The following is a 57,671-nucleotide window of genomic DNA, read 5'->3' on the forward strand; positions in this document are numbered from 1 at the left end:
GCTCGCAACCACCTTGTTGCAAGCTCTGGCAGGCTAAATGAATCGCCGTCAGCGAAGACGAACACATCGTATCGATGGCAAGACTCGGCCCGTGCAGATTGAAGAAATACGACACCCGGTTGGCGATCGAGGCCGGACTTCCCGCCAGCGCGATCGGGCGGCCAAGCAAAGTCTCCTGTGCGCCATACAGCTGATACTCCTCGTACATCACGCCGACATAGACCCCGACGTTGCCGTCAAGCCCCATCCCACGTTGTTTGGCGAGTATCTCGCGGGTATAACCGGCGTCTTCCATCGCTTCATAGACGGTCTGCATGAACAATCGCTCCTGCGGGTCCATGAGCTCCGCCTCGCGCGGGGAGATGTTGAAGAACAACGGATCGAATTGATCCACGCCGTCTATAAACCCTCCCCATTTACTGTTCGTCTTGCCCGCCTTGTTTTTGTCCGGGTCAAAATAGAGGCTGTAGTCCCATCGGTCATTTGGAATTTCCGTGATCGAATCCTCGCCGTCCCGTAGATTGTCCCAGAATTCCTGAAGGTTTCGCGCCCCCGGATAGCGTCCGGAGACACCGATGATCGCGACGTCCAGCCTGCCATTCGCTACCTCTTCTTGTGCATTCGTCATCGAAGCGAACCGCTGTCGTCGACTGCTGACCAGCGTCGTCCGTTCCGGCGCCTCCTTGACCGTAGACTTGCGGGCCGGCGTAGCGTCCTGTGCTGGTTCCTCGCCCCCCGTCAGCCGTACCAGTTGCGCTCGATGCGATTCGAGAAAGTACCCAGCAAGGTCTCGGAGGTTTTGGTACTCAAAAAAGATCGTCTTGGGCAGAGAGCCAAATGTTTTTTCCAACTGGTTGGTCAGCTTCATCACCAGCATGGAATCAATCCCATACTGTTCAAGCGGCGCATCCGCATCAAGGCGGCTTACAGGCCATTTCAATACAGTGGAAACCTGCTCTTTGAGAAACGCGATCACTCTCTCCTGCAAGGGGTCCGCGCTTGAAGTCGCTACCTCTTCCCGGCTCGTTTCCACGAGCTTCTCCAACACAACGGCCTTCTCATCTGCCGCAATCGCTCCAGCTTCCAGAACGCGGGAGGTATACCCTTTGAGACGGATTCGAACGTTTCCTTGCTTGTCGCAGAGGTCAACATCGAGCTTTCGCACCTTGTCTTCTGGCCGGCTGTCCGTGTTGTATCGAACGAGCGCCCACATCTCAGCTTCACACGGTCCGAAAACATTCAGTTCCTGCAGCGCAAACGGCAGTGCCGGCTTGAAGATCTCTTGCCCGATTAGGAACCCGACGGCTGATTGTAAGGCCGCATCCGCAAGGCTCGGATGCACAAGGTAGTCGGCCAGCGAGTCAGTGACGACGGACGGCATCTTCAATCCAGCCAGCACGCCCCCTTCCCCAACCTGCACTTGCTCGATGCCCTGATAGGCAGGCCCGTACTCCATACCCATCGTACGGAAAAAATCATAACATTCTGCTGCCCCGTACTGACCCTGCACGAAGGATGCTTGCAGTTGCTTCAGGTTCCACCTCGGCGCTTCTTCCTCCGGTGTATTCCGTACAGCTCGTCCTTGGCTGTGCACGATCTCCTCCCCGTCTTCCAAGGTGTAGATCTCATATCCAATCTCCCCGTCCGCCTCCGGGAAGAGGGCAATGTGCACTTCGACAGGTTCTTCGCCGACAAGGATCGGCCGCGCCCAGACCACATTGCGCAGGCGAACATCCTTCAGGCCAGCCGCCTGCTCGACGGCCTTGTGGGCCATCTCCAGATAGGCTACGCCCGGCAGCACCTTCTGCCCCTTGACCACATGATCGGTCAAGAAGAACTCCGCTCCTGTGAACGTCGATGAAAAGCGCTGTTCCGCAAAATCAGAAGTGTTCCGATGCAAAAGCGGATGTAATTGCGACGCCGTCGGAGGAGGGGTGGCATGCGCTATCGGTGCAACCCAGTATTCTTCCCGAGAGAATGGGTAGGTCGGCAGGTTCGTGCGCGTAGGTCTTTCTGCGCCGAACAACGCGTCTCCCGCGATCTCGCCACCTTGGCAATACAGACTAGCAAGTGTACGAAGGTGCTTCTGATAGGCCGCAGGGTTCATTGCCAATTCGCGGCTCTTACCTGCCAGCTCCAACGACTGCTCCTGTAGGGTAGGCTCTCCAGCCTTCTCGCGCGCCACTTTACCGCGGAACACGTTGACATCTTGCACACCTTCCCGCGCCTGTTTCAGAACGCGCAGCATCTCCTGCACATCTTGCACCACGACCGCCAGACGATGGGCAAAATGCTGACGTCCTTCCAGCAACGTGTAGCTGATCTGCGCAAGACTGCCTGCCACACCCGGATTGGTCTCCAGCATTGCGATCATGTCTTGCAGTTTTTCTTGCAACGCTTCATCCGTTTTCGCCGAAAAGGTGAGCAGGTAATGAGAGTCCTGGGGTCCGGTAATCCCGACCTTTTCAAAACTGCGGACGACCATGTGCGCGTTGGTTCCGCTCATGCCGAACGAACTCAACGCTCCCACACGGCCTGCGCCCTCCCGCTTAGTCCACGGCTTGCTCGTCTTGTTAACATAAAAGGCACTGTTCTCCCAACGGATGTACTCATTCTCTGTCTCGCAATGCAGGCTTGCCGGGATAGTCTCATGTCGCATCGCCTGAATCAAGCTGATCAGGTTGACCAAACCTGATGCTGCAAATGTGTGTCCCAGATTGGTCTTGGTCGAAGTCAGCGCACAATATCCGCGTTTTTGCGTACGGCGCTTGAAGACGTCCTGCAGCGCATGAACCTCGACCGGGTCCCCGAGCTTCGTGCCGGTGCCATGTGTCACGATGTAGTCGATCTCTTCCGGGTCTACCTCGTTCTGCTCATACACATCCTGTACGAGATTTGCCTGTGCTACGGTGTTTGGCGCCGTGATGCCGTTCGTCTTGCCGTCATAATTCACGCCGCTGCCTTGGATGACCGCGTAGACCGGGTCGCCGTCCGCCAGTGCTTGCGAGAGCCGCTTAAGCACGACCACTGCCACGGCTTCCCCCGGCACCAAACCATTCGCCCCGTTGTCAAACGCCTTGCATTTGCCATCCTCCGACAGCATGCCGGCCTCCGTCATGCCTATGTAAGCGGCCGGCGTCAGCAGCAAGTTCACGCCGGCGACCACCGCCGCGTCACACTCCCCATTTCGCAGGCTCAAACAGGCCTGATGGGCTACCACCAATCCGGAGGAGCAGGCGGTATTGATCGCCATCACCGGGCCGCTAAAGTTCAGGAAATACGGCAGTCTCGCCGCAAGAATCCCGTTATGGTTCGAGGTAATGCTCGTATCCTCTCCTTGAGACAGTGTCTGATAGTCGCCTTCTTCCACGCCGACGAACATACCGATCTTGCTCTCGTTCAGATGTCGCTTACCCAATCCCGCATCTTCCAGCGCCCGCCAGGCCTCTTGCAGGAGCAGGCGCTGTTTCGGATCCATCGCTTCGGCTTCCAGCGGCGAGATCTCAAAAAACAGCGGATCGAACTCCCGCACGCCCGGGATCGCCCCTAGCCATTTGCTGCGGCTGCGATCGCCATAATACTCCCTCCAGTCATAACGGTCATCCGGAATCTCGGTGACCGCATCCCGTCCTTCAGCAAGGATATCCCATAGTTCGTCGATGTTGCGTGCCTGCGGGAAGCGCCCACTCATCCCGATGATTGCAATTGGCTCCGGTCCCGCTCCAGAGGTCTCTGTTGTCGCCGCTTCGGCAATAGTGTCCTCAAGAGACGATTCCGGCTGTTTCTCCACACGCTCAGGCTGCACTCGCTCCGTCGCATAGAAGGCTCTCACAACTTCCCCATGCTCGCTCTCCAAATGTGAGACCAGCGCTTGAATCGTCGAATGCCCGAAAAAGACCGCAGGGGAGATTTCCACGCCAAAATGCTTCGTCATCGCAGCGGCAAGTTCGGCCAAGCTGACTGACTCAAAGCCAAAATCGGCCAAATTCGTTCCCACGTCCAACTTGTCCCGCGAGACCTTTAGAATTCTGCCGATCATTTCTTGTAGCTCCCACGTCAAGCATTGTGCCACCGTGAATCCCTTCATCTCTGGACATCTTCCGGAGCCGGAAGAAAGGACCGCTTGCAAGGTCGGGTCTTTCGAAGGCTCCGACTGCGACAGGCTGAGGAAGTGCTCGACTCGACGACGCTCTCCGGCCATGACCAGATGCTGCGTTCGCTCCTGAGAGAGAAGAAGGTCGAACATCGCCAGCCCTTCTTCCACTTCTATAAAGCGCTGACCGCTCGTTTTCAGATAGATCTTGGCGCTCTCCTCATCTTCTAGCCCCATGCCTCCTTCTCTCCAAAGAGGCCAGTTAATCACCAGCGTCTTACCAGGACGTCCCAGTTCGTTACGCATAGCTGCATAGGCCATCTGGAACCGGTTCGCCAGCGCATAGTCACCCGAACCAAAGTCACCCAGGATCGCCGAAGACGACGAGAAGTAGCAGACGAACTCCAACGCCTCTTCGTCTGCGAACAGCTCATCAAGCACTTGGGTTCCCCTGATTTTTGGGTCGAGGATGCGCTTGAAACTCTCCGCATCTTTCTCAATGATGGTCCGGTCGCTAGTGACACCCGCCGCATGTACAACGCCATGAATCGGGCCAAACTGCTCACGAACTTGTGCAAGCCCAGTTCGCATCGCATCCGCATCGCAGACATCCGCTTGCACATACAGGACTTGGCAACCCAGCTGTTCCAAAGCACGGATCTTGGCCTGCTTCTCATTGTCAATCTCAGATCGGCCAGTTAGGATCAGCTTGACCGGACCTTTTTTCGCAAAATATTCCGAAAGTAAATACCCAAGCCCACCGCATCCTCCGGTGATCAGATAAGTGCCCCCTGTTCTCACCTTCAATTCGCCCATTTGCAAATCGGTTGGCTTCACGGAGCAGACATGTCGCTTGCCGGATCGGTAAAGAACGCTGGAGAGAGCCGGCGCTTGCAGTTCTTTTAAAATCTTCGGCAGGCACGCTGCGAGCGAGACCTCTCCCTCTTGAATGAACATGGCTGCTTGCGTCAGCGGCAGTACGAGTCGTAACGAGCGGGTCAGCGCGATCCACGACTCCAGATGACAGCGCTCCAACTCGTTGGCATAAGAACCGACGAACAGCAATCGCTTGGCCTGCACATTCGATTTCGCCAGATCTTGGACAAGAGGAATGAGTGCAGCCGGGTCCTGACGGAAGCTCGCATCCTCCACCGGATAGAGGTACAGCACGGCGTCCACCTGTTGCCAATCCTGCCTCCCATCGCCAAGTATGTCTTGAAGGCTCTCCCCGATGGTGACGAACGCAACCTGTGCGTGATCATCGACAGCCTTCATCGCTTCCATGACCACTTGCTGATGCTCTGGCTCTGTCAGGAAGCAGACCAGCTTGTACGCACGAAACGGCGTTCCCTCGGTCACCTTTTGCTCCTTCCAGACTTCTTCATAGGTCAACAATTCAGAAACAGACTCATTTATGTTTGCCACCTGTGCATCTCGAATCATATCTATCGCTTCGGATTTGGACAAACGATTGTGTTTCACTTCAGATAATAGTTTCTGCAGGAAATCTTTCATATGTGCCTCCTCGTGCTTCGGCGTTCCTTTTCGAATTTCTCTCATAAAATAGAAAAAAGGGAGGATCGCTCCTCCCTTTTCTTAGGTTCTACTATGAAAATATGTCATGTGGACATACTCTTCCCATGTCATCTGCCCACACAATCACACGACAAAATATAAACGGATATACCCCTTACCCCTCCAACGCGCCGCAACATCGATTGGAATGCCAATAAGGAGATTGTTTCAATCATGCTAACATTTACCATCTTATATCTAATACTAATCTCGCAACATTCATTTAGTCAAGAGATCAATTCAGGATCATGGCGCTGCTGATTTTCAGAAGGGCTTCTTCGAGGGTAATCTCTTCTTCTACCATCTCGTCCAGAATCTGCTCATAGAACCCTTCGTCAAAATTCGGCCCCTCCACGGCCCAGCATCTCTCACGGACAAACGGATAGGTCGGTAGCGAGAGACGGCGCCGTCTCTCCGTGCCATACAAAGAACCGTATTCCACACTCAAACCTTTGACCCAGAGGTCGGCCAGCTTGGAAAGCTGGCCTCTCTCCCACCATTTCGTCACGAGTTCCTGCAGATCTTGATCCGCAGAGAACGACAGCGAGCTATCCGTCGCGCCTTTGACCTGACCGCGGAAGACCGCGCCAAGCGCCGAACGCCCTTGCAGATAGGTGGACAGCTTCTGCTGCAGGTCCTGTGCGGAGGTTGCCACCACAGCAAGACGCTCTTCCATCACTTCGCGCCCTACCTGCAAGGTATAGGCCGCATCGGCGAGCGTGTCATCCGTCACTACCTGTCTGTCGATCGCCTCTTGCAGGCGCAGCACCTGCTTGTGCAGACGTTGTTCGTCTTTAGCGGACAGCACAAGCAGAGCCGGACGGTTCTGCTCGATATGGGCAGCCGATCGCGGTGATACCTCCGGCACATATTCCTCGATCACAATATGCGCATTGGAACCTCCTGCTCCGAACGAGGAAATGCCAGCAATGCGTGGAAATTCACAAAGCTCGCCGTCCACCTCCAGCAGTGGGCACTTCCACTCCGCCAATTCCCGCTGCACTACGAACGGCGTCTGACCAAAGTCTATGTTCGAGTTCAGTACTTCAGCGTGTAGAGACGGCACTAACTGACGATGCTTCATCTGCAGCAGAACTTTGGTCAGGCCCGCTATGCCAGCGGCACTCTCACAGTGACCGATGTTCGATTTGACTGATCCGATCGCGCAGAATTGCGTGTCTGCCGTGTCTTCTTGGAAGACTCTCAATAATCCAGAAATCTCGATCGGGTCACCGAGCGTCGTTCCCGTGCCGTGCGCTTCCAAGTAAGAGAGGGAGCGCGGGAGAATGCCCGCTTTTTTGAACGCTCGTCTTATCACGCGAGCTTGCAGATTCGGATTTGGAACGGAGTAGCCATTGGTCTTGCCGCCGTGATTGACCGCCGTACCCTTGACCACGCCGTAGATCTGGTCGCCGTCCTCCAACGCCTTGGCGAGCGGTTTGAGCAGCACAGTGCCGATGCCTTCACCAGGCACGTACCCGTCGCCCCCTTCGCCAAAGCTCTCACACCGCCCTTTGCTTGACGCGAACTTGCCTTGGCTGAGCATCAAGTACTTGTTCGGATGTAAAGATAAGTTGACCCCTCCGGCCACAGCAAGCTCGCAGTCGCCTTGCTCCAGACTCTGGCACGCCAGATGAATTGCCGTTAGCGACGAGGAGCACATTGTATCGACCGCAAGACTCGGGCCATGCAAGTTGAAGAAATAGGATACACGGTTGGCGATCGACGACGGGTTACCCGACAAAGCCATCGGACGGCCCCTCAGCGTCTCCTCCGCTCCGTAGAGCTGATACTCTGAGTACATTACCCCGACGTAAACACCTACATTTCGCTCCTCGCCCGATTCCCCGCCTGACACGAGCGTGTCGCGGGTATAGCCCGCATCTTCCATCGCCTCATACACGGACTGCAGGAACAGACGCTCTTGCGGGTCCATCATCTCAGCTTCCCGAGGTGCGATGTTGAAGAACAGCGGGTCAAACTTGTCGACATCGCGCACGAACCCGCCCCACTTGCTGTATGTCTTGCCACGCTTGCTGCGATCCGGGTCATAATACGAGTTGTGATCCCAGCGCTCCTTTGGAATCTCAGTGATCGAGTCCCTACCCTCGCGTAAATTGTTCCAAAATGCCTCCAAATCATCCGCCTGCGGGTAGCGCCCTGACAGGCCGATGATCGCAATGTCGAGCGCACCGCTCTGTTTGGTCGGCTCCTTGACCGCCTCGCGAACTGGCGCAACAGCCTTCCGCCCAGGTGCTGACGCCAAAACCAATGCAGGATCTGCCGGTGGCTCCTCAACCTCAAGCAGGTCATTCAGATGAGCACGGTGATTTTTCAAAAAGTACCTGGTCAGATCGCGAATGTTCTGGTACTCGAAGAACAGCGTTTTCGGCAACGCACCAAACGTTTTTTCCAATTGACGCGTCAACTCCATTACCATGATCGAGTCAATGCCATAAACTTCCAGCGGCGCAGACCCTTCGATGCTCTCAGCCGGAACACCCAGGACGGAGGACAGCTGCTTTTTTAAAAAAACGGCCGCTGCGTTGTCCAGAACCGCCTCTTCCTTAGTAGTCGAGAGCGGAACTGCGGGAACCTGTTTGTCGGTTTCGCCTGTCAGCAGGTCGATCACTTTCTGGATCGTCGGCAGTTCCGAGAAGGTGCTTGGCTTCAGATTCAGGCCGAATTCCTCGTTAAGATGATCAGCCAGCTCATTCATCAGGAACGCATCGATCCCGTAGTCCAGCCACTCGGCCTCGGCATCCAGTTCATCAGGTCTGACCTGCAGTAAGTCCGAGGCGATCTGCAGCACTCTCGCTTCCACATGGCCAGCCACGCTGTGAACCGGGCGGGCAGCAACTTCAGGGAACAGCGGGTACAGCTTCTCCGTGATCCGAACAAGGTCGCCTTGCAGCACCATCAGCTGATCGCACCCGATGGCCAAGCCCCGATAGAGAGCTCGAATCCCGTTGCGGCTCTCCAGCGGAAACATCCCCATATGCTCTCTCATCCATTGCTCCGTCTCTGCATCCACCTGCATTCCACCGTCTTGCCAAAGTGGCCAGTCGATCGCAAGTGTTTGGCCTTGGCGTTGCCCTCGAGCAAGCAAACGATTGCGCTCAGCAGCATAAGCATCCAAGAATCCGTTGGCCGCTGCATAATCGGCCTGCCCCGGATTGCCGAGGCAACCGGCCACAGCGGAGAACAGCACGAAGAAGTCCAATGGCAGCCCGATGCTCAAACGGTCGAGGTGGACCAATCCGCTCACTTTGGGAGCCATCACATCCTTCATCTCCTGCACGTTCTTGTGGATGATGAAATTGTCGCGGATCACACCCGCTCCGTGCAGGATGCCTTGGAGGGTGCCGTACCGCGTCCGGATCTCTTCAAACAGGTTGGCGACCGCCTCTTCTCGCGTCACATCGACCTGTAGGTACTCGATGTGCGCGCCGAGGTCCATCAACTCCTGCAGAGCTGCTTGCTGTTGCAGGCCCAGGGGGGAGCGCCCGGTGAGAATCAGTCGCGGAGCCTTGACTTGGCTTGCGATCTCTTTAGCAAAAATCAAACCGATTCCTCCAGCACCGCCTGTCAGAAGGTAGACACCGCCATCCCGCCACGGAATGTGGAACGTCTGCTGCGACTCTTCCTCCAGTCCCCAAGAAGTCACCCAGCGCTGCCCAAATCGGTAGCGGATGCGGTCTTCTTCCAGGGAATGGCGATTTTCCAAAAGCTTGTGTTCCAATTCTTCCGTATCTTCGACCTCGATCAGCTGCGCAATTAGGTTCGGGTTTTCGCGGCGTGCAGTGCGAAGCAGTCCGGCAAGACCGCTGAAGACCTGACCTTCTCCGTCGGCAGGCACCACAACTTGCACCAGTGCCTTGTCCTGTGGCTTACTACGCAAAAGGGTCTGAATTTCTTCGAACACGCGTACCGCATACACTTGGTAGCGCTCAACGATGTCCTTGCGATCTGACTGCAGCGCTACAACTTGCCCGCCCAGCACGGAAGGTGCCGGCAACTCGCAAAGTAATACCAGATGCTGCGACAGGACCGGAAGGGCCGTCTTCTGCACGATGCCCTGCTGCTTCCAACTCGGCTTCAGCAAGTGCGCTCCCTGCGTGCGCCCCCCTGCTCCATCTTCCAGAACACGCGAAGTGTAGCCTTTCAAGCGCACACGCACCTGACCATTTTCGTCACAAGTGTCCACGTCGAACTTTTGCACCTTGTCTTCCGCTGTGCTGCCTTCACTTCGGCGCACCACGGCCCACATCGAGGGCGTGCATGGGCCATATATCTCCACTTCCTCCAATGCGAAGGGCACAAGCGGTTTGAATGACATAGTGCCGAGTATCAGGCCGATCGCGGCCTGCAGCGCTGCGTCCATGAGGCTCGGGTGCAGAACGTAGTGACTTTCTGTATCAGCCACGCAATCGGGCAGCGACAACTTCGCCAGCACCTGTCCCGTTCCGATCGACAAGCTCTCGATCCCCTGGTGTGCCGGCCCATAGTCCAGCCCGGCTTGGCGGAAGAGCTCGTACAGCTCGGAAGCACTAATTCGATTCTGCGTGCAGGCCGTTTGCAGGTTGGCGAGATCGACGATAGGAGAATCTACCTTACCCAGGCATCTCGTCCGGCCTTGGCTGTGTACGACAGCCCCCCGTCCGTCTCTGACTTCAAAGGAAACCACGTCTGCTTCTTCCATCCGCAGCCTAACCTGAATCTCCACCGACCCGTTACCTGCGAGAATCGGGCTTGCGAAGCCCACATGCTGCATGCTCCATGCGCTTCCTGCTTCACACGCTTCTGATGCCAGCTCAAGAGCTGCGCGAACCATTTCCAGGTGAGCTACGCCAGGCAGAATCCGCTGTCCGTTGATCACATGATCGGCAAGGAAGAACTCTTTTCCTGTGAAAACAGACGCATAGCGCTGCTCTTCCAGTACCGAAATGTTTTCGTGAAGCAACGGATGCAACGTAGCGGAATTTGTGCCGACCGCTTTCGCGAAAGACTGTGCCGAACCCTCCGGCTTCCAATATCTCACCTTGGCAAAAGGATATGTTGGCAGTGGGATGCGCGCATAGGGCAGCCCTTCAAACAGGCGTCCGTACTCCAGCATATAGCCTTGTGCATATAGATCGGCCACAGCCGCGAGCTGTTCAAGCAGGTCTTCCCCTTGGGCAGTATGGCGACAGTTTTCGATGCACTGGTTCCCGTATCGTTTGAGCGACGGCTGTTCCCGAAGTTCACTCTCAATCAACTCGCCGTGATGCACACCAGCAAATTTCCCCGTCTCCTGCCATTTTTTCAGCGACTTGACCAATTCCGGCACATCGCGAACTACGCAGGCCAAGCGGTGAGTAAGATGCCTGCGGCCGACGAGCAAGGTGTAACTAATGTTGCCGCAGTCCGCAATCGGTTCCTTATCGCAGAAGTCGATCAGATTCTGCACCTGCTTGCGAAGCTGTTCGGGGGTTCGAGCGGACAATACGATCATATGCCCACCTCTGTCAATCGACGTGCGAATGGGCTCAGCCGCTTCCTCAATCACCATATGCGCATTGGTGCCACTGAACCCGAAAGCGCTGATCGCCGCCCGGCGCTTGCTCCCTGGCTCGATGCTCCAGTGCCGCAGCTTGGTGTTCACATAGAACGGGCTGCCTTGTTGCTCAATGTTTGCATTCCACGCATCAAAATGAATCGAGGGTGGCAATTGCTTGTGTTCCAGTGCGAGCAGGATTTTTAGGACCCCAGCAACCCCGGCCGCAGCAGCTGCGTGTCCGATGTTCGTTTTGATCGAACCGATCGCGCAGTATTCCTTATGGTCCGTGTAAGCGCGGAAGGCACGGTTTAAGGCGTCGAACTCAATTGGATCTCCGAGTTTCGTTCCCGTTCCGTGCGCTTCAACCAGTTGTATCTGCTCCGGGTTGATCCCATGTGCCTCATAGACTTTGCGCTCCAAACGTTCTTGTGAATTGGCGCTGGGAGCGGTGATTCCGTTCGTCGTGCCGTCCTGGTTGAGCGCTGAACCTCGAATCACGCCATAGATATGATCTCGGTCTGCGAGCGCGTCTTTCAATCGTTTGAGGACGACGACCCCAACACCTTCTCCTGGCACAAATCCATCCGCCTGGTCATCGAATGTGTGACAACGCCCCGTTGCTGAGAGCATGTTCGCACGCTCCGCCGTCAAGTAGAAACGAGGCGTGCTCTGGATGAAAACGCCGCCGGCAAGCGCCATGTTCGTCTCACCTAACCGCAACCCTTGGCAAGCTAAGTGAATGGAGACAAGTGAACTCGAACAAGCCGTATCGACCGCGACGGCCGGGCCTTGAAGATCTAAAAAATACGAGATGCGCGCCGGAATTACAGAGGTGGCATTGCCCCACATCGCTTGTGCCGGTGCCTGTTCAACCATCGACTGCTGGTAATCGCCTCCGTTGATCCCGACATACACCCCGCAGGAAGCTCCTTTGACCGCATCGCCGGCATAACCGGCCACTTCGAGTGCTTTCCAAGACTCTTCGAGGAAAAAACGCTGCTGTGGGTCCATGTACGTCGCTTCAACTCCCGAGATATGGAAAAATAGTGGATCGAAGCAGTCAATGTCATCGAGGAAGCCACCTTCGTTACAAAAGCGTTTTCCTTCCGCATGATAAGAGCGAAGATCCCATCGCGTCACCGGGCCAACGAGATCGTCTCCGTTCGCCAAATGCTCCCATAGTTCGTCCAAGTCCCCTGACTTCGGAAAACGCCCGCTCATGCCGATGATCGCAATCGCATCAAGCTCTCCTCCTTGTTCAGAGATTTTTTTCCCTGAATCGTCTTGCTCCCCAACTCGACCGCCTTCTCGAACACGTTCCTGATCGCCTTGCTGAACGTCAGCTTGGGCTTTTGCCGCTTTCACCAATGTTGCTGCCGATGCAATTGTATTTGCAATTGCAGGGTCATTTGCGATTCCAGTCACTGAGGTCGACGCTGATGTTTGAAGCTCAGCGGGATTGAATGCTGTGGTAAGGGCTTCTTTGAATTGCCGGAGCATGTAGATAGCGAGTTGGTTGACTGAGCTGTAATCGAATAGGTTCGTCGTCTTCAACTCGACCGGTAGCTTGTCGTTCAGCGCCTGCACCAGATGAACACCCGTGATCGAATCCAGACCGTAATCGGCAAACGACTTGTCGGAATCAATCCTATCCCGATCCACTTTTAGCGATAAGACGAGCTGGTCCTTGATCGCGTCCTTCACCCGCTCCTCGATCAGCGCTTCCGTTACCTCGGAGGCCGGAGTCAAGTCCGTTTCTCTCAACACAACTGGCATCTTCGTTTTCGACGACTTCGCTGCCGTGAAGGCCATCGCCGCTTGCACTTGCCCCTGCTTCTGTCGCACCACGCCGTCGCTTTCCGCCACGATGATCTGCTGGCCGAGATCTAGCACCTTTTGCGCCGGATGATCGACCACGCGGAATCCTTCCGCTTTCAGCACTGAGGACCAGACTTCCGGAGTCAAACCCGGACAACCCGGCATGCGCAGCTCAGAATCCTCATACCGCCACCATCCATGGAGCAAGCCAAAGGTCAGGTGTGTGAACACCGAATTACGGCTCATCTCGTTGAGTAGCAACAGTCCGTTTTTAGCTAAAATAGCCTTGGTATTGCGTAAGGTCTGGCGAATGTTTTTAGTGGCATGTAGGCAGTTGGTCGTCAACACGAGATCATACGCCCCCGCGTTCAATCCCTGCGTGGCGATTGGCTCCTCCACATTGAACACTCGATAAGTCAGATACGGAGCCTTGAGAGAATATTCTCGTTCGGCATGGAGTAAAAACGCCTTGGAGATGTCCGTGTAGCAATATTCTTCGATGTGCTGCTGATACGGTTGTAGCTTGTCAAACACCATCGCGCTTGTCCCGCCGGTTCCCGCTCCGATCTCCAAGATGCGGATGCGCGCAGCCGGTTCGTTTTTCAAACGCTCATGCAGGTAAAGGACCACCGTGTCGGCCAGTGCTTTGTTGTAGCCGTCAGAGATCACGTTGTTTTTATACACGCCCTCTAACAGCTTCATTGAGGCATCAGGGAACAGGATGTCCGTTGCCGCCAGCTTGCCCGTAAGAATATCCGGCAGAGCACGCATCGTCGTCTCGACAAGCACGACCTGTGCCTGGAGTTCCGCTTTTTCCAGCCATCGAGATTTTCTCGCCTCCCACTCCTGCCAGAGCTTTTCCGAGGATTCGTCGAAGCTGAGATGCGCATAACGAGTCAAGAGGGCGAGGCTTTCTTCGTACCACTTGTTATATAAGTCGCCCAAGAATCCGCGAGACGGATTCTTGAGCGGATGCAGTCCCAGTTCGCGCAGGTGCGCCCCGAGCAGACGACAGAGGAGCTCATCCACTTCTTCGCGATCACGGCTGCCTTCCGCCCAGATGCGAAGGAGAGTGGCGTCATCAAACACGAACTCCTCGCGGATCTGTTCCACAATGGAGGAATGCTTCTGCGGATAGACGGTGATGATGTCTCCTGCTCTTGCCTGTAGATACCGGTTCATGATCTTGCCCCCTCAAATCAGGTGATTTGCTTTCCTATCTTTTACATAAAAAAACGCTCCTCTTCACGGAATAGGAAGAGGAGCGCTTTTCATCTAGTTCAAAATCTTCATCAGTGCCATCTGATCCATCGGACCTGCAAGCAGCTCCTCCAGCGCCTGCATGCCCTCAGGCGGCTCGATGGAGCCGATCCCCTCCTGGGTCATCCGTTCCCGATAAGCCAAAGAAGCGACGACCCCGACCGAGCCCCAGTAGCCCCAGTTCATCACTTTCACGGCACAAGGCAATTCCTGTGCGAGCCGGCGCGCAAACGCGTCGGTAAAGGTGCAGCCGGCCACATAGTTGCTCTGGCCTGCAGCTTTTAGAAACGTGTTCACCGATGAGAAGATCAGCACGAAGTCTAGTGATTCTTCGCCAAACACCTGCGCCATGCGGACGCTGACGTCCACTTTGGCTGCGAGCGAGGCGCGGAACTGCTCCTCCTCCATGTTGGCCAGGCTGCTGTCCGCAAGTACGATCGCAGAGTGTACGATCCCGTCGATCTGTCCGTAGCGAGTCTTGATCTCCTCATAAGCCCTCTCCAGTGACTGTCGATCTGTCGCATCCGCCGAGATGTAGTGCGGTGCAGGCCCAAGCTTGGATAAGGAGATCAGCTTGGCATCAATCTCGGCATCCTTCGTTCGGCGGCCGATCCAGATGATCTGTGCCATGTAATTACGGATCATATACTCGCTCCAGACTTCGCCGATGCCACCGGCCCCGCCGATCACCACGTATACGCCGTCTGGCTTATAGATCGTCTGATCTGGTTCAGGGCAAATTAGCTCCGCCAGTTGCTGGCGATGCCATTGCCTTCCTCGATAGACCCATGCATCCCCTTTCGGGTCTGCCGGGATCGTGAATAGATCAGGCAGTGGCCATGCCTCCTCTGCGTCCAGATCGACCAAGCGAATGCTCCAGTTCGGATACTCCTTTGCCATCGAACCGATCAGGCCATGCAATCCGGCGTGAACCGGGTTGACCACTTCTTCACGGTGAAGAACCTGCGTCTTCGTTGTCAGCACCGTCCAGCCAAGTTTTCGAGCCCCGTACCCAAGATTAAGCACTGCTTTGATCAGTCGGAAGGCGAGCAAAACCCCTTCGTGCTGCCCAGCGATCACCGCATCCAGCTCCAACTCGTCAGAAGAACGGTCGGACGCGATCCAGAAGATGTGATCGAGAGCACCTCGAGCCTGCAGCTTACTAGCGATGACCTCTACGCTCTCTCCCGGATTGATGTCAAGTTCGCGTGCGTTCGGCAGATACTGCCGAATTGCTTGCTGTTGCTCCGGCGTTCCGCCTACGATAGCGATCTGGTCGAGCGGGGATGGGTGCAAGGGGCCTTGCTCCAAGGTAACCGCATCCCAGACAGGAACCAGACTCACAACCTCGCCTTGCTCATCGAGCAGAAGGTTCGCTTCTATGTTTGAATTCTGCAGTGCAAGGGAAGCCACTCCTGGATTCAGCGGTTCCACCCAGCAGCGCTGCTTGACGAACGGATAGGTTGGCAGGGAGATGCGTCTCGGTCTGTTTCCTTCATAAAGCCGACTCCAGTCAAACGCCAATCCTTTGACCCAAAGGTCGAGCAGCTTTGTAAACTTGCGCTTGTTCACCCACGCCTCGATCGCCGCCTGCAAATCTTCATCAGCTGCAAACAAAGACAGGGTCTCTTTATTTCCTTTGAGTTGACCACGGTACAAGCCGTCGATGCCGTCCTCCCCATTCAGGAAGCCGGCCAGCTTTTCCACCAGTTCCCCGACATCCGAAACCGTCAGGGCCAACCGCTCCTCCATCGCTTCTCGTCCGACCTGCAAGGTATAAGCGAGATCGACGAGGTCGGCTTCGGTGAACGATTCCTCTTGCAGAACGGTCAGGATATGCCTTGCCTGCTCAATCAGGCGTGGCTCTTCTTTGGCCGACAGCACAACGACCGCTGGGTTCTCTGCGGTGACCTTCCTCTGCACGCGAACCTCCGCTTCGGGAACGTATTCCTCCAGTAAGAGGCAGGCATTGGAACCACCCGCGCCAAAGCTGCTTACAGTTGCTCTCCTCGGCACTTCCCGTCCATCGATCACTGGCCGCTTCCATTCCGCCAGCTCCTGCTGGACAACGAATGGCGTGCGGTCAAAGTCGATGTGCGGGTTGAGGACGGCTGAATGCAGTGAAGGCACGAGCTGACGATGTTTCATTTGCAGCAGTACCTTCGTCAAACCGGCGATGCCCGCGGCGCTCTCAGAGTGTCCGATATTCGATTTGACCGAACCGATCGCGCACTTCTGCCCGCCGACAGGCGATTCTTGGAAGACCTTGGTGAGACCTGCGATTTCAATCGGGTCGCCCAGCGATGTTCCGGTACCGTGCGCTTCCACATAGGAGAGCGTTCCTGGATCGATGCCTGCTTCTTTAAATGCGCGGCCGACCACACTCGTCTGCGCGTTCAGGTTCGGGACCGTATAGCCATTGGTCTTGCCGCCGTGGTTGATGGTAGTCGCTTTTAGCACGCCGTAGATCTGGTCTCCGTCTTCCAACGCTTTATCCAGCGGCTTGAGCAGCACAGCTCCTACGCCTTCACCAGGCACATAACCGTCGCCGCCTTCGCCAAAGCTCTCGCAGCGTCCTTTGCTCGAAGCGAAGTTGTTCTGCCCGAGCAGTAGGTACTTGTTCGGGTGCACCGACACATTGACACCGCCGGCAATCGCTACATCGCACCCACCATGCATCAAACTCTGACAAGCCAGATGAATCGCGGTCAAAGATGAAGAGCACATCGTGTCAACCGCCAGGCTTGGTCCGTGCAGGTTCAGGAAATATGACACGCGATTGGCGATCGAAGACGGGTTACTGGCCAGCGCCATTGGCTTGCCAAGCAGCGTTTGCTGCGCTCCGTACAGCTGATACTCTTCATACATCACGCCGACGAACACACCGACATTGCCGTCAAGCCCATAGGCGCGGTGCTTAGCGAGCGCATCACGGGTGTATCCCGCATCTTCCATCGCTTCATAAACGGTCTGCAGGAACAGCCGCTCTTGCGGATCCATGAACTCAGCATCACGAGGAGAGATGTTGAAGAACAGTGGATCGAACTTGTCCACATCTTGGAGGAAGCCCCCCCATTTGCTGTTCGTTTTGCCCGGTTTGCGCTTGTCAGCGTCGTAATACAGACTGTGATCCCAGCGGTCAGCCGGAATCTCCGTGATCGAGTCTCGACCGTCGCGCAGGTTTTTCCAAAACTCGCGCAGATTCTGCGCCTCTGGATAGCGACCTGATAAGCCGATGATCGCGATATCCAGCGGCTTTGCATCAGAATTTGCTTCCACGGCCGGCACGTTTGCACGCACCTTCGAAGGAGCTTGTACAAAACGGCCTCTACCACGTTTACTGAGCACATCCGCTTCCCGTTTTGAGGTCGGATCGGATGCGACGATCGACTCAGCGGCTGCCACAGCCGGCTGATCTTTTTCCACCTCGACCCCGAGCAGCTTTTTCATCGGATCCGGATAGGAGTTTATGAAGTACCCGGTCAGGTCTTCGATGTTCTGATATTCGAAGAACAAGGTTTTCGGCAGCGAACCGAACGTTTTTTCCAGCTGGTTGGTCATTTGCATGACCATGATCGAATCGATGCCATAGTCCTCCAGCGGCGCATTCGCTTCGATGCGAGCCGTCGGCATCTTCAGAACGGTCGATAGCAATTTTTTAAAAAAGAGAATCGATTTGTCCCTCAGAATCTCTTCCGATACCGAAGACGTGCTCAGCACAGAAGGCGAGACATTCGGAACTGCCTTCTCTTGCGACTGCTCCAACAGGGAAGCCCGCAGCTGTCTCATGTCGCCGTGAAACACAACTACCTGATCCTGTTCCATAGCAAGACTCTTATACAGCGCCTGTACACCGCTAAAAATTGGCATCGCAGTCAAACCTAGCTGCTCTTGCATGGTTCGCTCCGTCTGGGCATCCAAGCACATCCCGCCGTCCTGCCAGAGAGGCCAGTTGATCGACAGTGTGCGACCTTTGCGCTTCTTGGCTGCCACCTGCCCGTTGCGATACTGGGCATATGCATCCAAGAAGGCATTGGCCATGCTGTAGTCCGCTTGGCCTGGATTGCCGAGCACACTGGCGATCGACGAGAAGGTGACGAAGAAATCGAGAGACATGTCTTCGCTTGCTTGATCCAGATTCACCAGACCCGCAACTTTGGGAGCCAGCACCTCGGCCAGTTCCGTTTCCGTTTTCTTCAGCATGAAGTTGTCGCGGATCACACCGGCGCTGTGGACGAGGCCATCCAGCTTGCCGGTATCGGCGCGGATGGCGTCAAACAGGCGCGCGACCTGTGCACTGTCGGTCAAATCCACACGCTTATACTCGATGCGAGCACCTGTCGCTTGCAGCTCCTGCATCGCGGTCTGCTGTCCCGCTTCGAGAGCAGAACGGCCTATGAGGTACAAGGTCGTGCCGCTGACTTGCTGCACGATCTCCCGAGCCAAGATCAGGCCTAGACCGCCTGCTCCGCCCGTAATCAGGTAGGTACCACCATCTTTCCACGGGATGTGCTCCTCCTGTGGGGAGACCTCCGCTTCGCTCCATCCTGCCACCCAGCGCTTGCCATCTTGGTAGCGAACGTGACGGTCTTCCAAGCAGGCGAGATTCTCTTGCAGGCGAGCAGCAACTTCCATCGCGTCGGACGTGTGTTCCAGTTCGATCATTTGCCCGATCAAATTCGGATTCTCTTGCGACGCCGTTCGTAGTAGAGCTGAGAGTCCTGCGCTCAAGCGATGCTCCGGCTCCGTGCTGATTGCGATCTGCACGAGCACTTGGCCTTTGGGCTTCTGCTGGAGTAGAGCTTTGATTTCTCGGAACGCTTGGGTCGCGTGCGCTTCATAACGCGCTGCCAGATCGGATGTCTTTGAGCGCAAAGTTATGCAGCGAGCGTCGTGCACGTCTGACTCTATGTCGCAGAGGAGCACCAAACGCTGGTTATAGCTCGGATGTTGTTCCGACTGGTTAACCGACTGCTCCGTCCAGTTCGGAAGCAGCATCAGCGTTTCTTCCCGGCCGCGCCAATCGTCCAGTTGTCGTGCGGAATAACCCTTAATGCGAACGCGGACGTCGCCTTCTGCGGCACAAAGGTCAAGGTCGAACTTCTGCACCTTGTCCCCCGGACGGCTGCCAGCACTTCGATGCACAAGTACCCACATCTCGTCCGTGCACGAACCGAGGATGTCCACTTCTTCCAACGCGAACGGTAGAGCCGGACGATTGATGTCGGCACCGTCAAACAGCAGGGTCATCGTGACCTGCAATGCCGCATCCATCAGGCTCGGATGAAGCATAAACGAACTTTCTTGCTTAACGGAAGTCGGCAGCACAATGCGGGCGAGCGCTTGATCCGTGCCCAGATGCACGCGCTCGACACCGCGATGTGCCGGCCCGTAGTCAATGCCAAGTGACTCAAACATCGAGTAGAACGCGGAGGCATCTAGCATCTTTATGGAGCACTGAGACTGCAAAGTCTTGAGATCAAGGCTTGGTATGGCTTCAAACGACTTCCAAACCGCACGCCCTTGTGAGTGAATGCCCCGTTCTTGACCTTCCTCCTCCTCTCGATAGACCTCAAACCCGATCTCGCCATCCCCTTCCGGAAATAGGCTCAAATGCACATCCAGCGGCTGCTCCTCTTGGAGAAGCGGGTTTGCCCAGATGACATGCTTTAGGCGCAGGCCGTCTCTTCCATCTTTCAGAGAAGCGGCAGCCAGTTCGACAGCTTCACGTGCCATTTCCAGATATGCTACACCCGGCAGCATTCGCTGGCCTTGAACGACATGGTCGGCCAAGAAGAACTCCTCCCCTGTGAAGGTCGAGGTAAAACGCTGCTCGGTCAGGTCAGACGTGTTGCGGTGAAGCAGCGGATGAAGTGCCATGTTCATCACTTGCGACGAAGGGTTTCCGCTGCCTGCCGTCACATCCTCGGACATCCAGTAGCGCTCTTTGGCGAACGGATAGGTGGGCAGGCTGATACGCTGCGGTGGGGCTTGATAAAGCTCGTTCCAGTCTATGCTGCCACCAAAAACCCAGAATTCAGCGAGCTTGTCGTACTCGCGATTCTGCATCCAATCGCTTGCCGCGGATGTGAGGTGGCCAAGGCTCGGCTTCTCCTTGCCGCGTCTGACCCGACCACGGTACAATCCGTTAATGTTTTCATGACCTTGGACGTACGCTTCCAAACGGTCTATCAACTCTCTCAAGGATCGAACCACGAGGGCCATCCGCTCTCCCATCTTTTCGCGTCCCACTTGCAACGTGTAGGCCGCGTCCACCAGATCGGCATCCGTGATGCGTCCTTCCGCCACAAAGGAGAGCAGTTGGCGGCTCTTTTCCTGCAGTCGCTCCTCATTCTTCGCCGACAACACGACAATTACCGGCTGATCCGGGTCGGTGCCTTTGGTCTGTCGTGTTCCGCTCGGGATATATTCCTCGATCACCAAGTGCGCGTTCGAACCGCCGGCGCCAAACGACGAGATCCCGGCGATACGTGGATATTCTCGACGAACCCCACCCAGTTCTAGAACCGGGCGCGGCCACTCTCCCAGTTCCTGCTGCACGACAAACGGCGTCTTGCCAAAGTTAATTTTCGGGTTCAGCGTCTTGGCATGCAAGGTCGGCGCGATCTGTCCATGCATCATCTGGAGCAACACTTTGGTCAGACCTGCGATACCCGAAGCGCTCTCGCAATGGCCAATGTTCGACTTGGCCGAGCCGATTGCGCAGAACTGTTTATCCTCCGTGCCTTTTTCAAATGCTTTTGTCAAGCCGGTGATCTCGATCGGATCGCCCAGCGACGTGCCTGTTCCATGCGCTTCGAGATACGAGACCGTTCGCGGATGAACGTCCGCCCGCTCTAAAGCGTCTGTGATAAGGCCAGACTGAGCGTTCGGGTTCGGCACCGTGTAGCCATTGGTTTTACCGCCCGCGTTCACCATGCTGCCCTTGATGATGCCATAGATGTGGTCGCCGTCGGTGATCGCCTTATGCAACGGCTTCAGGAGTATCGCCCCAACGCCCTCTCCATCGACAAAGCCGTCTGCCCCATCACCGAATGCCTTGCACGCATCGGTCGCTGAGAGCATGGTCATCGCCGAGAGCCGCAGATAGTGAGCTGGATCAATGATCAGGTTGACACCGCCTGCAATCGCACAATCGCTCGTACCGCTGTACAAGCTCTCTAATGCGAGATGAATCGCCGTCAAAGAGGACGAGCAAGCCGTGTCCACATTGATGCTTGGCCCTTGGAAGTTAAAGAGATAGGAGACACGATTCGCCAGCGACCAGAAGTTCGCACCCGTCGTGTAAAAAGCGTTCATGATCCCGGCGAACACCCCAACCTTGCCACTCTCCGCGAGAGTGCCCGGCGTGTACCCCGCATCTTCAATGCTTGTGTATACCGTCTCCAGGAACAACCGCTCCTGCGGGTCCATCTTCTCCGCTTCGGCAGGAGAGATCTGGAAGAACAAAGGATCGAATTTGTCGATATCCTTTAGAAACGCTCCCCATCGGGTGTACATCGTCCCCACTTTTCCTTTTTCCGGATCAAAATAGTCCTGCCAGTTCCAGCGTTCTTGCGGAATTTCGCCAATGCTGCTGCGGCCCTGCTTCAGATTGTTCCAAAAACTGTTTACATCGTCAGCGCCCGGGTAACGCCCGGCCAGCCCGACGATCGCGATGTCCTGCAGGCGCATCGGCGGCTCTTCTGCTCTCACTTCGCGGGTGGTAGGTGCCTCTTCTTCTTGTTGCTGCAGAAAACGCTTGGAGGACGTGCGGAAGGTCAGGTTCGTACGTTTTTGCTCATCCTTTGCAGGCACGGATGCCTCCGTACGCGGCGTATGTTGCACTTCCGTCTGCCCGTCCAGCCCGAGCTTTCCGATAATCACCTCGCGCTGCGTGTCGACCAGATGATCGGCTAGCGAGTCTAGAGTCTGATATTCAAAGAACAATGTGCTGTTGAGTTCCTCTCCAAACACCTCGCGTAGAGCATTGGTCAGTTGCACGACGAGGATCGAGTCGATTCCGTACTCCTCCAAAGCTTCTGTCTCGTCAATCTTGTGCACTGGGATCTTCAGTGTGTCGCTGACGAGCTCTTTCAGATACGTCACACTCTTCTCGCGTAGAAATTCAGGAGAAAGCGCGGCGACTGTCGTCTGCACAGAGGCCGGATTGATCGATACCGCTTGGGATTTTGTTGCTTGTACCTTGGTCGCCTGCTTGGTCACCGGTCTACTTTTCCTAGCCACCTGCTTCTGGCGAACGATGCCGTCGCTCATAGCAACGATAACCTGCTGACCGAACTCATGCGCTTGTTTTGCCGGATGGAACACGCCGGAGAAACCTTCTTTCTCCAGCACCTTGTCCCAGACATCAGGTAACAGGCCTGGGTTACCCGGAATGCGCAACTCTGCATCTTCGTAGAGCCACCAGCCTTCAAGCAGGCCGAATGTCAGATGCGTGAACAGCGCTTTTTGCGAGATCTCGTTCAACAAAAGGAGGCCGTTCGGTCGAAGCACGGCTTTGGCGTTGCGAATCGTCTGCCGGATGTTCTTGGTCGCGTGCAAGACATTGGTCGCGATGACAAGGTCATAGGCCCCTACTTCAATATCCTGTCCGGCCAGCGGTGCTTCGATGTTAAAGATCCTCGGTGCTAAGTACGGATTATCAGCTCCGTACTCACGCTCTGCATGCAGCAGAAACGCCCGCGAGATGTCGGTGTAGCAGTACTCCACAATACGATCCTGATATGGCCGAAGCTTCCGGAAGACCATCTCGCTCGTGCCTCCCGTCCCAGCGCCGATCTCGAGAATACGCAGGGTGACAGCCGGATCGTCTTCCATTCTTTCCTGTAGATAGGTCACTACCGTATCAGCTATCACCTCGTTGAAGTAGTCGGAGATCTGGTTGTTCTTGTAGATCCCCTCCACAAGTGCCATGGAGGAATTGGGGAACATGATTTCCGTCGCCGCCACGTGGCCGGTCAGGATATCCGGTAAGGCGCGTAGGGTCGACTCAACAAGCTGCACCTGAGCTTTCAGGTTCGGGTTGGTGAGCCAGTTCGGCTTGTTTGCTTCCCATTCCTGCCAGAGTACCTGTATCGGTGTATCGAACCTGAGTGCTGAATCACTCTCCAGAACGGAGACACTCTCCTCCAGCCATTTGCGGTAAAATTCGCGAACTGCATTTCCGTCCTGTAATTGCGGCGCTTGCAACTGCGCGCCGAGCAGACGAAGCAGCAATTCCTCCATATCCGTCTTGTCCAAGCTCTCGTCCGCCTTCATGCACGCTACCCGACTGTTCTGATCCGGCAGGCGCTTTTGCAGCGACTCTGTAAGTACAGGTAAAACGTCCGTCTCGATCTGCATCGTTTCGGCTGCGTTCACCCCTTCGACCTGAACCGCCTTGGTGGTTTTCATCAGTCCAAATTGAGCGATCGGGCGCGTCAGCAGCATCTCCAGAGCTTCCATCGCTTCCTTCGAGTCGACAAATCCGATGCCGACCTGCGACAACAACTCCCCTTCTTCGGAATGCACGATCTCCTCAGCGTTCCAGTAGCCAAAGTTCATCACCTTCACGCGGCAGGACATCTCGCGCGCCATCTGATGGGCAAAAGCATCCATGAACGTGCAACCAGCCGCATAATGGCTCTGATTCGCATTCTTTATGAATGAAATGATCGAAGAAAAGAACAGAACAAAATCAAGCGGATCGTCTCGGAACACTTGGGCCACGCGCAAAGAGACGTCCGCCTTCGCCGAGAATCCATTGCGGAATTGGGACTCCTCCATGCGATCCAGTCCTGCGTTCTGCAACACCATCGCTGAGTGGATGATCCCGTCAATTCGACCATACCGCTGCTGGATTTCGTCACGCGCCCGCTGGAGCGACACGGTATCGGTCGCATCAGCGGACACATAGTGAGGAGTCTTGCCATGCTGTCCGAGGGCTTCAATCTTGGCTTGAATGGATGCATCCGGTTGACGGCGACCGATCCAGACAACCTGCGCCCCGTAGCCGCGGATCATGTATTCGGTCCATGCTTCCCCGATCCGTCCGGCCCCACCTATCACCACATAAACGCCACCCTGTCTGTACATCGTACCGTCAGCCGGCGCCGTTTGGAGCAAGACGAGCTGTTGGCGATGCCATTCGCCGCCTCGATATGCCCAGGAATGACCACGACGATCCGATGGGAGTTGCAGCAAGTCAACCAACGGCCAGCTGCACGCTTCGAGATCGACCAGGCGGATTTTCCAGCGCGGGTACTCCTTCGCCAGAGAACCGACCAATCCGTGCAAACTGGCGTGGGTCGGGTTAACCTGCTCCTGCTCATGCAACGGTTGGGCCTGCATCGTGAGTACCGTCCAACCCAGCGGACGGGATCCGTATCCCTCCCGCAAAAGAGCCTTAACCGTGCGGAAGAGCAACAGCACGCCTTCTTCCTGCTCGCGGACCAGCGCCTCGTTCGTCACCGAGGAAAGAGTAGACTCTGGAGCGATCCAGAAAATGTGGTCGAAGCTACCCAGGCGCTGAAGCTTGTCCCCGATCTCTGCGATGGAATTGCTCGGCCGTAGTTCAAGCAATTCCACGTTCGAAAGCTGCAAGTGAACAGAACGCTGCTGTTCCGAAGTGCCACCAACCACCAGCACGCGATCGGCTGAAGCTGGGAAAGACGGCCCACGTTCCGGGGTGACGACATCCCATACTGGTGCCAAGGTCAAGTTGCCGACCAGTGGGTCGTTTTGACCGGACGACGTTTTCGCATCTAGCGCACGGTACGTGAAAGCTTTGATCCGAACCGAAACGCGGCCTGCATCGTCGCACAGATCGATATCGAACTTTTCCACCTCATCGCCAGCTTGGCTGCCTTCGCTGTGGCGGAGCAGCGCCCACATCTCAGAGGTGCAGGCTTGGTAGACCTCCAGCTTTTGCAGCACGAACGGCAAAATCGGGTTCGGCGAGAGGTCTCCGTGAGCTCCAAGTAGGAAACCGATCGACGCCTGCAGCGCAGAATCCATCAGACTAGGATGTATAACATATGAGCTTGCGGATGCTGACAGCGCGGACGGCAGAGACAGTCGAGCCAGCACGAGACCTGCGCCGACGTAGAGCTCATGAATGCCGCGATGACCTTCCCCGTAATCAATGCCCATCGACGAAAAGGCTTCATAGCAGGCCGTCGAAGTCAGCACCTGTGAAGACGCTTGCTTTTGGTATGAGGCAAGATCAATCCTAGGAGGGGCCGTTATCGAAGTGAGTAGCGCGCGGCCTTCGCCATGCACCACCGGCTCGGAGTCTTGCCCTATCGTATAGATCTCATACGCGACCTCGCCGTCCTCTTCAGGGAACAGTCCGATGTGTACCTGTACAGGCTCCTTTCCTACCATGATGGGGCGAATCCATGCGACATTCTGCAATTGCACCTCACTTGGTCCTTCGACCAACCCCCCGGCTGCATGCTCGATTGCAGCCCGTGCCATTTCCAGATAAGCCACACCGGGCAGGACACGCTTGCCCTGCACCCGGTGATCGTTCAGAAAGAACTCCTCGCCGGTAAAGGTAGATGAGAAACGCTGTTCGGCAAAATCGGACGTATTCTGATGCAGCAGTGGATGAAGAACGCTCTGAATGCCCGCCGTTTCGACTTCGACCTGTGCCGTTGCTCTGTTTGCGGTCTTGTGAACCCAATAGCGCTCCTTGGCAAAGGGGTAGGTCGGCAGACTGATACGATGCGGAAGCCCTTGACGGTAGAGGCGATTCCAGTCAATCTCCACGCCTTTGACCCAGAGGTCTACCAGCTTGTCATACTTGCCTTTGGCGATCCATAAGTTCAGAAGTTCCCGCGAGTCTTCGTCTGCGCTGAAAAGCGCAACTGTCTCTTTGTTCTGCTTGACGGAGCCACGATGTACGCCCGCCTGCCTTTCGGGATCTGCCAGATACGCTTCAAGCTTTTGCTTCAGCTCAGAAAGGTCGCGAACGACAAAGGCCACACGCTCCTCCATCGCCTCCCGGCCAACTTGCAGCGTGTACGCCAGGTCGGTCAGGTTGAAGCCTTGAAGAGCCTCTACAACTCGGTTGACAGAATCTAAATGCAGATCGGCAACAGCCGTTTCCCGCCCCGCTCCCTCAATCCCTGCCACGTGGGCCACCGCCGACGAGATCGACTCTTGCTCCAGCATTCCTTTAGGATCGATCTCCAGTTGGAATTCCGCTTGCAAACGCTCGTTCAGCAGTGCGAGGTGAATCGGTTCGATGCCATATTCGCTCCAATCAACATCCCCTTCCAACGCATCTGCCTTTACGTGGATCAGCTCCGCGAGTATTTCCCGCATCACCGCTTCCAAACGTAGTTCCATCCCTTGCACTTGCACATTCTCCACAGATTGATCCGCCACCCACGCCAGATTCTGACGCTGGGCCTCCTCGTTCTTGTTCAGAGCCGCCAGTAATCGGCCAGCATAGGCGAACAGGCGCTCTTTGTTCTTCGCGGACAGAGGAACCAGTGAGGCACCCTGGCCATCCGTGCTCTTCACCGCTTGCGGCGGGATGTATTCCTCCAATATAACGTGCGCGTTCGAACCGTACGCCCCGAACGAGCTCAGCCCGGCACGACGCGGGTATTCGACCCTCTCACCGTTTTCGAACAGCGTCGGACGCTGCCAATCTTCCGTCTTATGCTGGACGTAAAAAGGGGAATTTTCCAGATCGATATACGGATTGAGCTCCACCGAATGTAACGACGGCACGAGCTTTTTATGATGAAGCTGCAGGGCGACTTTGTGGAGACCGCTGATGCCGGCAGCCGATTCGCTGTGGCCGATGTTGGACTTGACCGAACCGATCGAGCAGTATTGCTTGTCCTGCGTGAAGTGTCTGAACGCCTTGACCAGCCCTTGGATCTCGATCGGGTCGCCGAGCGACGTTCCAGTTCCGTGCGCTTCTACATACGAGATCGTGCGCGGATCGACACCCGTTTTTTCCAAACATGCCTGAATCATGTCTGCTTGAGCCACCGGGCTCGGGACGGTGATCCCGCTGACCGCGCCCACGTGGTTGATCGTACTTCCTTTGACCACAGCATAGATGTGATCGTTATCTGCAATAGCCTTGCTCAGCGGCTTGAGCAGCACCGCGCCGATGCCTTCGCCCGACACATACCCGTCGCCGCCCTCGCCGAACGTGTGGCAGTACCCGTCGCTGGAATGCATATCCATCATGCCATACGTCATGTACTTGTTCGGATGAAGCGACAGATTCACCCCGCCTGCCAGCGCCACTTCACACTCGCCGCGCTTGATGCTCTCCAGCGCCAGATGCACGGCGATCAGCGAAGACGAGCAGACAGTGTCGATAGCCATGCTCGGGCCGTTAAAATTGCAAAAATACGACACGCGATTGGCGATCGACGCATAGCTGAGCGATAAAGGTTGCGGCTGTCCGCCGCGTACCGCTTCAGCTTGAATCAGCGTGTAGTCCTTATGCATCACCCCTACGAACACACCGACGTTGCGGCGCTTGTTCGGTCCTTTTGGTGTCACCACCGTCTTCGGGGTGTAGCCGGCGTCTTCCAGCGTTTCCCAGCAGGTTTCCAGGAACAAGCGCTCCTGCGGGTCGATCGTCTCCGCCTCCCGTGGTGAGATGCGGAAGAATTGTGGGTCGAAGCGGTCCGGATCATGAATAAAACCTCCCCACCGTGAAATCGGCTTGCCAGTCGGAGATTTTACGCCCTCCATCCGCTCCCATTCCCAGCGCGACTCCGGAACCTCCGTAATGCAGTCTTTGCCAGCCAGAAGATTCTCCCAGAACTCCTGAAGGTCGCGTGATTGCGGATACTTGCCGGACATCCCGATGATCGCGATGTCCTCTCCCACTTCCGGCACGTCATAGCTACGGGTCTCCGGGAGTTCGAGCCGAGCTTCGTGGAGCTCGTCCGCTGGCTTGCTCCGCTCTGCCTCTTTATGATTCGGTCCGCTTGCACCACCGCCGAAGCGATCCGCATGATGCTCAGCTAGGTAATCAGCCAACTCTGTGATTGTTGTGTACTCGAACAACAGCGTCGGCATGAGCTGAGTTTCAAGTTTGCTGCCGATCGCTTTCACGATTTCCAACAGCATCGACGAGTCTAGACCGATCTCGTAGTACCCGACATCTCTCGCCACTTGTTCTTCCGGTTTGTCCAGCTTTTCGGCGATCAACCGGCGCAGGAACGCGGACGCCTCCTCGAGCGCCGAACCGCCTCCCGACGCATACTCAGGAGGTGCGACCGGTGCAAAGGACCGGGGCTGTGGTTTTGGCTCCGGTTTTTCTTGCACAGTTGTCCCCTTACGGGCAGGATTTATCAGCCCAGCCCCGCGCACCAGCTTGCCCTTATAATTGAGCAGCTCCGCGATCTTATTTCCGTTCGTGTCAAAAAACTCCATCGTCAGGGAATTGAGCTCTTTCTTTCGCTCAACCGGCTTGGCGATACGCGTCCAGCACTCCGTTCCGAGCAGAGCGGCAGCGCGGAACTTTTCATAAAACAGCGGAAGGAACAACCGATGCTCCTCCTCGTTTGTGTTGTCGAACAAGACACCGGTGCCTACGCCACTGCCATCAATCAGCGTCGGGTGGAACATAAACCCCTCCGCACTACGGCGCGCCTCTTCCCCCAGGGCGATCTCGATGTATGACGCCCCGTTCTCGCCCTCATAGACCAGGCCCTCCGCCAGCATGAAGCCGGTATGCACAAGCTCTTGGTGGCGGCACTGCGCATAAAACGAATCAAGCGATAACGAGCGCGCAGCCGTCTGCTTAATCCGGCTGATATCGAGAACCTCATCGAACATCAGCGGATCGCACAGATGCATCTCCGCTGTAATGTGCAACTTGCACTCCGGGGACAAGAGCCCCTTGCGCTGCTCCTGCCCTTCCACGCGAATCTGCCAGCGGCCGGCTTCCGTCTCTTCGCACTGAACGCGGAGCAGGACGTTCAGATCCTGCCCCACGAACAGCGGGTTATAAATGGAAAGATTGCGAATCTCCAGCTGTGCGAAATCATACCCCTGCTCTCGAAACAGCTGATAGAGCAGATCGATGTACGCCAATCCCGGAAACAACTCTTGACCGTAGGCCTTGTGATGCTTGACGACCGGATGATCCTTTCCGATGAGAATTTGATCTTCCATGTTACACCTCAGCTCCGATTTTCTTCCAAATATTTATCGTGTTCTCTCCCCGTTCGCCCTGTCTACAGCCGCTTACATCGCTTCGCTGCAAGACAGGAATTGGAATCGGCTTGCGAAGGATCGAACGCTCCTCAGACTCTTCCCAACCTTTGAGAATCACGTGTGCATTGGTGCCGCCGTCCGCAAAGCAGTTAATCGCGGCGATACGAGCCTTGTCCGTCCAAGGCTTGAGTTGACGGTCCATCTCAAACGGTGACACCTGCAGATCATAATGCCTCATCGCCTCTTCACCCGACAAGAACGGCACGATCTGCCTGCGCTGTAGCATCAAGACGACTTTGATAAATCCGGCGATCCCTTCCGCGCACAACGGATGCCCGATGTTCGGTTTCATCGACCCTAATCCCAGAGGAAGATTCGAGGAAGCGCGATACACCGATTTGATCGTCTTCAGTTCCAAGAGGTCGGTCACTTCCGTGCCCGAACCGTTAGTTTCAATATAGCGAACCTCTTCAGGCACTACCCCTCCTTTTCGGAGCGCCATCTGCAGCACTTGTTTCTGTGCCTCGAGGCTCGGGGTTGAAGGTCCAGCGGTCCGTCCGTTATTGTTGACAGCGACAGATTTGATGACGGCGTAGATCGCATCGCCATCGCGCAAAGCCTGATCCATCGTCTTCAGTAAAACCATACCACACCCTTCTCCAACGACAATGCCGTCCGCTCGACCGTCAAAGAGGTGGAACGCCCCTTCTCGGTTCAGGATGTTGCGCTGTTCAAAGATGCGGTGCGTCTCATCGGTGGTCAGCAGAGAGACCCCACCGACGATCGCCGATTCGATTTCCCTACTCTGAAGCGCCTGTGCTGCCATGTTCATCCCCACCAGTGCGGAAGAGCAAGCGGTGTCCACTACGACACACGGGCCGCGTAAGTCGAAATACTGCGAGATGTTCGCCGCCAGATAGTTCTGCCCGACAGCCATAATAGGGTTTCGCGTCTGGCCCAGATCCGCCGTGCTTGGCGAGTGCTTGCTGCGCGCCCCGAGGTAGACGCCGACCGAGCGTCCTTTGACATCCTGCTGGGTGTAGCCGGCGTGGCATAAGAGTTTTAGGCTCTCTTCCAGCACCAGAAGGGCTTGCGGGTCCATCGCTTTAGCGTCTTCCTCCGAGAGATGGAAGAACGACGGGTCATATTGTGTGATATCGTCAAGTAATCCCGCATAGAAGCCGCTCGAATACCCCCAGCGGTCCTGCGGCACCTTACGAATAGCGGAACGTCCCTCGGACAGCAACTGCCAGTACTGTTCCAGAGAAGTCGCCCCCGGCAGTCGGCAAGACATGCCGACGACAGCCAGATCAGTCACTTCAGAGGCCCGAGCAGCTTTACGAACGCCTGCTTGTCTTTGCTTCGCGACATGCGGCTCGGCTGGCCGACTCTGCGCAAGATAAGAAGGTGCCGCCATCTCTTCTTGCTGAATCTTCGTAGCCCCCATCGCGTTAACGAGGGCTGGCCCATGCAGAGTTTCCAAATGCTTCGCCAGTGATTCGATTGTCGGGAACTCCAGTAGGATAGATGGGTCGAGCTTCACTTGTAACGCCTGTGCGATCTGACGCAGCAATTGCACTTGCAAAATGGAATCGACTCCGTAGTCTGCAATTTGCGCATCGACCTCGATCTTGGCTGAGTCCATTTTCAACTCTTTTGCAAAAATCGACCGCACCCAAGCCTCCGCTGTCTGTCTTTGGCCGCCTGCCATAACGCTTGCTTTCTGTACAGGGGCCAGCAGACGCTGTGCCGGAACCACAGAGGGTGTCTGGAGCTGAGCCATCTGCTTTTTGCGCTGCATCAGCGTTTGCGGATTCCAAAGCGATGGATTGACCACGGCGGACATAACGACCGGGCCGATTCTTCTCGCCAGCACATAATCGAGGAGCTCTAGGCCCTCGGTGTTGGTTATCGTCTGAAGTCCTGTCTGCTCATAGGCTCTGCTTTTGACTTCGCCCATGCCCACCTCTTTCCAGCTTGGCCATTGCACGCTGACGATTGGACATTCCGGACGCTTCGCTTCCGCCAGATAATCCATGTAAGCATTGGCTATCGCATAGTCGCTTAACCCCGCCGCGAGCGAAGGGATCGTGGACGACACAGACGAAAACGCGACAAAAAACTGTAGTGGCTCTGCATGGAGACTGCGGTACAACACATCAAGTCCCGCCACTTTTGGCTCTAATACTTTCTCAATGCCTTCGACCGTCTTCCGAATGAAGGCCGAGTTCTCTTCATCGAGCAGTCCCGCCGCATGCAGTACACCGCCGATCGGGCCGAGGCTGTGGCGAACCTTCTGCACGGTCTCTTCGACCGCCTTAACATCGGATAGTGGCAGAGACAGAACCATCACCTGTGCCCCTTCACGCTCCAGATCTTGGATGCCCTGAATCTTCCGGGAAAATGGCGTTTGCTCCTGAAGGTGCGCCGCCCACGTATCGCGCGGCGGCAAGCCTTCCCGTCCAGTCAGTACCAGGCGTTTTACGCCATAGTGTTTGACAAAATGCTGCGCGCACAGATATCCTAGGCCCCGCGTGCCTCCGGTGATCCACAGCACTTGATCTTCAGGGAACGGTGTTCGCGCTTGCTGCTCACCTTTTTCCCATTCCTTAAGCCACGCGCGATATCGTAGCCCGTTTCGCCAGCACACTTCCGTCTCCTCATCTTCGACAAGGAACTCAGCGGCGATCTGCTTGGCCAACATCGTCTCATCAGAGACCGGCTCCAAATCGATATGGCGGGATTGCAGATGGCCATATTCGCTCTGCAGCATGCGATAGAGCGCCGCACGGGAGGCACCTACGAGGTTGACTGTCGCATTCTGATAACTTTCCAGCCCCTTGGTGACACCTAAAAGCATCATCCCATCACGGCGGCCGTGTTCGATCAGCATCTGAAGCCAGCTCATCCATTCCGCCGAATCCTTGCGCTGCTGACCGCATCCGACTAGATCAACCAAACCGTCATACGACTGCCAATCTTGCTCTTGTGGTTCCTGCGCCACGTCGAACAGGCGACTATGCGGTAATCTCTTCGCCAACTCGGTCGCCAAACTGCGCGTCTCCGGCGTGGTCAAGATCGCTACTGCCCGGTTGACGCTGCGGCTTGGAGATGCCGAACATGGTTCCCACACTTTTTTCAGAAAATACTTCTTGCGCTCTGCCAACGTGCTGTTTCCAGGCCACTCGCCTTCGACCGGCCCCAGCTGCAGTCCGCGCATCTGCACGCAGACCTCTCCAGTTTCGTCGCAGAGGTCGAGGTCATAGCCGGCCTCGCCGCTTCGAACAAACGCCCACATCGCGGACGGGCACGGACGGAGAATGTCCAAAGACTTAAGAGAGACCGGTCTGATAGGCTTGCGGTCAGTCTGTTTCATCGCAAAAGCATTCACTGCCTGAACCGCAGCTTCAAGCAAAGTTGGATGCAGCACATAATCCGTTTCCGTAGCAAGAGCTGCCGACGGCAGGGCAAGTTTGGCCAGCACGTGGCTCTCCCCCAAATAGATTGTCTCGATCCCTTGCAGCCTCGGCCCATAAGTCGTCCCCATCGCGCGGAATGCATCGTAGCATTGCTCAGCTGTTAGAACACCGAGTCCCGACTGCATCTGCAAGACGTGCAGATCGAGCGGCGGTTCCGGATCGAACGCGCAGATCTCGACTTCGCCATAACTATACACCGTCGGAGCTTCTTCCCCTTTTCGGATATCACCGCTGATCTCATAGGCAATTTCGCTGTCCTTCAGCGCATGGAGACTAACATGCAGACGTATAGATTCGTCTGCTGCGACGATCGGTTGCGGCCAGACCACATCTTTCAAACGCATGGATGTCGGATCGTTCGCTTCAAAACCCGACGCCAGCAGAACAGCTGCTCGCCCCAGCTCAAGTTCTGCGACGCCCGGGAGGACTGGGTTGCCACAGAAAACGTGATCGCGGAGGAAGAATTCGCTGCCAATCAGCGTCGAACGGAACCGCACTTCGGTTAGGTCGGACGTATTTTCGTGTACCAACGGATGTAACATAGCCGGCCGTCCTACGCCTGTACCGACCCGCACAGCTCCATCAATCGGAAACCAGTAGCGCTCCTTGGCAAAGGGATAGCCCGGCAGTGAGATGCGACCTGGTTGGCGTGTTGCATATTGCTGGCTCCAATTAACCGACAGCCCTTTAGCCCAAAGGTCAAGCAGCTTGCCAAACTTACCTTTTGCCTGCCATGCCTGGATCACCGACTGCATGTCCTCGTCCTGCGCGAAAAGAGCTAGCGTGTCCTTATATTGCTTGATCTGTCCGTGGAACAAGCCGTCGATCGCTCGTTTGCCGGACAGGAAATCTTGCAGTTTGGCACTCAGTTCCTTGAGCGACGAGGCCAGTACGGCCAGACGCTCCTCCATAGTCTCGCGGCCCATCTGCAAGGTGTAGGCGATCGCCGGCATGTCTGCGTTGCTATATACACCGCTTTCAACAGCCTGCAACAAACGCTGTGCCTGTTCTAGCAGACGGTCTGCGTTCTTGGCCGAGAGCACGATGACATGCGGAGCCGTTCCGAGATGGTCATGCTGTTGCTTGATCGCTTGGTATTCCTCGATAATCACATGCGCGTTCGCACCGCCGGCACCAAATGATGAGAGGCCCGCAAGACGCGGGAACTCCCTTGTCTGCCCGTTGATCTCCACCAGAGGACGCTTCCATTCCATTAGCTCTTGCGGCACGACAAACGGGCTGTTTCGGAAGTCAATGTTTGCATTGAGCTCTTGAGAGTGCAAGGACGGAGCGATTCTGCGATGCTTGAGCTGGAGCAGCACTTTGGTCAGGCCCGCGATGCCAGCGCTCGCTTCCAGATGTCCAATGTTCGACTTTACAGAGCCGATGGCGCAGAACTGCTTGTCTCGCGTGTACTTACCAAATGCACGGGAGAGCCCGTTTATTTCAATCGGATCGCCCAGTGCTGTGCCAGTGCCGTGAGCTTCGATGTAACTGATCGCGCGAGGGTTGATCCTCGCCCTCTCCAGCGCTTTCAGAATCATGTCCGACTGCGCCGTTGGGTTCGGCACCGTATACCCGTTCGTCTTGCCTCCGTGATTAACAGCGGTCGCCTTAATGACCCCGTAGATGTGATCGCCGTCCTTCACCGCCTGGTCTAGCGGCTTGAGGAGCACGGCGCCGATGCCTTCGCCCGGCACATACCCGTCGCCATCCGCACCAAAACTTCTACATTTTCCATCCGTCGCCAAGAAGTTGTACTGGCTCAGAAGCAGATATTTCCCCGCTCCGATCGACAGATTGACGCCGCCGGCAATGGCTACGCTGCTCTCTCCGTTCAGAAGGCTCTGGCAAGCAAGATGCAGCGCGGTTAGGGATGAAGAGCACGCGGTATCCAACGTCAGGCTTGGACCGTTGAAGTTACAGAAATAAGAAACACGGTTGGCGATGCTATAGAACAGCGTGCTTGGGCTAAGCATATTGCCCTGTGCCTGTGCTATCGCACCGAGCTCTTGATAAGGTTGCCACATTGCCCCGACGAACACACCGACCGATTGATCGCTGAGACTCTGTCTCGTATAGCCGGCATCTTCAAGCGCATGCCAGACCACCTGAAGGAACAAACGCTCCTGCGGGTCCATTAGCTCCGCTTCACGCGGCGGGATGTTGAAGAACATCGGGTCGAACTTGTCCATATCATCGAGGAAACTACCCCATTTGCTGTACAGCTTGTCCTTTTGCTTGTCCGGATCATAGTAGCGCACATAATCAAATCGATCCGGTCTGATCTCTTCGATACAGTCCTTGCCCTCTTGAATGTTCGCCCAAAATTCCGCCAGCGATTCGGCCTGCGGATAGCGCCCAGCAAGGCCGATGATCGCGATATCCCGCACAGCCGGAGCATGTGTTGTCATCTCGACTGTCTCGACAACATCTGCGGAACTCAAGGTCTTTTGAGCACTCGGCATAGTCGCTACTATCGATTCAACCTCCGCCTCTACCACTTCATCAACTTCAAACGTTTCCGGCAATTGCAGCAGCGAACGAAGCTTCTCTTCATACTCCTCTAGGAAATAACCTGAAAGATCTTCCAAGTTACGGTACTCAAAGAACAGAGTCTTGGATAATCCGGACCCAAACGCATCTTCGAACAGCTTGTTGAGTTCCAAGATCATCACCGAGTTAATGCCATATGCTTCGAAGTCTTCCTCCGGCCGGATCATCGACGGCTCCAGCCCGATGGCCTCAGAAACCAGACCCCGCACAAATTCCTGTGCGCGGGATCTCAGCTCCACCACTCCACAGTCGCGAACCTCCTGCGTTTGGGCTGTCGATACCTGGGACGGCGTCTGCACCAAGGCCGATTTTTCATAATTCGTCGCCTTGATTAAGAAATTGACGAGCCGCGCCACCACTCGCCCTTCCTCGTCGCAAACGGTCAGATTAAACTTCTTGATGTCGGGGTTGTTCTTTGTCTTTGGGCTAACTTCACTGTAGACGTGGCATCTGCGTGGCACGATCCCCCACATTTCCAAGCTTTCGATCCCAATCGGGATAAAATCACGCTCGTCATCGCCGTGGAACCGGTTGTTGATCAGCGCCGTCTGGAACACACCAGTCAGCATCGTTGGGTGCAGCAGGAACTCCTCATACGTGTCTGCGATCATCTCCGGCAGTTCCAGCGTCGCCAGCGCTTCCTGCTCGTTGAGCACCATCTCCTGCATGGGCATTAAGCTCTCCCCGACGATCAAGCCCTCCGCATGAATTTGCTGATAGACCTGCTCCCGCGTCCAGCTCGCCGTGCATCGTTCTTTAATCGCCGCGAGATCGAGCGTTTCCACCTCGCTCTGTGTAATCTTCCACGGAGCATATTCCAACACCCCGGTCGCATGAACGACGCGCTCGGCCCCTTCCATTCTGTAGATCTCGTAGTCGGTGCGCTCCCCTTTTGGCAGCAGTTTAATGAACACATCAAACGGCTCTCCGCTTGAAGACAGTTGCTTTGCCCAGTAACAGTTGAGCAGTTTGCTTACTCGCTGGCCCGGAAGAGCAAGTGCACCGGCCTGTCTGGCCATCTCGGCATAGCATGAGCCTGGCACGTTGTATTTGTTGTCCACCATAAGGCCGACCTGATAGAATTCCGTGTTGTCATAACGTTGCTGGTACAGCCCCTGCTCACCATCGACCTTGTTCAGATCGATCAGCCCCGAGCTGCGATACAACGGAGCCAGAGTCCCCAGCTCGGCATAGTGCGCCTCAATGACAGCGCGCTGCTTGTCTTGTAGCAGGTAGTCCAGAATTTGTTGTGCTGTTCCATGCTCAAACAGCAACGGCGGTTTGAAATCGACACCAAAATATTGCGAGATCAGGTTCGCGATCTGCAGCAGGGACTGCGACGCCACCCCAAGCTGTTGCAGTGACTGGCTGGCACCGATTTCCCCCGGAGCCAAGTGTAGCGTTTGTGCGAGTATGCTGTAGAGATCCCGACGGATTATCGTCGGCACATCAAGTTCTCGCACAGTCTCCGCCTTCTTGCGGATGCCAAAGTGCTGGTTAATTTTCATCTGGTCACCTTCGATCCCTACGATGTGAGAGAAACCTTCCTGACTTGCCAGATATAGCGCTTCCCGGAGAAGAACCAAACCCTGCGGCGTTTCCAGCGGCTGCATCCCGAAAACCTTCCAGAGGTGCTCCTTCTCCTCCGGCTCCACGGTCATCCCACCGTTTGCCCAAAGTGGCCAGTTGATCGCCAGCGAAAGACCGCTGCGCCTGCCCTCGGCGACGAGATGCTGCCGGTGCAACGAGTACGCATCCATGAAGCTGTTGCCCGAAGAATAATCACACTGTCCTTGATTGGGCATTAGCGCTGCAATCGAAGAGAACATGACAAAAAAGTCCAGTTCGTCGCCGGCCGTCGCATCGTCTAGATGGAGCGTCCCCGCGAGTTTGGGCTGCAGGACTTTTTCAAAAGACTCGGTTGTTTTGCGCAAGATGAAGCTGTCTTCTATTAACCCACTTCCCTGAAGTACGCCGTGGATGTTGCCATAGGTGGTACGCGCTTGCTCCACTGCCGCACGCACTTGACCGGCATCTCCGAGGTCCGCCCGAATGTACAGGCCGAAACCGCCCAGACTTGCCATCCTGTCGAGCTGAGCCGCGATTCTCTCATCATGCTCTCTTCGCCCGAGCAACACGACCTTCGCCTGATATTCCTTGGCCAGATAGTCGGAGAAAATTTGCCCCAGCCCCCCCGTTCCGCCGGCGATCAGATATACCCCGCCTTGGCGAAACGTATAATCCTGCATCTGCAAGCCACCCGTCACGGTCACCATCTCGCGCACCTGCCTTGTCCCGCCCACATATCTCACTTCATGCAGCGGGGCCGGAACACTTGCAAACAGCTCCTCTAGCAGGGCCGTTCCGCAATTTTCAAAGCAGTCCGTGAACGCCGCCACCTCTAGGTGAAGGCGCGGATACTCATACTTCAGCGTCCGAGCCAGTCCGCCGGCAGCATACAGCGCGGGCAATGCCTCAGACGACATGCTCTCGCCAGCGTAGAGAATCTTGATCGGCTCTTTAAATCGGCTCTTGATCAGTGCTCCTGCCAGCACGAGCAGCCCCTGCAGGTCTTCCACTCCCAGACGGACGGACGGCACGAGAATCTGTCGCACGGCAAACCCGCTCGCCTTGACCTCCTGCAGCGCTTCCAGATAGCGATCTGGATCCTGCTCCGCAATCGTCAAGCACCGGAACGGCACATGCTCACCCAGTTCGCCGCGCAACCAATCTGCCAGTGACTCCGAACCATTGAGGAGGAGCACGCCCTTCGCCTCCGCTTCCGGCCCGCAGGTTTCCTCCCGCCATTTCGAGGTGTAATAGAGCAGACCTTGTTTGCCTGACTCTTCTTTTCTCGTGTTCTCGTTCCTTGCTTCTTCTTTTTTCACCAACGTCCGCTTCGTAAAATTCTTCACGGAAGCCAGCACGCGACCTTCGCCGTCACAGAGATACAGGTCGAAGTGGATCGAACTACTCTGCTGCACCTGGCGCTGCTTTACATAGTAATAGCGCACCGCTTCCAAGCTTCCCGCAACCGTGAAACTCTCCGCATAATACGGCACATACTGCGACTCGCTCGCCGAGCAGTTTCGCACACTCAAGCACACCGCCGTCTGTAGCGCTCCGTCAAGAATGCCGGCTGCAATGCGCCCGTGATTCCGAACGTCCACCTCCGCAATCGCCTCGTCAGCCGAGCAGTGCAGCGTCTCGATCACCTGGAACGAAGGCCCGTACACCAGACCGTTTTTGGAAAAGAGAGCGTACAGATCGGCCTTCGATTCCTTAGTCTCACAGCGCTTGCGAATCTCTTCCACCTCTATACGTTCTTCCGTCCGCGCCACCTGCTTGAGCAGGCGTCCTTGGCAATGCAAGTCAGCACCAGAACGGATGTGCACAGCACGGTCGCTTCCTTCCTCCTTTACGTTCAATATGAGTGTACGCGGCTCGTCGAGAATTGCCAGCGGCTTCAGCCAGTACACATCTTGGAACGTCACACCGGCTGTCCACTCTCCCCTCAACTCTCCGACAATCAGGTCCAGATATCCCACGCCCGGCAGCACTTTCTGCCGCTGAACGAGATGGTCTTGCACCATCCGCTCAGTAGCAGGTAGTAGGATCTGCTTCTCGCTAGAAGCTGCATTCGCATCTGCCTTCACTGTCTTCGACTCAAACCAGCAGCGCAACCGTTCTAACGGGTACCCCGGAATTTCGATGCGAGAACCGTAGAATCTCGCCTGCTCCCACTCGATCCCCTCGCCCTTCACCCAGGCTTCGGCGAGCAGGGAAAGATCGTCCGTCGACGTAGCGATCTGCGCAGGTGTGTCAGATTTCGTTACAGCGACACCTTGGAATAGCGACAGTGAGGCCTGTTCGCTCACATACCGCTCCAGTTCCTCAACCACCTGCTCTACCGACGAACTGACCATCGCCAGACGTTCCTCAAACTCCTCGCGCCCGAACATCAGGGTGAATGCGAGATCATCCACATGCACAGACTGTCCGGCTTCGCTTTGCAAAAATGCGAGCAGTTGTTCAGCCGATGCCCGCAACTTCCCTTTTTTCGCAGACAAAAGCACCAACCGCTTCTGCGACGCATTCTTGGTGCGAGGTCTGTTGCTGCGCGGCGGCTCTTCTAAGATCACATGCGCATTGACTCCGCCCATGCCAAACCCACTGACCCCCGCTTGTCTCGGCAGCGTCTTGCCTTCGATGCGCCGCTTCTTCCACGCGGTCGGAGCCGTGACAAGGCCAAACGGTGAACCCTCAAACGAGATGTACGGATTGATCTCTGTAAAATTGAGCAACTCCGGCAGCACGCCATGCTTCATCGCCAGCAGCACCTTGATGATCGAAGCCATCCCTGCCGCGCTCTCCAGATGGCCGATGTTCGTCTTGACCGAACCGAGCAAGCAAGTGTTTTCTCGCGGCTGCAGGCCCCGCTCCTCATAGTACTGCCCGTATGCTTTTTTCAGTGCATTAATCTCGATCGGGTCGCCCAGCGGCGTGCCTGTGCCATGCGCTTCGATATAAGAGATGTTGCGCGGATCTACTTCGGAGCGCTGCAGCGCCGTGTAGACCACCTCAGACTGGGCGGACACGTTGGGGGCTGTAAGGAAATTCGAGCGCCCACCATGATTAATCGCCGTCGCCTTGATCACCCCCAAGATGTTGTCACGGTCTTCCATCGCCTTATCCAGCGGCTTGAGGAACATGGCCGCCACGCCTTCACCACGCACATAACCGTTTGCTGTCGCATCAAACGTTTTGCATTGCCCGTCCACCGACAGCATGCCGGACTTAGCATGGGAGATGTACATCCGCGGGCTGAGCAGCGCATTAACGCCTCCGACGATCGCCGCCTCGCATTCACCTTCCCGAATATCGCGCACCGCGTTGTGCAGGGCGACCAGAGAACTGGAGCACGCAGTGTCCACGGCTTCGCTAGGCCCTCTGAAGTTAAAAAAATACGACACGCGGTTTGCGAGGATCGAGTGTACCGTTCCAGTGGAAACAAAGGCGCTGATGTTCTCCCCCATCAGCTCGGCATAGTCGTTTTTCGAAACGCCCGCATAGACGCCGATCTTCCGGCCCGATAGACTCTTCGGGCTGTAGCCAGCGTTTTCAATCACTTGCCAGACCGTTTCTAGGAACAGACGGTGCTGCGGGTCGATAAAATTCGCCTCTTTGGGCGAGATACCAAAAAACAGTGGGTCGAATCGATCGACCCCCTCGATGAATCCGCCCCACTTACTGTTCGTCTTGTTCTCTTCCTTTTGCGGGTCGCCGTACACATCCTCCCACTTCCATCGGTCTTTTGGAATGACAGAGATGCTGTTGAGGCCTGCATTGAGGTTATTCCAGAATTCCTGCGTGTTCTTCGCCCCAGGAAAACGACCGGCAATTCCGACAATGGCAACTTCTCGCTTTGGCGTTTGAGTCATCCAGATCTGCTCCTCGTATAGTATTTCTTGAATCTATTTCTCACCCATACTCCAGCTCCCTCGAAGCTGGTGGCGACCTTCAAAAACTTTTAGTAAATTTGCTCTTTTAAATCTGAATTAGGGACTGGACTTTCCGGCATGCCCCTGGTTAATGGATCATAGGGATTCAACGGGGAGATTCTTTTCATACCTGTAGCATTGTCTACAAAAAATTCTGTTCCCCCGGTACGCGTCTGAGTTTCTGACCCGCTGGTTAGTCCCTTCCACACCCTACGTGTCATTTCGAAAGAATCGGAGACGTTTTTTATGAAATACAGACGGCGACAATCTGGACGTTCACCGTCAGCCGTTATAGACAAGAGAATCTCCAGTTCATCCGAATCAGTGACATGACATCATCCCTCTGGACAATTTGTTTACAATCCAACCAGTTCAGAGAAGCGCTGGTTTAGCAGGTCTGCCGTTTCGCGCATCAGTTTTTTTCCAATCACATCGACATGGCGCGCTCTCCAGCTTTCCAACGGCGTGCCTTTCACCCAGCGATTGAACGCCCCCAAGGCCGGGCCGCAATGCACCTGATAATCCACCGTGTACTCAGCGTCCCCGCTGAGCGCCATACGCGACGAATAGCCAAAATACCATTTGAAGATCAGCGCCATCTTGTGCTTAGGATTGCGTTCTGCTTTCTCGATTTCCTGCGGGGTAACATAGGCTTGCACTTCACGGTAGACCTCGTCGAAACTGCGCTTGAAGTAACGCTCTTGCAAAATGCGGCGGGTCTTCTCATCAATCTCCTCCAGCGAGTTGAACTGGCGGTAGAGATCGTAGAGCTTGTTCGCACGGGCAGGAAAAAAGACGCCTTTTTTCAAAACCTGCACGCGAGCACCGATCTCAAACATGTCCCCCGCCGGCGCATAGGCCGTGTCCTGTACGTTCATCTCCTGCAACAGATCCTTCACCGACTCGGATGTCTGTGCTTCCACCGTGCATTGGTTGATCGAGCCGGTCACGAGATAATCCGCCCCGAGCATGATTGCCGCCATTGCCGCTTCCGGGGTGCCGATGCCGCCTGCCGCTCCCACGCGAATCTTCTTTTTGTATCCGTATTTGGTCATCAACTCATCACGCAACCGAACGATTGACGGCAGCAGCACGGATGAGACCCCCTGATCGGTATGTCCGCCGGAATCGGCCTCGACGGTGATGTCATCCGCCATTGGAACTTCCAGGAGCAAATCCGCTTCCTCACGTGTGATCCTCTGTTCCAGCAACAGCTTGTCGACAATGCGCTCCGGTGCCGGGCTCAGAAACGCCTCAGCAACCTCCGGGCGCGAGATTTTGGCGAGGATACGGTTTTCGACGATCACGCCGCCTTCTACCGATCGTTTCAGCCCTTTCGCCCGGTAGCGGACTAATGCGGAGTTTACCGCCATGTAGGCGCTTGCCTCCACGTTCCGCACGCCGGTGCGCAGGAAGAGATCGACCGTCTTCTCCTCCATCGATGGGTTGCCTTGGTTATGCAGCAGATTCATGCCATACGACTCACCATGCGTCAACGCCTGCTGAATGGTGCGGATCGCCTGTTCGATCTGTTCCAGCTTCATGCCACCAGTCCCGTAGAAGCCCAGCATGCCTGCCTTGCCTACCTGAATGACCAAGCGCTCAGAAGCAACGCAGCGATACATCGAACCCGTGACATAGGCATACTTCAAGTTATAATCCCTCTTGAACTCCTCATCACCCAACGATTCTGCCGTGTTCGCCCTTCTTGACTCACGAACGACCAGCTCGCTCGCTTCTTCCCTCACCGACACGACCTCCACCGGAGGCAGAGCAGGCGCTGCAACAGCGACAGACACCTCAGCGACAGACATTTCAGGTACAATCACAGATGCCAACTCAGCCACTAGCACCGCCTCTTCAGCCTCCTCCGCGTCATCGGATTCCAGCTCAATAACAAGCGGGTCCGCTTTGCGGCGAATCGTAGTGACGAGCTTGGTCAGGACATTTCCTGGTCCCAGCTCTTCGATCTCTATTTCCCCAAGGCCCATAAGATAGCGTATACTGTCAGTCCACTTGACCGGAGACACAATCTGCTGCACCAAGTTATTCTTCACCTGCCGTTGCTTATACGGACGCGCATAAATGTTCGAGATGACCGGAATCTCCAGTTTTGAAAATTCAAACGATTCCAGATACGTCTCAAAACTTCGCTTGCTCTCCGCCATATACCGGGAATGGAAAGCACCGCTCACATTAAGCGGAATGTACATTCCCACGCCCGCCTCCTCAAAAAACGGCTGCGCGCGCAGGATATCTGTCTTTAAGCCCGCGATGACGATCTGGTCCGGTGAATTATGGTTGGCGATGTCGATCGCGTCCAGCCCGTTCTCCATTAGAACCCGGTCGATCTGCTCCACTGTAAACCCGATCACCGCAGCCATACCCCCACCACTCACAAGACTCATCAATTCCCCACGCTTCTTGACCATCCGCAGACCGGTAGAAAAATCAAACGCTCCTGCCGCAAACAGCGCATTGTATTCACCCAAGCTATGCCCGGCCACATAATCCGGCTTGTTTCCAGTCTCCTGCACCTTCTTGAGAAAACTCAGTGCGCTGACCACATACAGAGCTGGCTGCGTGTACTGCGTCTGGCCTAGCTGATTATCCGGGTCCTCCAAGCACAGTCTTTTAATCGAATAGCCTAAGATCTCATCCGCTTGTTCAATCAAATCTGTAAACTCGTCAAACAGTGTACCTCCCATGCCTTTATGCTGAGAACCTTGTCCAGGAAACACGTATGCTTTCATAGGTTGTCCTCCCTTTCTGATGGGCGATGAAATGAGTTGCTCCAGTTGTTCGCAAACCTTGTTGAAATTCTTCAAATCCTGTTGATACGGCGTGAGGACCGCATAGCTTTGCGATAGCGAATCCTGTTTAAAATTCCGCTTAGCCAGATTGGCCAGCGTTCCCGAAGGACCCAAGTCCACGTACAGGCAATCGTCTCCCTGCTCCAGCTCCTGCACTGCTTCGGCAAAGCGAATCGGATGTCGAGCCACTTTCCAGAAATATTCGCTCCTCAGCGCTACCTCCCGCCGCCCGGTCACCCCTGAATAAAAACGTATCCGAGGCTGGCGATACGAGAGCCCGTGCAGCCGCGCCACATAGAAAGAGGCTGCTGGATCAATCCATGAGGAATGGTATGCAAAGGAAACTGGTAGAATCTGATAGGCGATGCCTTTCTTCCGTAATACCTCCCCGATACTCGGCAGGATCGCCTCAGGGCCGGACACCACAAAATGTGCGTCCGAATTAATCGACGCCATCTCCGTGTTCTGATGCAAGAGCGGCATCCTGTCGTAAAGACTCGGCTCCTGTAGAATCCCGATCATCCCGCCGGGGAGACAGGTAGCCTCAAACGCCTTGGCCTGTTCCACCACTAGCTCCAACGCGACCTCCACATCGAGCACACCTGCCACAGCTGCCGCCGCGAACTCGCCCATGCTGCTGCCAAGGACCGCATCTGGCTTGACCCCGCGGTCCATCAACGCATGCGCCAGCGCATATTCAACCATGAAGATCGCAGGGTGGGTCAGTAGCGTCCTTTTAAACGGCTCGTCTCGACGCTTGTTCTCCGCATACAGATGCGCTAGCACCGACTCTCCGACGAGTGGCGTCACTATCTCGTCCAACTTGTTCATCCAATTGCGAAACTCAGATACCTCCTCATAGATCCCTTGGCTCATCTGGTAAAACTGAGAACCCTGCCCGGAGAAAAGAAACACAACCGGCTTGCCCATCTATGTCCCCCCTGAACGCAAATCGTTTTCCTACATTTTATTTAAAATTGAACAAGTTCCCTTGATTCTTGCGCATCCGAAACTGGACAAAATGCTCTTTTTGCTCAATCTGAAAATAGATATTGTGCTCCAGGACATCCCGAAACGCCATGCCCGGCTCCTTGCCAAAAGAATGTCCTGGAAACACCCGCACATGAGGGGGAATGGACTTGCGAATTCTCTGAAAACTGTCATACATCTGCTCAGGGGAACTTCCAGCCCCATCGCAGACGCCGCAACCTTCAATAAACACCGTATCACCCGTAATCAGATCGTCTGTGAGTCGGAAACAAGCCCCGCCGGCCGTGTGCCCTGGCGTGAGCATGCAGGTGATAGGCGTCTCTCCCAGTCGGATCGTCTCCCCCTCCTCAAACGGATGCAGATTTCGACATGCAAACCCGTAAGCATCGATCTCCTTGACTGACATGTACACCCGCGCCATCGGGTAGAGATCCAACAACGGCTCCACCTTGTTGACATGATCATGATGCGAATGTGTCAGCAGGATACAAGCCAATTCCGCCTCCAATGAGCGAAGCACCCCATCGATCAACTCCAAGTCCCAAGCCGGGTCCACAACTGCCGCCTGCCGGGTAGTTTTGTCTACAAGTATGTACGCATAATTTTTCATGAACAAAAACTCCACCTTCAACGGGTGCAACTCATAGCTCCGCTTCATCCTTCCTCCCCTCTCTTCAAATACTAAAAAGCAAGCACAAAAAAGTAGCGGAACGGGTTCCGCTACTTTTTTGTGCTTGCTTTGGCTATTTTATATAATTTTTTCAACCTTGCACAACAGATTCCACACAGTCTCCAAGTTCAAACGGCAGTCCTTGGGATAAGCGATCGCAAAGACGTGTTCCCCTACGACCCAGCCCGCAACTCGGTACTGCGGAAAATGAGTGTAAGCCGCCACCCAAGCGGTTCCCTGTTGTTTCAGCCCTGTGATCTCCAAAAACTCGAACGGCACCGCAAGGCCAGTTTTTAAGACTTTAGACAAGGCCTCCTTGGCCGACCAATACAGCGTCATCAAGAGAGCCTCAGCCCCCGTCATGGCCCCGATCCACTCGCGTTCCCGCTCCGTCATCTGAGCCGCTAGTACGGCTTGTCGAGCCGGACGGATCTGCTCTACATCCAGCCCCATCGGCAGCGCTTCTTGAAACACGAGCGCCGCCCCCAACTCATCGCAATGAGAGATACTCACCATCAGGTTGAGAGCAGCAGGGTGTACGACCAGCGGCTGGTGAAGAATCCCCCGATCAATCCATATCCGATCCAGATCTTCTTCCTGCACAGAGACCGCCACCGCTCGCTTGGCCGCATAGCGTCCGGCCAGATAGCTGGTAATACGCCGCTCAAAATGCAGCCCTTCATAAAACGCAAGCTCGTTCGGATGCAGGAGCGGAATCGTGGCCTGATACTCTGCCGCAGATTTCGCACAGCAAACGCTCAGCCAAGCGATGTGCGAATCCTTTTCCCCCCGCACGTCAAGTCCCTGCACAAAGCTCTCCGGAAGACACACTTCACCTATGGCTCCTTCCTCTCAATGCGTTTCCATATGATACCCTAAGTTCCTTCAACGTGCCGAAACATCGATTAAATTAGCTTAGGGATTTTCTAAAAATTCAACCAAATACTAGATCAATGTACTTACAAAATTAACAACATAACCCATTACTCTAAGACAGCTTAATACTACCCCCATTCAACTTTATTCGTCAAGAATTTATTACCAGAGACCTATCCATTCGAAGGCCCCCAAGTATTGGTAGATTTGGGCAAATAATATATGGTATATTGTTGTAAAATATACTTATTGTTTAATCAAATACATAAGTTAGGGGATGTAGATTTTGAATTGGTACGTACTATTCGTTGAATCCGGTCAAGAAGAGGTGGTGCAAAAATTCCTGAACCTGTACTTTGATGAAACATCCCTCCACTCTATCGTACCGAAACGCAGAGTCCCCGAAAAGAAGGCAGGCGCTGTCAAGCACGTGCTGAAGAAAATGTTCCCCGGCTATGTGTTGATCAAGACCCGTATGACCGATGAAGTTTTTCACACCTTGAAAAAAATTCCCAAGTGCTACAAGCTGCTCAGCCAAGGCAAAATCTACTCCAAAGAAGAAGGAACCTATTATTCCAAAATTGACGAGATCGAGATGTCGCTGATCTTGAAGTTGATCGGAGACGGAGAGATCGTTGACTATTCGAGCATCTACATAGAAAATTCACGTGTATCCGTAACCTCCGGCCCGCTGCAGGGTATGGAAGGCATCATCACTAAAATAGACCGCCACAAAAAACGGGCGAAAATCCACCTCAACTTCATGGGTGCCGAGAAGGTCTTCGACTTAGGCGTGGAGATTCTCTCCCCTTGTATCCCGCAGCTACAAAAAACCACGTAACAAACATCCCAGTACCTTCCCTGAACTGGGATGTTTCTTTAAAACGCTGCTCGGGCTGTTATGACTAGCAGATCATCGTACTGAAGATCCGTTTGGCGTATTGACTTCTCGGTCGGTAGTTGTCAAAAATGGAGCCGGTGCGCAGCAAGTTACATCGACAGCCCCAGAGAATCATCAAGTCGACGTCAATTTACAAAGCAGCATCGGTGTCTCCATTTTGGCGAAACCGAAAGGCATCCGAAGCCAAAAACTGGCTCCACCATCGGGATGGATCTGGGTTTGATCCATCTTATGTGTTTCGGATACAACGATAATCTTTATCGAGTCGCTGAATACTCAAAGCATGATACGAAATCGCGGCTTGGCTGGCTCCGTGCACGATGTCACTTGGTCTAGCTTCTTGTTAAAATGACCTATAAAGTAGAGTGGTACGGGAAACAAGTGATCCCCATTGGGGGGTAGCCCCTCTATTCAGATCTCCTCCGTTGGGGACACCGGGCTGGAAAGAAAGGACACATATCCGGGAGTAGAGCTTCCAAGCTGCGGCGTTCATCATGACCAGAACGTTAACGGGAGTTTGAATATTCGAGCCGAAGGGCAGAAGCAAATGAACTGGGCGTCCTCCGAATTAAACGGACGTCGAACCGCAGACATGGAATCGCTTGGTCGATAAATTTAATCGCTACCTCGGATGTACGCCATCTGGAGCAAGTTTGGGTTATTCCCAAGAAGCTCCGACTTCAAACGTTAGTTAAGTCGAGGTATTTCACCCTTTCTATCAACTATCACCTATTCTTAGAAAAGAAGTTTTTTTATTTGTCTTGAATAAATTAGGTCTTTATATTATATTATACTATAATTTGGCATATTGGTAATCTATATCATTATGATCAATTAAAGAGTTTATCACTTTTTATTCCCTGATATATGAAAATTTACAACCTCATTCTAAACGACCGAATCGAATCGAACAAAAGGATCCAGGTAACCGGCAAGAAAATCAAGTTCCCTACACCTGCTCGGTATAAAACGGAGTTTCCTTTTTTGAAAGAAGTCGACAGCTTGGCACTCTCTAACGCGTGGCTTGAACAAGGCGTACCAACAATTCTTCAAACAACTGACTATCGTTTTCTTAAGTGGAAATCCCATAAGAATCGATAGAGTCCTAAACCACGAATAATCAAAACGGGACGATTGCCTTGGTGAACGCTCGGTATTTCAAGCTACGAAAAATGGAGCCGGTGCGAATTAAGTTACATAGTCAGCCCCGAGGAAGTGAGCTACAAAGCCGAGTGAACGGGAAACAAGTAATCCCGATCATACGCTGGTTTCCCTCCAGCCAGAACTGCTATGCTTGCGAACACCAGGATAGAAAGAAAGGATTACATATCCGGGAGTGGAGCTGTCCAAACTGCGGGGTTCATCAAAACAGGAACGTCAACGCGAGCTTGAACATTCGAGCCGAGGGCCTACGGCTAATTAGCCTTACCGTTGGGATAGACCAAACGTCGAACGGGAAGAAATGTGGGTATCGCTTGGCCGATAAACCTAACCGTTGCCTCGGATATCCGCCAACTGAAGCAAGTCTGGGTAGTTCCCAAGAAGCTCTGACTTCAAACGTTAGTTATGTCTTCACTAAGTAATCTCTTAGAAATACGTCGTACGATTTTTCTCCAGTTATTCAGCGTAATATTTTCAAATGCTAAGTAGAGAATCTTATTTTTGTAAGATGGTCAGGGATATCATCATAGAGATTCTAAGCTAGTGTCTGATTAAACCCTAATTTATTGAAGTAGGTGACAAGAATGGACATCCAAAAATATTTAAATCGGATCCAAGCCTCAAAGAAAATTGAACTGAATCTAGATTTTTTGTCCTATCTCCAACAACAGCACGTCCTGAACGTGTTCTTCGAGAATCTGGATATTCTTAAAAAGAAACCTCTCTCCTTACAGAAAGAATCTTTATATAAGAAAATTGTATTTGAGCAACGAGGTGGCATATGTTATGAGCTAAATGGACTATTCTTCTTTCTGTTAGAGGAACTAGGTTTTAAACCTAGTATAATGACAGGCACTGTATATGTGGGGAATGGAATCTGGGCGCCTGAGAACGCTCACATGTTCCTAGTTGTTACTCTAGAAAATAAGGAGTATTTAGTAGATGTTGGCTTTGCAGGTATTTGCCCACGACTACCTATTCCTTTAAATGGAGATGAAGTCGTCGATATTAATGGGATTTACCGAGTAATGAAAGATGACACTCAATCAATGTTCTTTTTACAAAAAAAGACTGACGAAGAATGGGAAACTCAATATCGCTTTGAAAAATCTCTGAACAACTGGAGTTTAGATAAGTTAAACTCAATTTGTGTTCAGGCTGAAACATCTCCTGAGTCTGTGCTAAACAGAGAGTATTTCTTATCGCGAGTAAAGGAAAACGGTCGAGTCACCCTGTTAGGAAATACGTTTATCGTAGTAAATGGTACAGAAAAAACAAAACAAAAAATAGAAAAAGATAAGATTCCAGAGATTGTTTGGGAGCACTTTCAATTAAACTTGTAATTTCAAGTCTTCTTCACGTCAAGTACATTATTATATGGTTAATCCAGAGAATAAACTTCAATGCCCCAGTGAGCTTTATTGTTTTTTGGCGATTTCTCGCCTGTTACTTCCATCAAATCCATAGCCACTCAAATTTCCCGGCCTTCGAAATCCTGAAAGATCACCCACCCGGTGACATTCTTGACTATGATGTCGGGGCTTCCTAACCTGACATGTCATATCTGAAATCGAGCACATTTTTTCATGGAACCGCCACCTTTCGGAGTTTGTAGAGATACAAACATTTTACCGAGGTTGCGGTTTTTTTTGGTTATTTAACTTTAAAAGAAGTATAAAAAAGCGAGATAATGATAAAATCATTCTCTCGCTCGACGATTATACTAAATTATTCTGTGGATCTGTGAAATACACCTGCAACCTTGGAGGATTTCTAGTTTGCTGCGCTCGATTATGCTAAGAAGTGTGTAGCTCATGGTGGATTCTCCTTGTGAGAATGGGGTGTGAGAACTTGCATTCTACACGAATCCGGCCATGGGCCCCTTTTTATTTATTTCCAAAGGTCACACTTCATATTACAACGTCTCTTCTTTTACTTTCTCGACAAATATGGAAATCATTACATTTGTAATATTTTTCCTTATTTATAAAGTGGAATTGATAAAGGAGGATAATTAACAACAATAGAATCGAAAAGTTTGTTTTTCAAAACATATGATCCAGGAGTGAGCAGAATAAACTCACACAACAATACCAATCTAAGGAGCGAGCAATGGGTATACGAAAGCACCTACCTATACTTCTATAATGGGAAATTAGAATCTTGGACTGACTGATATTTCAAATGGAGAATCGGATGGGAGGCTACCCATTCGTTGAGTACCCGATTTCCACCACTTTACGTACCGTTCGGTATACGAAGGTTCAACCGTTTAAGTGCAATTGAGGTAGACACTCGTACTGATAGAGACTTCCCTTCTTGAGCTAATTTTTATAATTCCTTGCCCTTCTCTTTGCTTAGCCCAGTACTATTAATATCTTATACTATCCTTAGCATTAGATACATTTACAGCATTTCTCATGAATTAAAAAACATCGACCTCACCACAACAATGGTAGGGTCGAAGTTTTTAATTCAATTCTAATTCCAACTGAGAATTCATTTGTACCATCAGGAAGCGAAATGCTTCTTTCACGTATGCATGATAGAAGTCTTCCTCCTCTAATGGTCGCTGGTTGCAAAGTATTCTCTCCTCGTGTACCTGGTGAAGCTCAATCATAATTTTAGATAACATCTCACGGGTACCATCACGTTCCGTCTGAAACCCGACTTTTTACATTCATTAAAAAAGACAATTTGTCTTGATATTCTTTCATTCAACATCGGAATAGAAGTCTTACTATTCTCATCCTCTTCCGGACATATGGCCTTTGTATATCGGCTTAATTTTCTTCAATAGCTCGGATAATATATTCGGCCATATTACTCACTTCTATATTTGGTTTCTTTTCAAAAACGTACTTGATGTTCTCACGTATATGCTGTTCACCAACTTTTGTTACAAGTTCTTTAGCCAATTTTTTCTTGATTTCAAACCGGGCAAGCAATTCCACTGTATCCTCTTGATCAATATATTCGCCATCATTTAAAGTATTGTGTTCTTGTTATGATTGGGGAAGATGTGGAACACGATCCCTACAACCTTCGCTCCTTGTTTTACCTCTTCAAAGGTGAATTTAATATCGGTTTTAGCCTCCAGTTCCTCCTGTGCTGACAACAAAATCCGATTTTTAAGATGACTGTACCTTACATATTTCCCTTCATCGATCTCCAGCTTGTCTCGAAGTTGCTCCATCGTAAACTTGCGCTTTTGGAGGGGAAGATACTGTTTCAGCAGCTTATATAGTTTAGAAGAGTAAAAGCTCTTCAGATAAAGCACGTTCCAAAGCTTGAATTTTGTGAAATTTTATTGAAGCTGCAACAGGTAAGGCCGCAGCATTTCGGAAACTTCAAGTTCAATCATTGCCTTTACCGTGACAGTAGCGCGCTGCAGCCAACCAATGGGCAGACAGGGTCGAATTCATACTCTTCTCTTTAATGACCACTTTCTTATCCTGCAGTCGACTAACAAACTCACTAACTCGTTTATAGAAGTTCTTTTCTGGTATATCAAGCTTCTCAGCAATATCCTTTACTTGGAAAATGTGCGTCTTGAATACTGTGTCTTCTGGATGGATTCGAGATTCATTAATCGGTATACCTTTTTATGGTTGACTCGAAGGCCCTCCCGCCGTAAAGCTAGTGTCATTCGAAGATAACCAAAGTAAGGATGCACGCGATGGATGGCAAGCAAATGGGATTCTAGTTCATGTTCCTTGTGTCTACGCTCTTTTGCCGCTGCTATGCTTTTTCTCCACTTGTAATAACCCGATCGGGAAACCGCAGCTAACTTCAAGAGCCAAACCAGACCATGGCGTACTCATTCCTTGTTTCGCTTTGGCTGCCCACACTTGTACCTGAGATTTATTTTGAATATCTAAACGTGTCGCATTTAATACCCCACATATGTTCCCCTAATGAATTATTTATTAGCCTGTCTTCCAAATGGTATAGCAGGGACAGGTTACTTTACTCTTGGTATTAGGAATGCCTTCTCCGTTTGCTCAAAGCCTAGCAGAGGATAATATTCCATAGCAGTCGGTGCAGAGAGTAACAATAAAGCTACTTCTTCTCCTAAATGATCTTGCAAACATCTAACGAGCTCCTTTCCAATACCTGTTCTCTGATATTCCTTACTCACCGCTAAATCTGATAAATAGCAACAATAAGAGAAATCTGTAATTGCTCTTGCAATCCCTACTAGTTTTACACCTTCCCATGCAGAAATAATAACATTTGCATTTTCAATCATTTTTTGAATTCGTTCCAAGTTATCTACTGGACGTTTAATTCCAGAACTTTTAAACAATTTTGAAACTTCGTCAGAGCAAAGCGGCGTATTAATTTTATACACTATCTCCATGTATATCCCCTCATATTCTTGATTTTCACTTAATATATACAAAAAAAACCAAAGTTTTAAGGTCCAATTTCAAATAATTTTAATAGTCCATTTTATACTCAATCAGTCTTTGTGAATTCTGCTCACATGGCTAATAAACAAACAGCCGATCGTTACGATCGGCTGCCATCCTAATATTATTCACGAAACAATAGTAGTAGATCAGAATGATCAGCTGCTTACAATCACTGAAGCCATCTAGTGAATTTATGAGGTTGAATCACTGAGTTGTCCACTCCAAATTTTCTGTTGAAAACATTATAAATTTTTTCGATAAACCTAAAGGATTATGTTTATGACGTATAATGAACCAGCAACAATTACTCCACTAATAAAGAAACCTGAGGGATATAGCCCTGATCAAGGAGATCATCGATTCCTTTACCAAGTGAGATATCCCACATGGCGAGACTCAGTTTCATATCTGTATTGGCAGCAAAGTACTCTGCACAAAGTTCTAATGCGTGCTGAACTTCTGGTGTTTTCACACTATCTGCATCAAATGCAATGACAACATGCTTACACCCTAGCTCTTTGAGCGGTTCTATTATAATTGGATAAGAACCAACGCCGGGAAGGCCAAATACTGGCTTTAGAAGACCATCAGCGGTCTTATCTGCCTTCAAGGCACCTTCCGTCACCCAAACTTCGGTGCAGTCGATTAACGATGCAGGATCGTTATCAGACTTCCAGTAACTCAAACAAGGCGAAGGTAGAGCCAAGTGATATGGAATCGGTCCTCCTATAGAAGCCCCACTGGTTTTTGATCCACTACTCCACCACCAGTAACGCTGTGCTTGCTTCAACTCAACACTGAATATGAACTGATCATCCTGCATGCAAACTTTTTTGTCTTTTACAGTTAACTGAACTTCCAGCTCCTTTCCGCCCACGGTTAATTCACAGAGCGCGCGTCGGTTACCCATATGGTCTTTTTCAATCTCCTTTTTGATCATGCCTTGTACTGCTCCCTTTAAATCCAATTCCAAAGGAGGAGAGTCTACTCGAATTTGCCAACCCGTAATTTCATTTTGGATAGAACGAAACGGGACCATTAATCCACTGTAACCGGACATTGTCCAATACGGGCCATATTTGCCTTCTTGAACAAAGAATCCTGGTACTCCAAGCAGATCAGAATCTGAATTTAGTCGTTTGCCTACTTCTTTAGCAATCGTCCAACGCTCACTTTCTGGCATGGTTCGATACTCTCGAACACAAATCGTATCATCTGACATTTTCCGTTCTCCTCTCAAATGATTCTCATGAGCTACTGAAATGCACAGTTCTTTGGTCAATGCTCGGTATACGCGATTCAAATGCGCATTGTTTTTTTTATCAACGGTATCGACTTGCTCAATTTCAATTTTTTCATGGCTTGGAATGGAACCAGGAACTAATTCGTGACGAAATTGCCTTCCCATATTGGAGTTAAAATAATGGTCCGATGGAACTCTCATGCAATGTACAATTGTTTGTTCCTTGTTGATGGCACACCATCCTTTGTGACCACAAATCGGGCATATAGACATGATCTCATACCATCCATCCATGTTTCTAAGTCTGCGAAGTCTCATCATATACCTCCAAATTAGTTATGTATTCTCCTAGATAAGAAGTCAAAAACGAAAAAAGACACATTCCATTAGTAGAATGTGTCTCCTTGGCATATCCGATGATAAAAGTACAGTCCTGTCGTGGGACCTTGTTACCATCCGAATACAGTATCTGAAATAATGCATTTCAAGCATAACCCCGTCTTCGCAAATTATATGAGTGCGAAGAAAATCAAACGTTTTTCATATTAACTGCATTATATCATTGCTAAAAAATCGGGTAAAGAACTATCATTCTCTTCATACCAAAACTAGTCTGTTTGGTATGAATCGATCTAATGATTCAATATAAAAAGAAGCGACATTCAAACTATCGTCGCTTCTTTTTTGGTTTGTTTCTTATGGTTGCTTAGTTACTTGAATGTAATCGAAATCAGGGACCAACGCGCCCGCGATATCCGACATCTGTTGCTGATCTTCTTGATTCACTTTCACATATTTCACTTGAATATCGCTACCTTGATCTACCGCTTGTTTAAACTTCCAAGCATATGGGTCATTAAGGTCGATATAGATCTGATTTTTACTATTCCAGTTAAGAGACAACAAGTAACCACGAAGGGCATATTCTACTCCATCCACCTTTAACGTTAAGCCAGCAGCTGTAGTGGAAGAACTATCTAATTGGAAACCATTCGCAAAGGAGAGAAGAACTTTTCCACTTGATTGGGAATAGCTTGCCGTTGGTGTTCCTGAATCAGGAAGTTGTGAAATAGATTCAAATACGATCTCCGATGGATATGTGTCATTGGCCCAATCCACTACCCCATTCGAATTAAATTTAAGCTTTGCATCTCCCTGTGGAAGCGGCGTATCAAATTTGAGCGTATAAGATATATACGATGTACTGTAACTGTATCTTATCGTGTTTGGCTGGTAATCCACATTGGCAATTTGCATCGCAAAGCGCGCCTTAGAAGCATCATCCGTGTTGAAACTAGGATTTACATATGGATCCCAACCCGGTTCGATCTTCGCCAAAACGGTGCGTCGATCTGAACTCAGCGTAACCTCAGTAAACTTTGGACTTAGAGATAAGATTGCAGCATTAGAGTAGCTTTGTGCTTTATTTTTTGCATCACTAATATCCTGAATCGCCGTACCGTTATAGCTAACCTTTAACATAGCCAAATCGTTTTCTGTAATGCCGCTAACCATTAGCTTAACGTATGAAGGTTGTGACCCTGATGTTTTACCCGTGTTAAATATGCTTACGGACTGCACTTGACCTGCACTTAAGGTAAAATCCTGTGCAGAAGGAACACTACTAAGATCAAGTATCTCGTTGTAATAGATATAAATGGAATTTAGGGCATCGTTAATATACTTGGTATACGTCATAGGAGGCTGCGTATCCAAACTACCTACAACCGCCTGATCGAATTGAATTCGGGTCACTGCGCTAGATGTGTATTGGTTAGATGAATCTACAATAACAAATTCCACTTTGGCTTCTGAAGTACTGTCACGTGTGATATTAACACCTGTGTCAAAATCCTGGATTTTGTTCACTTGATCCGCATTCAATTGGAAGTATGGCCATCCATCTACATAGATAATTTTATTATTTTCACCGGAATGTCCTTCAAGTATAGATTTTACATCCGATTTCCAGTTCCCATTAATGACATTGACGACCATGTATACTTCCGCAGGTGAGTTGAGAGCGTACTTCACATGAATCGTACCATTTTTAATATAAGCTTGAGGGTAACCATCTACGAAATATCGATCAATGTAACCGTCAATCCCCACATTATCAGTGCCGACCGCTCTCACCGTTAGATCATACTCGCGAGTACCAATAGCGCTACCACTAAGCACAGCAGTCAATTTTACGAATTTGTCTTCATTTTCGTTTCTTGTGACCGCCCCACGGTTTGTTATTACTGTTTCATCACTCGTTGACCACGTGATGACTACCCCTGGATAAGCAGCCATGGTAGTAGGCAAAGATAAGCTTCCTACAATATTGTTCTGATCCGAATTAGCCCCAAGGAAAGTCTTCTCTACCGCAGCAAAGATCTCATCTGCGCTTACTAATGTTTGAACAGGTCCAAACGCTGCACTGAGTGCTGAACCACTCACTTGAACTTCATCTGCAGAAGTGTTTACCCGAATATATTTCCCACTGTCAGCTTCCGTTAACGTATAGGTAGACAGTGTAGCGCCATTGATTGCACTGTACAGCCCGCTTTCCGAATCAGAACGATACCATTGGTAAGTTAACTCCTGATTCACAGGATCACCATCATATTGAACTAATCCTGCAGTTAACTCGGATCCAATCTTTTCGTCACCCGTAATTGACCCAATGGTATTTAAGGAAACCGTTCCATTTGGCCGGAATGTGATTGTCATAGATGTTTCTGAATAGCCTTCTTGTGAAATCACTAACTGATGTTCTTCAATGTGCTCCGGTTGATTCATGTTCAGTTTTAGCAGGAAACTCGCTTCGTTTGCCTGGTTCAGCCCTGCTCCAAATTCAGGGGTGTACGGTTGCCCGTCTACAGTCACTTGCACACCGGAAACATCGGTTAATGGGCTCCCGCTTGCATCCGTTAACGAAACTACGGTATACACGGAAGACGTGACAGTTCCCTGTAATGCTTGTGATGCCGTTACAGCAACGTCATAGTGATTGTCTTGAATCATGGATTTCCCATTGCTCGCGATCGATACGGCCTCACTATTTGCTTTTGTTTCCTCATCGACTTCAGCTGCTGGATCCGCAGTTAATCCATCATATTTAGAAAGCTCAAGACCAAGAGAAGGTTCCGTCACGGTTATCGTTGCAGTAGAAGTAAACCCACCCTCTTCTGTCGTTGCGATGACCTTCCCTGTACCTGCATGGAGAGCAGTAACTAACCCCGTATCCGATACACTTAGAACAGAAGAGCTATCTTCTGCAACTTTCCAACTCACTTTGGAGTTTGTCGCACTCAGTGGTGTAACGGTTGCTGAAAGTTGTTTAGTCTGACCCGTAACCAGGGAAACCGAAGCGGGAGAGACGTTCACGCCAGACACAGCAATATTCTGATTACCGTTTCCTGGTGTAGATCCTCCCGAATTTCCTCCGCCTGAATTGCTATCTCCTGTATTTCCGCTTCCCGTTGATCCTGTACTTGTGCCCGTGCTTGGTGCCGTAGTACCTGCAGATGGCGTAGGTGCTGCACCGTTAACCAAAACATTCGAATGGCCAGAAGCCTTATCT

Annotated in this window: 19 protein-coding genes (2 of these 19 running past the window's edge); 5 read left to right on the top strand and 14 right to left on the bottom strand. The window is 52.8% G+C overall.

The window, feature by feature from the left end:
• From AB3N00_RS24820 to AB3N00_RS24850, 7 genes are all read right to left on the bottom strand, one after another.
• Positions 1-5,608, bottom strand: the start of a protein-coding gene (locus AB3N00_RS24820; RefSeq protein ID WP_413036954.1) for an SDR family NAD(P)-dependent oxidoreductase. It extends 10,637 nt beyond the left edge of the window; 5,608 of the gene's 16,245 nt are visible here — the first part of the coding sequence; the start codon lies at positions 5,606-5,608; the stop codon falls past the left edge of the window.
• Between the two features lie 295 nt (positions 5,609-5,903).
• Entirely contained in the window at positions 5,904-14,207 is an 8,304-nt protein-coding gene (locus AB3N00_RS24825) for an SDR family NAD(P)-dependent oxidoreductase (protein WP_413036955.1), read from the bottom strand.
• 93 nt (positions 14,208-14,300) lie between these two features.
• Positions 14,301-29,450 (bottom strand): SDR family NAD(P)-dependent oxidoreductase, encoded by a 15,150-nt coding sequence (locus tag AB3N00_RS24830; RefSeq protein ID WP_413036956.1) that lies wholly within the window; start codon positions 29,448-29,450, stop codon positions 14,301-14,303.
• Between the two features lies 1 nt (position 29,451).
• Entirely contained in the window at positions 29,452-40,968 is an 11,517-nt protein-coding gene (locus tag AB3N00_RS24835) for an SDR family NAD(P)-dependent oxidoreductase (protein ID WP_413036957.1), read from the bottom strand.
• A 416-nt stretch (positions 40,969-41,384) separates the two neighbouring features.
• Positions 41,385-44,771: an ACP S-malonyltransferase gene (gene fabD / locus AB3N00_RS24840; RefSeq protein ID WP_413036958.1), complete on the bottom strand. Its 3,387-nt coding sequence runs from the start codon at positions 44,769-44,771 to the stop codon at positions 41,385-41,387.
• Between the two features lie 37 nt (positions 44,772-44,808).
• Positions 44,809-45,489 carry an MBL fold metallo-hydrolase gene (locus AB3N00_RS24845; protein WP_413036959.1) on the bottom strand — a complete coding sequence of 227 codons (681 nt, stop codon included), beginning with the start codon at positions 45,487-45,489 and terminating at the stop codon, positions 44,809-44,811.
• Positions 45,490-45,579: 90 nt separating this feature from the next.
• Positions 45,580-46,311 (bottom strand): 4'-phosphopantetheinyl transferase family protein, encoded by a 732-nt coding sequence (locus tag AB3N00_RS24850; protein ID WP_413036960.1) that lies wholly within the window; start codon positions 46,309-46,311, stop codon positions 45,580-45,582.
• 352 nt (positions 46,312-46,663) lie between these two features.
• Here AB3N00_RS24850 and loaP point away from each other — a divergent pair, with 352 nt between their 5' ends.
• The 5 genes from loaP (at position 46,664) to AB3N00_RS24875 (ending at position 49,782) form a co-directional block, all read left to right on the top strand.
• The gene (gene loaP / locus AB3N00_RS24855; protein ID WP_413036961.1) at positions 46,664-47,218 is read left to right on the top strand and encodes an antiterminator LoaP; all 555 of its coding nucleotides are present in this window, start codon (positions 46,664-46,666) and stop codon (positions 47,216-47,218) included.
• 100 nt (positions 47,219-47,318) lie between these two features.
• Positions 47,319-47,501: a hypothetical protein gene (locus AB3N00_RS24860; protein ID WP_413036962.1), complete on the top strand. Its 183-nt coding sequence runs from the start codon at positions 47,319-47,321 to the stop codon at positions 47,499-47,501.
• 168 nt (positions 47,502-47,669) lie between these two features.
• The gene (locus AB3N00_RS24865) at positions 47,670-47,891 is read left to right on the top strand and encodes a hypothetical protein (RefSeq protein WP_413036963.1); all 222 of its coding nucleotides are present in this window, start codon (positions 47,670-47,672) and stop codon (positions 47,889-47,891) included.
• A gap of 559 nt (positions 47,892-48,450) precedes the next feature.
• Positions 48,451-48,861, top strand: a complete 411-nt coding sequence (locus tag AB3N00_RS24870) for a zinc ribbon domain-containing protein (protein WP_413036964.1) — start codon at positions 48,451-48,453, stop codon at positions 48,859-48,861.
• Between the two features lie 162 nt (positions 48,862-49,023).
• The gene (locus AB3N00_RS24875; protein WP_413036965.1) at positions 49,024-49,782 is read left to right on the top strand and encodes an arylamine N-acetyltransferase family protein; all 759 of its coding nucleotides are present in this window, start codon (positions 49,024-49,026) and stop codon (positions 49,780-49,782) included.
• A gap of 1,440 nt (positions 49,783-51,222) precedes the next feature.
• On the opposite strand, the gene AB3N00_RS24880 is transcribed toward AB3N00_RS24875, so the two are convergent.
• The 7 genes from AB3N00_RS24880 to AB3N00_RS24910 form a co-directional block, all read right to left on the bottom strand.
• Positions 51,223-51,393: a hypothetical protein gene (locus tag AB3N00_RS24880; protein WP_413036966.1), complete on the bottom strand. Its 171-nt coding sequence runs from the start codon at positions 51,391-51,393 to the stop codon at positions 51,223-51,225.
• Between the two features lie 32 nt (positions 51,394-51,425).
• The gene (locus tag AB3N00_RS24885; RefSeq protein WP_413036967.1) at positions 51,426-51,635 is read right to left on the bottom strand and encodes a hypothetical protein; all 210 of its coding nucleotides are present in this window, start codon (positions 51,633-51,635) and stop codon (positions 51,426-51,428) included.
• 160 nt (positions 51,636-51,795) lie between these two features.
• Positions 51,796-52,038 carry a RepB family plasmid replication initiator protein gene (locus AB3N00_RS24890; protein WP_413037011.1) on the bottom strand — a complete coding sequence of 81 codons (243 nt, stop codon included), beginning with the start codon at positions 52,036-52,038 and terminating at the stop codon, positions 51,796-51,798.
• Entirely contained in the window at positions 51,972-52,184 is a 213-nt protein-coding gene (locus tag AB3N00_RS24895) for an IS3 family transposase (protein WP_413037012.1), read from the bottom strand. The genes AB3N00_RS24890 and AB3N00_RS24895 overlap by 67 nt, the downstream gene beginning before the upstream one ends.
• 219 nt (positions 52,185-52,403) lie before the next feature.
• Positions 52,404-52,802 carry a GNAT family N-acetyltransferase gene (locus AB3N00_RS24900; protein WP_413036968.1) on the bottom strand — a complete coding sequence of 133 codons (399 nt, stop codon included), beginning with the start codon at positions 52,800-52,802 and terminating at the stop codon, positions 52,404-52,406.
• Positions 52,803-53,161: 359 nt separating this feature from the next.
• A complete protein-coding gene (locus AB3N00_RS24905; protein WP_413036969.1) occupies positions 53,162-54,418 on the bottom strand; it encodes a hypothetical protein in 1,257 nt (418 codons plus the stop codon).
• Between the two features lie 378 nt (positions 54,419-54,796).
• A protein-coding gene (locus tag AB3N00_RS24910; RefSeq protein WP_413036970.1) for an S-layer homology domain-containing protein crosses the window boundary here: on the bottom strand, positions 54,797-57,671 show its 3' portion. 1,148 nt of this gene lie beyond the right edge of the window; only the last 2,875 of its 4,023 coding nucleotides appear in the window; the start codon falls outside the window, past its right edge; the stop codon is at positions 54,797-54,799.

The organism is Paenibacillus xylanilyticus, assembly GCF_047246825.1.
GTDB lineage: Bacteria > Bacillota > Bacilli > Paenibacillales > Paenibacillaceae > Paenibacillus > Paenibacillus xylanilyticus_B.

What these genes read in the sequence shown, in the direction of transcription:
- AB3N00_RS24825 (WP_413036955.1), bottom strand. Translation starts at nt 14,207, where the DNA reads ATGAACCGGTATCTACAGGCAAGAGCAGGAGACATCATCACCGTCTAT.
- AB3N00_RS24830 (WP_413036956.1), bottom strand. Translation starts at nt 29,450, where the DNA reads ATGGAAGATCAAATTCTCATCGGAAAGGATCATCCGGTCGTCAAGCAT.
- AB3N00_RS24835 (WP_413036957.1), bottom strand. Translation starts at nt 40,968, where the DNA reads ATGACTCAAACGCCAAAGCGAGAAGTTGCCATTGTCGGAATTGCCGGT.
- fabD (WP_413036958.1), bottom strand. Translation starts at nt 44,771, where the DNA reads ATGGGCAAGCCGGTTGTGTTTCTTTTCTCCGGGCAGGGTTCTCAGTTT.
- AB3N00_RS24845 (WP_413036959.1), bottom strand. Translation starts at nt 45,489, where the DNA reads ATGAAGCGGAGCTATGAGTTGCACCCGTTGAAGGTGGAGTTTTTGTTC.
- AB3N00_RS24870 (WP_413036964.1), top strand. Translation starts at nt 48,451, where the DNA reads ATGGAGCCGGTGCGAATTAAGTTACATAGTCAGCCCCGAGGAAGTGAG.
- AB3N00_RS24875 (WP_413036965.1), top strand. Translation starts at nt 49,024, where the DNA reads ATGGACATCCAAAAATATTTAAATCGGATCCAAGCCTCAAAGAAAATT.
- AB3N00_RS24885 (WP_413036967.1), bottom strand. Translation starts at nt 51,635, where the DNA reads ATGGAGCAACTTCGAGACAAGCTGGAGATCGATGAAGGGAAATATGTA.
- AB3N00_RS24900 (WP_413036968.1), bottom strand. Translation starts at nt 52,802, where the DNA reads ATGGAGATAGTGTATAAAATTAATACGCCGCTTTGCTCTGACGAAGTT.
- AB3N00_RS24905 (WP_413036969.1), bottom strand. Translation starts at nt 54,418, where the DNA reads ATGAGACTTCGCAGACTTAGAAACATGGATGGATGGTATGAGATCATG.